This window comes from Streptomyces sp. SolWspMP-5a-2 (assembly GCF_900091845.1).
Taxonomy (GTDB): Bacteria; Actinomycetota; Actinomycetes; order Streptomycetales; family Streptomycetaceae; genus Streptomyces; species Streptomyces doudnae.
The window spans coordinates 1-57,203 of record NZ_FMCI01000378.1 but is presented as its reverse complement, the minus strand read 5'-3'; the positions used below and the strand labels follow the sequence as shown (position 1 = coordinate 57,203).

Annotated in this window: 49 protein-coding genes and 1 pseudogene (1 of these 50 running past the window's edge); 24 read left to right on the top strand and 26 right to left on the bottom strand. The window is 72.2% G+C overall.

All coding sequences use genetic code 11. The annotated features are described in order from the left end of the window. The 5 genes from GA0115242_RS37490 to GA0115242_RS37470 all read right to left on the bottom strand — a co-directional run. On the bottom strand, positions 1-1,347 hold the 5' portion of the coding sequence (locus GA0115242_RS37490; RefSeq protein WP_093836129.1) for an ABC transporter permease. It extends 987 nt beyond the left edge of the window; the window shows 1,347 of its 2,334 coding nt (coding positions 1-1,347); its start codon is at positions 1,345-1,347; its stop codon lies off the left edge, out of view. Further along, entirely contained in the window at positions 1,344-2,033 is a 690-nt protein-coding gene (locus GA0115242_RS37485) for an ABC transporter ATP-binding protein (protein ID WP_093836128.1), read from the bottom strand. The genes GA0115242_RS37490 and GA0115242_RS37485 overlap by 4 nt, the downstream gene beginning before the upstream one ends. Then, positions 2,030-2,554 (bottom strand): PadR family transcriptional regulator, encoded by a 525-nt coding sequence (locus GA0115242_RS37480; RefSeq protein ID WP_093836127.1) that lies wholly within the window; start codon positions 2,552-2,554, stop codon positions 2,030-2,032. Before GA0115242_RS37480 ends, GA0115242_RS37485 begins: the two co-directional genes overlap by 4 nt. A gap of 127 nt (positions 2,555-2,681) precedes the next feature. Then, the gene (locus GA0115242_RS37475; protein ID WP_093836126.1) at positions 2,682-2,939 is read right to left on the bottom strand and encodes a hypothetical protein; all 258 of its coding nucleotides are present in this window, start codon (positions 2,937-2,939) and stop codon (positions 2,682-2,684) included. Next, positions 2,936-3,880, bottom strand: a complete 945-nt coding sequence (locus GA0115242_RS37470) for an SPFH domain-containing protein (RefSeq protein WP_093836125.1) — start codon at positions 3,878-3,880, stop codon at positions 2,936-2,938. Before GA0115242_RS37470 ends, GA0115242_RS37475 begins: the two co-directional genes overlap by 4 nt. 254 nt (positions 3,881-4,134) lie before the next feature. Between GA0115242_RS37470 and GA0115242_RS37465 the strand changes: the two genes are divergently transcribed. Continuing rightward, complete coding sequence (locus tag GA0115242_RS37465; protein WP_093836124.1) at positions 4,135-6,492, top strand: transglycosylase domain-containing protein; 2,358 nt, start codon at positions 4,135-4,137, stop codon at positions 6,490-6,492. 79 nt (positions 6,493-6,571) lie between these two features. Here the strand turns inward: GA0115242_RS37465 and GA0115242_RS37460 are convergent, their stop codons facing one another. From GA0115242_RS37460 to GA0115242_RS37445, 4 genes are all read right to left on the bottom strand, one after another. Then, positions 6,572-8,656, bottom strand: a complete 2,085-nt coding sequence (locus tag GA0115242_RS37460) for a SpoIIE family protein phosphatase (protein WP_093836123.1) — start codon at positions 8,654-8,656, stop codon at positions 6,572-6,574. Positions 8,657-8,948: 292 nt separating this feature from the next. Further along, positions 8,949-9,653, bottom strand: a complete 705-nt coding sequence (locus GA0115242_RS37455; RefSeq protein WP_093836122.1) for a cytidylyl-2-hydroxypropylphosphonate hydrolase — start codon at positions 9,651-9,653, stop codon at positions 8,949-8,951. A gap of 84 nt (positions 9,654-9,737) precedes the next feature. Further along, positions 9,738-11,123, bottom strand: a complete 1,386-nt coding sequence (locus GA0115242_RS37450; protein ID WP_093836121.1) for a class II fumarate hydratase — start codon at positions 11,121-11,123, stop codon at positions 9,738-9,740. Between the two features lie 102 nt (positions 11,124-11,225). Beyond that, the gene (locus GA0115242_RS37445) at positions 11,226-12,893 is read right to left on the bottom strand and encodes a fumarate hydratase (protein ID WP_093836120.1); all 1,668 of its coding nucleotides are present in this window, start codon (positions 12,891-12,893) and stop codon (positions 11,226-11,228) included. 153 nt (positions 12,894-13,046) lie between these two features. Here GA0115242_RS37445 and GA0115242_RS37440 point away from each other — a divergent pair, with 153 nt between their 5' ends. Together GA0115242_RS37440 and GA0115242_RS37435 are read left to right on the top strand one after the other, a co-directional pair. Further along, the gene (locus GA0115242_RS37440; protein ID WP_093836119.1) at positions 13,047-13,766 is read left to right on the top strand and encodes a DUF1707 SHOCT-like domain-containing protein; all 720 of its coding nucleotides are present in this window, start codon (positions 13,047-13,049) and stop codon (positions 13,764-13,766) included. Between the two features lie 94 nt (positions 13,767-13,860). Next, complete coding sequence (locus tag GA0115242_RS37435) at positions 13,861-14,238, top strand: WhiB family transcriptional regulator (RefSeq protein WP_093836118.1); 378 nt, start codon at positions 13,861-13,863, stop codon at positions 14,236-14,238. Positions 14,239-14,356: 118 nt separating this feature from the next. Here the strand turns inward: GA0115242_RS37435 and glpX are convergent, their stop codons facing one another. Further along, complete coding sequence (gene glpX, locus GA0115242_RS37430) at positions 14,357-15,391, bottom strand: class II fructose-bisphosphatase (protein ID WP_093836117.1); 1,035 nt, start codon at positions 15,389-15,391, stop codon at positions 14,357-14,359. Positions 15,392-15,515: 124 nt separating this feature from the next. On the opposite strand from glpX, the gene GA0115242_RS37425 reads away from it, so the two are divergent. Then, complete coding sequence (locus tag GA0115242_RS37425) at positions 15,516-16,037, top strand: DUF4245 domain-containing protein (protein ID WP_093836116.1); 522 nt, start codon at positions 15,516-15,518, stop codon at positions 16,035-16,037. A gap of 67 nt (positions 16,038-16,104) precedes the next feature. Here GA0115242_RS37425 and GA0115242_RS37420 read toward each other — a convergent pair whose 3' ends face one another. From GA0115242_RS37420 to GA0115242_RS37405, 4 genes are all read right to left on the bottom strand, one after another. Further along, the gene (locus GA0115242_RS37420) at positions 16,105-16,695 is read right to left on the bottom strand and encodes a malonic semialdehyde reductase (RefSeq protein WP_093836115.1); all 591 of its coding nucleotides are present in this window, start codon (positions 16,693-16,695) and stop codon (positions 16,105-16,107) included. Between the two features lie 329 nt (positions 16,696-17,024). Then, positions 17,025-17,267, bottom strand: coding sequence for an exodeoxyribonuclease VII small subunit (locus GA0115242_RS37415; RefSeq protein WP_093836114.1), 243 nt, complete (start codon positions 17,265-17,267; stop codon positions 17,025-17,027). Positions 17,268-17,277: 10 nt separating this feature from the next. Next, positions 17,278-18,495, bottom strand: a complete 1,218-nt coding sequence (gene xseA / locus GA0115242_RS37410; protein WP_093836113.1) for an exodeoxyribonuclease VII large subunit — start codon at positions 18,493-18,495, stop codon at positions 17,278-17,280. Positions 18,496-18,874: 379 nt separating this feature from the next. Beyond that, positions 18,875-20,293 carry an APC family permease gene (locus GA0115242_RS37405; RefSeq protein ID WP_237549536.1) on the bottom strand — a complete coding sequence of 473 codons (1,419 nt, stop codon included), beginning with the start codon at positions 20,291-20,293 and terminating at the stop codon, positions 18,875-18,877. A gap of 105 nt (positions 20,294-20,398) precedes the next feature. Here GA0115242_RS37405 and GA0115242_RS37400 point away from each other — a divergent pair, with 105 nt between their 5' ends. Together GA0115242_RS37400 and ppgK are read left to right on the top strand one after the other, a co-directional pair. Next, positions 20,399-21,424 (top strand): 4-hydroxy-3-methylbut-2-enyl diphosphate reductase, encoded by a 1,026-nt coding sequence (locus tag GA0115242_RS37400; RefSeq protein WP_093836112.1) that lies wholly within the window; start codon positions 20,399-20,401, stop codon positions 21,422-21,424. A 29-nt stretch (positions 21,425-21,453) separates the two neighbouring features. Next, positions 21,454-22,200: a polyphosphate--glucose phosphotransferase gene (gene ppgK, locus GA0115242_RS37395; protein WP_093836111.1), complete on the top strand. Its 747-nt coding sequence runs from the start codon at positions 21,454-21,456 to the stop codon at positions 22,198-22,200. 7 nt (positions 22,201-22,207) lie between these two features. Here the strand turns inward: ppgK and GA0115242_RS37390 are convergent, their stop codons facing one another. Then, complete coding sequence (locus GA0115242_RS37390; protein WP_093836110.1) at positions 22,208-22,792, bottom strand: DUF6542 domain-containing protein; 585 nt, start codon at positions 22,790-22,792, stop codon at positions 22,208-22,210. A 196-nt stretch (positions 22,793-22,988) separates the two neighbouring features. Here GA0115242_RS37390 and ychF point away from each other — a divergent pair, with 196 nt between their 5' ends. Further along, positions 22,989-24,077 (top strand): redox-regulated ATPase YchF, encoded by a 1,089-nt coding sequence (gene ychF, locus GA0115242_RS37385; protein WP_093836109.1) that lies wholly within the window; start codon positions 22,989-22,991, stop codon positions 24,075-24,077. A 192-nt stretch (positions 24,078-24,269) separates the two neighbouring features. Here ychF and GA0115242_RS37380 read toward each other — a convergent pair whose 3' ends face one another. Further along, complete coding sequence (locus GA0115242_RS37380) at positions 24,270-25,040, bottom strand: hypothetical protein (protein WP_093836108.1); 771 nt, start codon at positions 25,038-25,040, stop codon at positions 24,270-24,272. Next, positions 25,037-25,726: a hypothetical protein gene (locus GA0115242_RS37375; protein WP_093836107.1), complete on the bottom strand. Its 690-nt coding sequence runs from the start codon at positions 25,724-25,726 to the stop codon at positions 25,037-25,039. The genes GA0115242_RS37380 and GA0115242_RS37375 overlap by 4 nt, the downstream gene beginning before the upstream one ends. 216 nt (positions 25,727-25,942) lie before the next feature. Here GA0115242_RS37375 and GA0115242_RS37370 point away from each other — a divergent pair, with 216 nt between their 5' ends. After that, positions 25,943-26,857: a hypothetical protein gene (locus tag GA0115242_RS37370; protein ID WP_093836106.1), complete on the top strand. Its 915-nt coding sequence runs from the start codon at positions 25,943-25,945 to the stop codon at positions 26,855-26,857. Between the two features lie 29 nt (positions 26,858-26,886). Here GA0115242_RS37370 and GA0115242_RS37365 read toward each other — a convergent pair whose 3' ends face one another. Further along, positions 26,887-28,581, bottom strand: a complete 1,695-nt coding sequence (locus GA0115242_RS37365; RefSeq protein ID WP_093836105.1) for a CTP synthase — start codon at positions 28,579-28,581, stop codon at positions 26,887-26,889. Between the two features lie 42 nt (positions 28,582-28,623). Then, the gene (locus tag GA0115242_RS37360) at positions 28,624-29,625 is read right to left on the bottom strand and encodes an Lrp/AsnC family transcriptional regulator (RefSeq protein ID WP_093836104.1); all 1,002 of its coding nucleotides are present in this window, start codon (positions 29,623-29,625) and stop codon (positions 28,624-28,626) included. A gap of 149 nt (positions 29,626-29,774) precedes the next feature. On the opposite strand from GA0115242_RS37360, the gene GA0115242_RS37355 reads away from it, so the two are divergent. From GA0115242_RS37355 to GA0115242_RS37330, 6 genes are all read left to right on the top strand, one after another. Further along, complete coding sequence (locus tag GA0115242_RS37355; RefSeq protein ID WP_346014116.1) at positions 29,775-30,386, top strand: flavin reductase family protein; 612 nt, start codon at positions 29,775-29,777, stop codon at positions 30,384-30,386. 502 nt (positions 30,387-30,888) lie between these two features. Continuing rightward, positions 30,889-31,428 carry a nucleoside 2-deoxyribosyltransferase gene (locus GA0115242_RS37350; RefSeq protein WP_093836102.1) on the top strand — a complete coding sequence of 180 codons (540 nt, stop codon included), beginning with the start codon at positions 30,889-30,891 and terminating at the stop codon, positions 31,426-31,428. A gap of 64 nt (positions 31,429-31,492) precedes the next feature. Further along, on the top strand, positions 31,493-32,371 hold the full coding sequence (locus GA0115242_RS37345) for a dihydroorotate dehydrogenase (protein WP_093836101.1): 879 nt from the start codon (positions 31,493-31,495) through the stop codon (positions 32,369-32,371). Beyond that, a complete protein-coding gene (locus tag GA0115242_RS37340; protein ID WP_093836100.1) occupies positions 32,368-33,363 on the top strand; it encodes a creatininase family protein in 996 nt (331 codons plus the stop codon). The genes GA0115242_RS37345 and GA0115242_RS37340 overlap by 4 nt, the downstream gene beginning before the upstream one ends. Next, positions 33,360-34,673: an NtaA/DmoA family FMN-dependent monooxygenase gene (locus tag GA0115242_RS37335; protein WP_093836099.1), complete on the top strand. Its 1,314-nt coding sequence runs from the start codon at positions 33,360-33,362 to the stop codon at positions 34,671-34,673. Before GA0115242_RS37340 ends, GA0115242_RS37335 begins: the two co-directional genes overlap by 4 nt. A 19-nt stretch (positions 34,674-34,692) precedes the next feature. Continuing rightward, entirely contained in the window at positions 34,693-35,304 is a 612-nt protein-coding gene (locus GA0115242_RS37330) for a malonic semialdehyde reductase (RefSeq protein WP_093836098.1), read from the top strand. Here GA0115242_RS37330 and GA0115242_RS37325 read toward each other — a convergent pair. Further along, on the bottom strand, positions 35,277-35,681 hold the full coding sequence (locus tag GA0115242_RS37325; RefSeq protein ID WP_176729988.1) for a winged helix-turn-helix transcriptional regulator: 405 nt from the start codon (positions 35,679-35,681) through the stop codon (positions 35,277-35,279). The two genes, GA0115242_RS37330 and GA0115242_RS37325, sit on opposite strands and share 28 nt — an antisense overlap. 89 nt (positions 35,682-35,770) lie before the next feature. On the opposite strand from GA0115242_RS37325, the gene GA0115242_RS37320 reads away from it, so the two are divergent. After that, positions 35,771-37,336 (top strand): MFS transporter, encoded by a 1,566-nt coding sequence (locus GA0115242_RS37320; RefSeq protein WP_093836097.1) that lies wholly within the window; start codon positions 35,771-35,773, stop codon positions 37,334-37,336. A 134-nt stretch (positions 37,337-37,470) separates the two neighbouring features. On the opposite strand, the gene GA0115242_RS37315 is transcribed toward GA0115242_RS37320, so the two are convergent. Continuing rightward, positions 37,471-38,517 (bottom strand): hypothetical protein, encoded by a 1,047-nt coding sequence (locus tag GA0115242_RS37315; RefSeq protein WP_093836096.1) that lies wholly within the window; start codon positions 38,515-38,517, stop codon positions 37,471-37,473. A gap of 422 nt (positions 38,518-38,939) precedes the next feature. On the opposite strand from GA0115242_RS37315, the gene GA0115242_RS37310 reads away from it, so the two are divergent. From GA0115242_RS37310 to GA0115242_RS37280, 7 genes are all read left to right on the top strand, one after another. Next, positions 38,940-41,114 (top strand): DEAD/DEAH box helicase, encoded by a 2,175-nt coding sequence (locus tag GA0115242_RS37310; RefSeq protein ID WP_093836095.1) that lies wholly within the window; start codon positions 38,940-38,942, stop codon positions 41,112-41,114. 509 nt (positions 41,115-41,623) lie between these two features. Continuing rightward, entirely contained in the window at positions 41,624-42,748 is a 1,125-nt protein-coding gene (locus tag GA0115242_RS37305) for a DUF4190 domain-containing protein (RefSeq protein WP_256089846.1), read from the top strand. A gap of 146 nt (positions 42,749-42,894) precedes the next feature. Continuing rightward, the gene (locus GA0115242_RS37300) at positions 42,895-43,647 is read left to right on the top strand and encodes a GntR family transcriptional regulator (protein ID WP_093836093.1); all 753 of its coding nucleotides are present in this window, start codon (positions 42,895-42,897) and stop codon (positions 43,645-43,647) included. Between the two features lie 319 nt (positions 43,648-43,966). Further along, the gene (locus GA0115242_RS37295) at positions 43,967-44,167 is read left to right on the top strand and encodes a hypothetical protein (RefSeq protein ID WP_093836092.1); all 201 of its coding nucleotides are present in this window, start codon (positions 43,967-43,969) and stop codon (positions 44,165-44,167) included. 86 nt (positions 44,168-44,253) lie between these two features. Further along, a complete protein-coding gene (locus GA0115242_RS37290; protein WP_093836091.1) occupies positions 44,254-44,685 on the top strand; it encodes a (deoxy)nucleoside triphosphate pyrophosphohydrolase in 432 nt (143 codons plus the stop codon). Positions 44,686-45,021: 336 nt separating this feature from the next. Continuing rightward, positions 45,022-45,459, top strand: a complete 438-nt coding sequence (locus GA0115242_RS37285; protein WP_093836090.1) for an ATP-binding protein — start codon at positions 45,022-45,024, stop codon at positions 45,457-45,459. 271 nt (positions 45,460-45,730) lie between these two features. Continuing rightward, positions 45,731-48,376 (top strand): SpoIIE family protein phosphatase, encoded by a 2,646-nt coding sequence (locus GA0115242_RS37280; protein ID WP_093836089.1) that lies wholly within the window; start codon positions 45,731-45,733, stop codon positions 48,374-48,376. A 96-nt stretch (positions 48,377-48,472) separates the two neighbouring features. Here the strand turns inward: GA0115242_RS37280 and GA0115242_RS37275 are convergent, their stop codons facing one another. Continuing rightward, positions 48,473-50,221, bottom strand: a complete 1,749-nt coding sequence (locus GA0115242_RS37275; protein WP_093836088.1) for a hypothetical protein — start codon at positions 50,219-50,221, stop codon at positions 48,473-48,475. Positions 50,222-50,360: 139 nt separating this feature from the next. Here GA0115242_RS37275 and GA0115242_RS42155 point away from each other — a divergent pair. Next, positions 50,361-50,606 (top strand): annotated as a pseudogene (locus tag GA0115242_RS42155) (hypothetical protein); the annotation flags it as partial. Positions 50,607-50,661: 55 nt separating this feature from the next. Here GA0115242_RS42155 and GA0115242_RS37265 read toward each other — a convergent pair. The 4 genes from GA0115242_RS37265 to GA0115242_RS37250 are packed head-to-tail and all read right to left on the bottom strand — an operon-like array spanning position 50,662 to position 54,505. Further along, positions 50,662-51,444 carry a succinate dehydrogenase/fumarate reductase iron-sulfur subunit gene (locus tag GA0115242_RS37265; RefSeq protein WP_093836087.1) on the bottom strand — a complete coding sequence of 261 codons (783 nt, stop codon included), beginning with the start codon at positions 51,442-51,444 and terminating at the stop codon, positions 50,662-50,664. Further along, complete coding sequence (locus tag GA0115242_RS37260; protein ID WP_093836086.1) at positions 51,441-53,378, bottom strand: fumarate reductase/succinate dehydrogenase flavoprotein subunit; 1,938 nt, start codon at positions 53,376-53,378, stop codon at positions 51,441-51,443. Before GA0115242_RS37260 ends, GA0115242_RS37265 begins: the two co-directional genes overlap by 4 nt. After that, on the bottom strand, positions 53,378-54,199 hold the full coding sequence (locus GA0115242_RS37255; protein WP_093836085.1) for a hypothetical protein: 822 nt from the start codon (positions 54,197-54,199) through the stop codon (positions 53,378-53,380). Before GA0115242_RS37255 ends, GA0115242_RS37260 begins: the two co-directional genes overlap by 1 nt. A gap of 18 nt (positions 54,200-54,217) precedes the next feature. Next, a complete protein-coding gene (locus GA0115242_RS37250; protein WP_093836084.1) occupies positions 54,218-54,505 on the bottom strand; it encodes a hypothetical protein in 288 nt (95 codons plus the stop codon). Positions 54,506-54,927: 422 nt separating this feature from the next. Here GA0115242_RS37250 and GA0115242_RS37245 point away from each other — a divergent pair, with 422 nt between their 5' ends. Further along, on the top strand, positions 54,928-57,138 hold the full coding sequence (locus GA0115242_RS37245; RefSeq protein ID WP_093836083.1) for an ABC transporter family substrate-binding protein: 2,211 nt from the start codon (positions 54,928-54,930) through the stop codon (positions 57,136-57,138). Positions 57,139-57,203: the final 65 nt, after the last annotated feature.

Below are 57,203 nucleotides of genomic sequence, written 5' to 3'. Positions count from 1 at the left end.
GCCGGTCCACTTGCTGTACTGGGAGTCCACCCCGGCGAAGAGCATCTGGAGGGCGATGGCGCCCGCCACCGCCACGGCGATGCCGTTGACCATCCTGGCCGCCGAGCCGCTGCTCAACTGGAGCCTGCGGACCGCGAGCTGCCAGGAGACCGCGCCCTGTCCGAGCCGTCCGACGACGGTCTCCACGAACCAGGGCAGCAGCGCGGTGATGCCGACGAGCAGCAGCAGGACGCCGCCGACGACCAGGTACTCGTTGAAGTCGCCGCCGCCGCGCCCCTGGCCGATCATCGGGGCGAGGGCCGCGAGGCCGGCCACCGGCAGCAGCAGCCGCCACCACAGGCGGCGCCGGGCGGGCTTCGCCGTCCGCACCACGCCGAGCGGTTCGATGACGACCCCGCGCAGCGCGAACAGCGTCACGCCCACCGCGGCCGCCGGGACGGCCACCGCCACCAGCAGGACGAGCGCGGGGTGCGGGGTGAGGTAGCTCGGGAACACGCTGATCCCGAAGACCTCGACGGTGCCGACGATCTGCCGGGCGACCAGGAAGAAGGCCGCGCCGAGCACGAGTCCGAGCAGTGCGCCCGCCATCGCCTCGCCCGCCGCGATCCTGCGCACCATCCGGCTGTCGGAGCCGACCAGCCGCAGCGCGGCGAGCCTGCGGTCGCGTCGCTCGCCGCCGAAGCGCACGGCGGCGGCGATGAACACCCCGACCGGCATCAGCAGCACCACGAACACCACGAGGATCAGGAGCGTCATGACCGGATCGCTCTCGTCGCCCCGGGTGGGGCTGCCGAAGTGGTCGATGCGGGCCACGTCGGGCGGGTTGATCCGGTCCGGGAGGCCGTCGGCGCCCGCGTAGTAGGCGAGTTCGTGCGAGCCGACCAGACCGCGCTCGCCGATCGTCCCGGTGATCCGGTACGGCAGCCGGGCGCGCAGCGTCGCCCCGTCGGGGGAGTCGAGCAGTTCCTTCAGGGCGGGGGAGACGACCATGTCGCCGGTGGCCGGGAAGGAGCTGAGGCCGGGCGGCAGCGGTGCATCGGCGCCCTCCGGCTCCATCACCCGGCCGCGGATGTCGGCACCTTGGTACTCGGTGTCGTTGTCCGCGATGACCAGGGAGTCCTCGGAGGGTTTCGTCGGCGTGTAGATGTAGGTGAAGTCGGCGCGCTCCTTCTCCCGTTCGTGCCGGACGGAGAGCGCGGTCGGCAGGGTCGTGGTGAGCAGCAGCAGCGCCACCCCGAGCCCCACGCCGACGGCAGTGAGCACCGCCCTGACCCATCCCTCGCGTCCGCCCCCGAGGGCGAACCTGACGCCCAGGGCGAGGTCCCTCGACCACTGCCGCACGTTCATACCGCGCGCTCCATGTCCCGTGACCTGCCGTCCCGTACGACGATCTCGCGGTCGGAGTAGGCGGCCACCCGGGCCTCGTGGGTCACCAGGACCACGGCGGCGCCGGTGGTCCGTGCGGCCTCGGTCAGCAGCTCCATCACGCGTTCGCCGTTGAGGGAGTCGAGGGCGCCGGTGGGCTCGTCGGCGAAGATCACCCGGGGGTCGGTGACCAGCGCGCGGGCCACGGCGACCCGCTGGCCCTGGCCGCCGGAGACCTCGCCGGGCCGCTTCCTGCCCAGGCCGTCGACCTCGAGGCGCTCCATCCAGGAGAGCGCGGCGCGTTCGGCGGCCTTGCGCGGGGTCCCGTTGAGGCGCAGCGGCAGCGCGACGTTCTCGACGCAGGTCAGCTCGGGCACCAGCTGGCCGAACTGGAAGACGAACCCGAACTCCGAGCGGCGCAGCGCGCTGCGCTGGGTGTCGCTCATGCCGGCCATCTCCTGGCCGTTGTAGCGGATCGACCCGGAGTCGGGCGGGACGATCCCGGCGAGGCAGTGCAGCAGCGTCGACTTGCCGGACCCGGAGGGGCCCATGACGGCGACGACCTCGCCGGGGTGGATGGAGAACTCGGCGCCGTCGAGGGCGACGGTGGGGCCGTACGCCTTGTGCAGGTCGGCGGCGGTGAGCAGGGAACCGGCCGGGTGCGTCATGCCGTCACCGCCTCACGGAGCTTGTCGAGGCGGGCCGCGGTCAGTTCGAGCCAGCGCAGGTCGGCCTCCAGGTGGAACAGGGCGTGGTCGCAGATCAGCTGGTCGGCGAGGTCGCCCTGACGCTTGCGCTCGGTCAGCGCGCGCATGGTGCGCAGGTGCTCGGCGCGCTGGGTGTCGAGGATGTCGGCCGCGTCCCGGCTGGTGAGGAGCGCGAGGACGATCTTGGTGTAGAGGGTCGACTGGAGGTACGGCTCGGGCGCCTCGGGGGTCGCGAGCCACCGCTCGACGTCGGTGATCCCGGCGTCGGTGATGGCGTACCGCTTGCGCTCGGGACCGCCGCCCGCCTCTATGCCGTCGACCTCGACGAGCCCGTTCTTCAGCAGGCGCGACATCGTCGAGTAGACCTGGCCGTAGTGCAGCGGCCGGTCGTGACCGAACTTCTCGTCGAAGGCCCGCTTCAGGTCGTAGCCGTGGCGCGGGCCGGACTCCAGGAGCCCCAGGAGGGTGTGACCAATGGACATGCCGACGACTCTACACAGCGGGTATACCCACTGTGTATACCCGGGGTGTGCAGTCGCCGCCGAAGGGTGGGAAGTCGCAGGTCAGGAGGGAATGTCAGGATTCGGCAACAGGGATTCGGGGTCGGGCTCAGGCGGGCGGCGGTCCGTCGGCCGCGCCGCCCGGCGGCCGTCCCCTGCGCGGCAGCGGGCCGGTGTCGCCCGGCAGCCGTCCGGCCTCCTTCAGGGCCCTGCGCAGCAGGAACTCGATCTGCGCGTTGGCCGACCGCAGCTCCTCGCCCGCCCACCGCGCCAGCGCGTCGTGGACGGCCGGGTCCAGCCGCAGCAGCATCTGCTTGCGCTGCTGCGGCCGGCGCTTCGCCGAGGGGACCTCGGGGGGCTCCGTCACTGGTAGAGGGTCCCGGTGTTCAGGACCGGCTGCGGGGCGCGGTCGCCGCACAGGACCACCATCAGGTTGGACACCATCGAGGCCTTGCGCTCGTCGTCCAGTTCCACGATCTCCCGCTCGGAGATCCGCGCGAGCGCCGCCTCGACCATGCCGACCGCGCCTTCCACGATCTCCCGGCGCGCCGCCACGACCGCCCCGGCCTGCTGCCGCTGGAGCATCGCCGAGGCGATCTCGGGGGCGTAGGCGAGGTGCGTGAAGCGGGACTCGATGATCCGCACCCCGGCCGCCTCCACGCGCGCGTGGAGTTCGACGGCGAGCTTCTCGGTGATCTCCTCGGCGTTGCCGCGCAGTGAGAGGCCGCCCTCGTCGTGGGCGTCGTAGGGGTACTCGATGGCGATGTGCCGCACGGCCGCCTCGGTCTGGGTGGAGACGAACTCCAGGAAGTCGTCGACCTCGAAGACCGCCTGCGCGGTGTCCCGGACGTTCCACACGACGACCGCGGCCAGCTCGATCGGGTTGCCGTAGGCGTCGTTGACCTTGAGGACGGCCGTCTCGTGGTTGCGGACCCGGGTGGAGATCTTGGTGCGCGAGGTGAACGGGTTCACCCAGCGCAGCCCGTCCTGCCGGATCGTGCCCCGGTAGCGCCCGAACAGCTGGACGACCCGGGCCTCGCCGGGGGCCACCGTGTTCAGGCCGCACATCGCGATGAAGGAGGCGAGCGCGAGGAGGACGCCGCCGATGATCAGGACGGCCTTGCCGCCGCCCGAGGAGACGCCGCTCGCGGCGACGGCCAGACCGATCCCGGCCAGCAGCCCCACCAGGCCGAGCAGCAGGGCGAGCCCGCCGCCGATGCTGTGCGCGGCGACCTCCCGCACGCGGGGTGCGGGCATCTCGGGTACGTCGGCCGCGGCGGTCTCCGGCGCTGTGTCGTGCGCGGACATCAGGGTCCCCCGTTCGTCGGTTGCTGAACTGCTTACTGAGTTCTAGCTAAGTGATATCACTTTACCCCGCCGGGCAACCCTTCACGCCTCCCGGCCGTCGGTTCCTTGGGGACGGGTGCTGATTGTCACGTCCGCAAAAGGCCGGATCGCCGGACCTTTGCCACAACTGGCGGTGTTAGCTTTCTGAGCTGACCTTGGCGGCGAAGTTGTGTGACTTCTGAGCACACTTGATCGAAGCGGAGCGGAACGGACCAATGGGACGCGCGGATGAGAGACGAGCGCGGCAGCGCGGTGGCCATCGCGCGGCGCCTCCACAACCGTCCGGGACCCACGCCCCCGGCGTCGGGGGCCGGGCCGAGGCCCGGCGGGCGGCGCAGGGCAAGGGCCGCGGCAGGAAGCCGGGCAAGGACGGCAAGGACGGCCGGAGCCTCATACGCAGGATGTTCACCTGGAAGAAGGTCGTCGGGACCCTGCTCGGTCTCTGCCTGCTCGGCATGGGCGCCTTCGTCGCGCTCTACATGATGATCGGCATTCCCGAGGGCAACGCCGACGCCCAGCTCCAGAGCAACGTCTACAAGTACAGCGACGGCTCCCTGATGACCCGTGACGGCCAGCGCAACCGCGAGGTCGTCGACCTGGCCAAGGTGCCGAAGAAGGTCCAGCTCACGTTCGTCGCCGCCGAGAACAAGACGTTCTACAAGGACGCCGGCGTCGACCTCAGGGGCACCGCGCGCGGTCTGCTCAACACGGTCGCGGGCCGCGGCGCCCAGGGCGGTTCGACGATCACGCAGCAGTACGTCAAGAACTACTACCTGACGCAGGACCAGACCGTCACCCGCAAGCTCAAGGAACTGGTCATCTCGCTGAAGCTGGACCGGGAGAAGTCCAAGGACTACATCCTGGCCGGGTACATCAACACCAGCTACTACGGCCGGGGCGCCTACGGCATCCAGGCCGCCGCGCAGGCCTACTACCGCGTCGACGCCGACGAACTCACCGTCGAACAGGGCGCCTACCTCGCCGCGCTGCTCCAGGCACCGAGCCAGTACGACTGGGCCTCCGCCTCCGAGACCGGTAAGAAGCTGGTGAAGGAACGCTGGAACTACGTCCTCGACAACATGGTCGAGGAGGGCTGGCTCGACCAGGGCAAGCGGACGTCGATGACCTTCCCGGTCCCCAAGGACCCCAAGGCGGCGCCCGGGATGGGCGGCCAGGTCGGCTACCTGGTGGACGCGGCCAACAACCAGCTCGCCAGGCAACTGGTCAAGCAGGGCGCGGCCGACGACGTCAACGACGCCGTGACGATGGTCAAGGCGGGCGGCTGGAACATCACCCTGAACATCGACAAGAAGCGTCAGGCGGCGCTGGAGAAGGCCGCGAAGACGCAGCTCACCAGCAAGCTCGACCCGAAGCGGCGCAAGGTCGACGCCGACGTCCAGGCCGGAGCGGTCTCCGTCGACCCGAAGACCGGCGCGGTGGTCGCGCTGTACGGCGGCCAGGACTACTACAAGCACTTCCGCAGCAACGCGACCCGGGTCGACTACCAGCCCGCCTCGACCTTCAAGCCGGTCATCCTGGCCGCCGCCTTCGACGAGGCCGCCCAGACCCAGGACGGCGAGCAGATCGCGGCGACCACGCTCTACGACGGCACCAGCAAGCGCCCGGTCGTCGACAACGGCGTGAAGGTCGGCTTCGCCCCGGAGAACGAGGACGACGCGAGCTACGGCGACGTCACCGTGCAGACCGCCATGAACAAGTCCGTGAACTCGGTCTTCGCGCAGATGGGCGTGGACGTCGGGATGGACAAGGTGCTCAAGGTGGCCGGCCGGATGGGCATGGACACCGCCGACCTGAAGGCGGTGCCCGCGCAGACCCTCGGCACCATGGGCGCGAGCCCCCTCCAGATGGCGGGCGTGTACGCGACGCTCGACAACCACGGCAAGAAGGTCACCCCGACCATCGTCAAGTCGGCCGAGAGCAGCGCCCGCACGGTCGACCTGCCCAACCCGATCGGCGAACAGGTCATCAGCCGCGAGGCCGCCGACTCGGTCACCTCGGTGCTGACCGGCGTGGTCGACGACGGAACGGCCAAGGTCTCGGTGCGCGACAACGCCGCCCGCGACGGCCGCAAGGTCGCCGGCAAGACCGGCACCTCCGACGAGAACCGCTCGGCCTGGTTCACCGGCTTCACCCCGGACCTCGTCACCTCCGTCGGCCTCTTCGGCGAGGCGAAGAAGTCCGGCGCGCAGGTCTCGATGTACGAGGCGGGCGGCCAGCCCCGCGTCAATGGCGGCGGCTTCCCGGCGCAGATCTGGGCGGCGTACACCTTCGGGGTGACGTCCAGGAGCGCCCGGTTCGACCTGGACACCACGCAGGGCGCGGCGGTCCAGCCGTCCCGGACGCCGACCCCCAGCGACACGCCGTCCCAGACGCCGAGCCAGACCCCCAGCCAGACGCCGTCCCAGACCCCGTCGGGCAGCGACACGCCGTCCCAGACCCCGTCGCAGACGCCGTCCCGGACACCGACCAGCTCGCCGCCGTCCCAGACGCCGAGCCAGACACCCACCGGCCCTGACCCGGACGACCCGCTCGACCCGAACGACGAGCAGTAGCGCACGCCGAGCAGGAGCGCACGACGAGGAGGGGCGCCCGGCACAGTGCCGGGCGCCCCTCCTCGTCGTCGGTCTCCGACTAGGTGCGGTTCAGTTCGAACCACACCACCTTGCCGGTGCTCAGCCGGGTCGCGCCCCAGCGCCTGGCCAGCTTGTTGACCAGGTACAGGCCGCGCCCGCCCTCGTCGGTCGCCCGCGCCTGCCGCAGCCGCGGCAACTGCGGCACGTCGTCGCCGACCTCGCAGCGCAGCACGTCGGTGCGGAGCAGCCGCAGGGTGACCGGCCGGGACGCGTACCGCACGGCGTTCGTCACGACCTCGCTGACCAGCAGCTCCACCGAGTCGCTCAGATCCTCCATGCCCCACCGGGACAGCGCCCTGCGGGCCAGCCGGCGGGCCCGGCCCGGAGCCGCGTCCTCCGGCTCGAGGAACCAGTACGCGACGTCGCTCGGCGCGATCCCGTCGAAGCGGGCGGCGAGCAGCGCGATGTCGTCGTCCCGGTCACCGGGGCCGAGCATGTCGAGCACCTCGTCGCAGAGGGCCTCCAGGGGCGGCGGATGGTCGGGCCCGGTGAGCTGGGCGGTCGCGGCCAGCTTCTCCCGCAACTGCTCGATGCCGGTCCACACGTCCCGCAGCCGGGACTCCACCAGGCCGTCCGTGTACAGCAGCAGGGTGCCCCCGGCGGGCGCGTCCAGCTCGACGGCCTCGAAGTCCACCCCGCCGACGCCGATCGGGGCGCCGGGCGGCACCCGCAGCACCTCGGCCCGGCCGCCCAGATGGAGCAGGATGGGCGGCGGATGACCGGCGTTGGCGATGGTGATCCGGTGCGAGACCGGGTCGTACACCGCGTACAGACAGGTCGCCATGCGGTCGCTGCCCAGCCGCTGGGCCTGCTCGTCCAGGTGGTGCAGGACCTCCTGCGGCGGCAGGTCGAGCCCGGCCAGGGTCTGCGCCGTGGTGCGCAACTGGCCCATGATCGCCGCCGAGGTCATCGAGTGGCCCATCACGTCGCCGACGACCAGCGCGACCCGGCTGCCCGGCAGCGGGATCGCGTCGTACCAGTCACCGCCCACCCGCGCCGTCTCGGCGGCGGGCAGATAGCGCGAGGCCAGCCGGACACCCGTGGGGCGCGGCAGGTTCTCCGGCAGCATGGTGCGCTGCAGCTCGTCGGCGATGTACGCCTCACGGCCGTACAGGACCGCCTTGTCGATGCCCAGCGCGCTGTGCGTCGCCAACTGGGCGGCGACCAGCAGGTCGTCCGCCTCGAAGGCGATGCGCTCCGGGCGGCGCAGGAAGAGCGCGGCGCCGATCACCCGGCGTCGGCCGCGCAGCGGCGCCAGTATCGCCCGCTGCCCGTCCGGGACGGTGAACTCGCCGCCCTCGCCGAGCAGTTCGGGCAGGGCGGCGCGGGCCGCCGGGGCGTCCGTGAAGACCGGACGCACCCCGCGCAGCACCTCGGCGAGCGCGCTGCCGGGTCGCACCTCGCACAGTTCGTTGCCGACCGTCTCCAGCTCCGAGGGCTCGGGCTGGAGCGCGGGCGCGAAACCGCCGTCGGTGTCCCGTTCGGCCGGTATGCGGTCGGTGCGGCGCAGGCGCAGCAGCAGCGGGCCGGTGGGCCGTTCGTCGCCGACCGGCAGCGGATCGCGCAGATAGACCAGGATCGCGTCCGAGAAGGTCGGCACGGTCGCCCGGCACAGGCCCATGACGATCTCGTCCAGGTCGATGCCGCGGGCGATCCGCCGGGTCGCGGCGCCCACGAAGCGCAGCCGGTCGCCGTCGCGCCGCATCGGCGTCGGCTGGCCCGGCGGCAGGCCCTGCCCGGACCTGCGCTCACCGCCGCCGAGGACCGGCGGCCGCTCGCCCTCGGTGCCCGGCTGCGACGGGATGCCCTCGGGCGCCGGACGCGGCCGGTGCGTGTCGGGCTCGGCGACGGCGGGCTGCGAGTGCTCGGAGTCCGTGCCGGACTGGCCGCCGCCCGTGCCGCCCGTGCCGCACGGCACCGCCGTCTCCGGCGTCGACGGCGTCTCGCCCGCGCGTGCCTGCGCGGGTAAGGCGCCCGACGGGGAGGCGGGCGCGGGCGCCGGGGTGCGCAGGAGCGCCCCGCGTGGGTCCGCGGGGTCGACGCCCGGCTGGGGGCGCTCGAAGGAGATGGGGTGCTCCGTCACGCGTGTCGAATCCGTCCGTCCGGGGCTGCGCGCCGTGCGCGCGGTTCGTCCCGCAGTGATGCCGATACCCGGTTTACGTGCCCCAGGAACGGAATTCCCGCGTGGTCAGAGGTCCTTCCTGTACCGCGGACGAACCGTCTGCGGCTCGCAACGGTCTCCTCGTACCCCTCGCTCACGTCCTGCCGCCCCTCGGTGACGATCGGCCAAGCCCAGCGCATGCTCCGGGAGTTGCTGCTGTGCGCCCTTGCGGAGGACGATCCTACGGTTGTGGACCGGGGGCGCATCAAGGGTCTCATGTGGACACGTGCGCGGGCGTACGGTCCCAGTCCTCCGGGAGTGACGGTACAGCCCACGAGGGGTCGGGGCGCCAGTGCTGCCATCCTTCGCTGTACGGCGGGCCCCACGCGTGGATCACCTCCACGGCCGCGTGTCCCGCCTCCCGCACCCGCCGGGCCTGCCCCTCGTCCATCAGACCGTCCCGCCGGGCCTGCGCGAACTCGTCCTCGTCGCGCCAGTCCCAACTGTGGTCCGGACGCACCGTGATGTCCAGGAAATGGTCCTCGGAATCCACTCCGCCGTCCCAACGGGTCAGCGGTGTCTCCAGGTTCACGTACCAGTTCTTGAACTGCCATCCCGGGTCCCAGAACAGCCAGACCGACCAGGGCTCGCCCGGCCTGGCCAGCTTGAGCACCCCGGTGCCGAACCAGTGGTCGCGCTGGACCGTCCGCGCCTTGGTGTACCGGGACTCCAGAGGTTCCTGGTGCACGGGAGTGCCATCGGCGAGCACCGGCTTGACGCACTCGGTCCCCGGGGCCATCCAGGCGGCCAGCAGCTCGGCGTCGTCGCGCACGACGGTGACCGGGCGGGCGATGTGGATCCCCGGGCCGCCGTTCTCCCGGTAGCGCCACAGGATCTGACTCCCGGGGTCCCAGAAACCCGTCGGACCGCCCGCTGTCACCCGCTTCGCGTCCCCGCGTACCGCTCCACCGTCTGCCATGCACAGATATTAGGTGCCCGCGGCATACGACGCTGCGGTCCCCGTCACGGTTCCGGCCGGTCCGCGCGAAAGGTTCGCGCGCGGTTACGGGCGTGTCATCCGCAGGACATCCAGTGCCTCGTCCAACTGCTCGACGGTGAGGTCGCCGCGCTCCACGTACCCGCCGTCCAGCACCACCTGACGGATCGTCCGCCGCTCGGCGAGCGCCTTCTTGGCGATCTTCGCCGCCTCCTCGTACCCGAGGTACCTGTTCAGCGGGGTGACGACGGACGGCGACGACTCCGCGTACTCGCGGGCCCGCTCCCGGTCGGCGACGATCCCGTCCACCGTCCGGTCGGCGAGCAGCCGCGCCACGTTGGCCAGCAGCCGCACCGACTCCAGCACGTTCTTCGCGATCACCGGCAGCATCACGTTCAGCTCGAAGTTGCCCGCGGCGCCCGCCATGGCGACCGTCGCGTCGTTCCCGACGACCTGGGCGGCGACCATCAGGACCGCCTCGGGGACGACCGGGTTGACCTTGCCCGGCATGATCGACGAGCCCGGCTGGAGGTCCGGCAGCGCGATCTCGGCGAGGCCGGTGCGCGGCCCCGACGCCATCCACCGCAGATCGTTGGCGATCTTCGTCAGGCCGACCGCGACGGTCCGCAGCTGCCCGCTGGTCTCGACGATGCCGTCCCGCGCGCCCTGCGCCTCGAAGTGGTCCCTGGCCTCCGTCAGCGGCAGCCCGGTGGCGCGGGCCACCTCCGCGATGACGGCGGCGGAGAAGCCGGGCGGCGTGTTGATGCCGGTGCCCACCGCGGTGCCGCCCAGCGGCAGTTCGGCGAGGCGCGGCAGCGACGCCCGCAGCCGCTCCACGCCGTACCGCACCTGCGCGGCGTACCCGCCGAACTCCTGGCCGAGGGTCACCGGCGTGGCGTCCATCAGATGGGTGCGCCCCGACTTCACCACGTCGGCGAACTCCTCGGCCTTGCGGCCCAGCGCGGCGGCGAGATGGTCGAGGGCGGGCACCAGGTCGCGGGTGACGGCGGCGGTCGCCGCGATGTGGATCGACGACGGGAAGACGTCGTTGGACGACTGCGAGGCGTTGACGTGGTCGTTCGGGTGGACGTCCCGCCCGAGCCGCTCGCTCGCCAGGGTGGCAAGCACCTCGTTGGCGTTCATGTTGGACGAGGTGCCGGAGCCGGTCTGGAAGACGTCCACCGGGAACTGCTCGTCCCAGCGCCCCTCGGCGACCTCCCCGGCCGCCTCCTGGATCGCCCGCGCGATCTCCGGGTCGAGCACGCCCAGCTCGGCGTTCACCTTCGCGGCCGCCGCCTTGACGCGGGCCAGCGCCTCGATGTGCGCCCGCTCGATCCGCTGTCCCGAGACGGGGAAGTTCTCGACGGCGCGCTGGGTCTGGGCCCGCCACTTGGCGTCGGCGGGGACGCGGACCTCGCCCATGGAGTCGTGTTCGATGCGGTAGTCGCTCATGCTCCGTACAGCGACCGGCGCGGCCCGGATGTTCCGCCCGCTGGGCCGTCCGGGGGCGCCGGCCCTGTGAGACCGGTCTCGCCCCCGGGGCCGCCCGGCGGGTCAGCCCAGACCGGGGCCCCGCACCGGGATCGACGTGAACGTCGGCGCGGGCGCCGGGTCCTGGAAGAAGTCGTTGCCCTTGTCGTCCACCACGACGAACGCCGGGAAGTCCTCGACCTCGATCTTCCAGACCGCCTCCATGCCCAGCTCCTCGTACTCGACGACCTCGACCTTCTTGATGCAGTCCTGCGCGAGCCGGGCGGCCGGGCCGCCGATGGAGCCGAGGTAGAAGCCGCCGTGCGTGCCGCACGCGTCCGTCACCTGTTTGCTGCGGTTGCCCTTGGCGAGCATCACCCTGGAGCCGCCCGCCGCCTGGAACTGCTCCACGTAGGAGTCCATGCGCCCGGCCGTCGTCGGCCCGAAGGACCCGGACGCGTACCCCTCCGGGGTCTTCGCCGGGCCCGCGTAGTACACCGGGTGGTCCTTCAGGTACTGCGGCATGCCCTCGCCCGCGTCCAGCCGCTCCTTGATCTTGGCGTGCGCGATGTCGCGGGCCACCACCAGCGGGCCGCTGAGCGAGAGCCGGGTCTTCACCGGGTACTTGGTCAGCTCCGCGAGGATGTCGTCCATCGGCTGGTTCAGGTCGATGCGCACGACGTCCGACGCCTCGTCCAGGTGCTCGTCGGTGGTCTCCGGCAGGAACCGCGCCGGGTCCGTCTCCAGCTGCTCCAGGAAGACGCCCTCGGCGGTGATCTTCGCGACGGCCTGGCGGTCCGCCGAGCAGGAGACGGCGATGGCGACCGGGCAGGAGGCGCCGTGCCGGGGCAGCCGCACCACGCGCACGTCGTGGCAGAAGTACTTGCCGCCGAACTGCGCGCCGATACCGATCCGCTGGGTCAGCTCGAAGACCTTCTGCTCCAGCTCCTTGTCCCGGAAGCCGTGCCCGAGCGGCGAGCCCTCCGCCGGGATCTCGTCCAGGTAGTGCGCGGAGGCGTACTTCGCCGTCTTCAGCGCGTACTCGGCGCTGGTGCCGCCGACCACGATCGCCAGGTGGTACGGCGGGCAGGCGGCCGTGCCCAGCGAGCGGATCTTCTGCTCCAGGAACGCCATCATGGAGCCCTCGTTGAGGACCGCCTTCGTCTCCTGGTAGAGGAACGACTTGTTGGCGCTGCCGCCGCCCTTCGCCATGAAGAGGAACTTGTAGGCGCCGCCGTCGGTCGCGTACAGCTCGATCTGCGCCGGGAGGTTGGACCCGGTGTTCTTCTCGTCCCACATGGTCAGCGGGGCCATCTGCGAGTAGCGCAGGTTCAGCTTCGTGTACGCGTCGTGGATGCCGTGCGAGAGCGCCTTCTCGTCCTCGCCCGAGGTCAGGACGTTCTGCCCGCGCTTGCCCATGACGATCGCCGTGCCGGTGTCCTGGCACATCGGCAGCACACCGGCCGCCGCGATGTTGGCGTTCTTCAGCAGGTCGAGCGCCACGAACTTGTCGTTGCCCGACGCCTCCGGGTCGTCGATGATCCGGCGAAGCTGCGCCAGGTGGGCCGGGCGCAGGTAGTGCTGGATGTCGTGGACGGCCTCGGCCGCCAGCGTGCGCAGGGCCTCGGGCTCGACCTTGAGGAACGTCCGCCCGTCGGCCTCGAAGGTGGAGACACCCTCGGAGGTCACCAGCCGGTAGGGGGTGGTGTCCTCTCCCATGGGGAGCAGATCGGTGTACGCGAACTCAGGCATCTCAGCCCATTCCTCACTCGACGGACGACGCCCGCCGACGTTGGCGGGCCCCTCAGCGTAGAACCTGCCTCCGACACCGCTCCGGTGAGGTAAGGCTCAGTCGGCGCCTCCACCCCCTAGTCGCGATCTATCGCGTTTCGGTACGCTGCTGCCGTGGACCTTCACAAGCACGCCCCGCAGGCGGACGCGTCGCCCGCAGTCGCCGAGCTGCGCGCCTCCGACGCCGACCGCGACCGGATCGCCGACATCCTCCGCGAGGCCCTCGCCGAGGGGCGGCTGACCGCGGAGGAGCACGCCGAGCGGGTCGAGGAGGTCTACCGCGCCAAGACCGTCGGCCAGCTCGAACCCCTCGTCCAGGACCTGCCGGCCGCCCATGAGCGCCGTCAGGGACCGGCGTTCGTCCCGCCCCCGGGCCGCCCCGCCCGCGCGTACGTCCCGGCCGACCCGGACGACAACGTGGTCGCGGTGTTCAGCAGTGCCGTCCGCCGGGGCCGCTGGCGCGCGGGCCGGCGCATCCACGCGTACGCGGTCTTCGGCAGCGTCGAGATCGACCTCAGCGAGGCCCTCTTCGAGCACCAGCAGGTCGTCGTCAAGGCGCTCTCCGTCTTCGGCAGCGTCGAGGTGCGCGTCCCGGAGAACGTGTCGCTGCGCGGCACCGGCGGCGGCGTCCTCGGCAGCTTCGAGGTGGACCACCTGGACGCGGTCGACCCGCGCGCCCCGGTCGTCCACGTCGACGGCTGGTCCGTCCTCGGCAGCATCGAGGCGCGGCCGAGGCGCGGCAGGCTCGTCGCGGACATCCTCGACCGGGTGCAGCGCAAGATCGACAAGGTCGGCCGCGCCGACAGGACGGTGCGCAGACACCTCGACCGGTGATCCGGCGGTGGGGAACGGAGTGCATAGGCCCGCGCACAGCGGGTAGGCCTTGCGCATCGTCTCTCGCTCGCGAAGCCGTCGTCAGGAGTAGACCGTGCCGCAACCGCCGCATTCGTCCGCGCAGGTAGCTGCCGTTCCGGCCCAGCGGGTGCCCGTGCGGGACAGGGACCAAGACGCGCCCTGGCACACCGAGGCGGTGTGCCGGCGCGACGAGGCGAGCCTGTTCTTCGCACCGTCCAAGGAACCCACCGCAGCCCGGCTCTCCCGCGAGGAGGCGGCCAAGCGGGTCTGCGGCCGGTGTCCCGTGATGGTCGAGTGCCGGGAGCACGCGCTCCTGCAGCCGGAACCGTACGGCGTCTGGGGCGGCCTCACGGCCGCGGAACGCCGGGTGGTGCTGGCCAGACGGCGGCGGCGCGAGGTCGAACTGCAGAAGGCGGCGCGGGCGGGCAGCCGCATAGCCCAGGCGGGCTGACAGCCGAACGTGGGCGCCCCCTACCGCACCAGGGGACGCCCACTCCGCACAGCGGGCACGCTCTCGCCCTGCGGGGTTCCGCGGGGCGGGGAGGGACGCGGATCGCTCCGCGGAATCCTCACTTCCCCCGGTCGAAGTCGACGGCGCTGTAGGCCCGCAGCTTGCTCAGCCGGTGCTCGGAGTCGATCCGCCGCACCGTCCCGGACTTCGACCGCATCACGATCGAGTCGGTGGTCGCGGTCTCCGACCGGTACCGCACTCCCCGCAGCAGCTCCCCGTCCGTGATGCCGGTCGCGACGAAGAAGACGTTCTCGCCGGAGACGAGGTCGTCCGTGGTGAGCACCCGGTCCAGGTCGTGGCCCGCGTCCACCGCGCGCTGCCGCTCGTCGTCGTCCTTGGGCCACAGCTTGCCCTGGATGGTGCCGCCGAGGCACTTCACCGCGCACGCCGAGATGATCCCCTCGGGCGTGCCGCCCACGCCGAGCAGCAGGTCGACGCCGGTGCCCTCGCGCAGCGCCAGGATCGACCCGGCCACGTCGCCGTCCGAGATCAGCTTGATGCGCGCGCCGGTCTCCCGGATCTCGTCGATGATGCCCGCGTGCCGCGGCCGGTCCAGGATGACGACGGTGACGTCCTCCGGCGCGGACCGCTTGGCCTTCGCGACCCGGCGGATGTTGACCGACACGGGCGCGTCGATGTCGACGAAGTCCGCCGCGTCGGGCCCGGTGACCAGCTTGTCCATGTAGAACACGGCGGACGGGTCGAACATCGACCCGCGGTCGGCCGCGGCCAGCACGGCGATCGCGTTGGTCATGCCCTTCGCGGTCAGCGTGGTCCCGTCGATCGGGTCGACGGCGATGTCGCACTCGGGCCCGGTGCCGTCCCCGACCCGCTCCCCGTTGAAGAGCATCGGGGCCTCGTCCTTCTCGCCCTCGCCGATGACCACGACGCCGTTCATCGACACGGTGTGGACGAGGGTGCGCATGGCCCGCACGGCCGCACCGTCGGCGCCGTTCTTGTCGCCCCGGCCGACCCAGCGGCCCGCGGCCATCGCGGCGGCCTCGGTGACCCGGACGAGTTCCAGGGCGAGGTTGCGGTCGGGGGCTTCGCTGGGGACTTCGAGTTCGGACGGCAAGTGATGATGCTCGGTCATCGGAGCGCACCTTTCTGATACGACGACGGCCGGATGAGGGTGACTCCGACTCTATCGCCAGTCCTACAAAATGAGCAGGGGGGCCCACGGATGAGCAGACCGGGGCACCTGCGACGATGGGGACGTGGCAGGTTCGAACGGTAAGCAGAAGACGGTCCGGGACATGATCCTCTCCCTGGCCCTCATCGGGGTCGCGGCGGCGGTCATCTACGTCTTCGTCCCGCACGACGACGGGGAACCCGACGTCAAGCGGGTCGACTACCGGGTGGAGCTGCTGACCGCCCGGCGCGCCGCCTCCTACCCGGTGGCCGCCCCCCAGGGGCTCCCCGAGGAGTGGAAGGCCACCTCGGTCCGCTTCCGTGGCGACGACTCCGACGCCTGGCACCTCGGATTCCGGGCCCCCGACGGGCAGTACGTGCAGATAGAGCAGTCCACTCAGAAGCCGTCGAAGTTCATCGACACCGCGAGCCAGGGCTCCAGGGAGACGAAGGTCACCCAGGAGATCGGCGGTGCCACCTGGACCCATTACACCGGCGGTCGCTACGACGCGCTCGTCCGCTCCGACCGGGGCGCCACGACGGTGGTCGCGGGCACCGGCTCGTTCGAGCAGCTCGCCGAGATGGCGAAGGCGCTGCGGACGGCGTAGCCGCCCACGGCACGCGGAAGGCCCCGGCGCGGTTCGCCGCCGGGGCCTTCGTCGTCGTCGGGTCCGCTCAGACCGTCGTGACGACCTGCTCGTACGACAGGCGCGGGGAGCGCGGGAACCAGGCGTCCTCGCCGGGGCGGCCGATGTTGACGACCATCAGCGGGGTGTGGTCGTCGTCCAGGAACTCCTTGCGGACGCCCTCGAAGTCGAGGCCGGTCATCGGTCCCGCGGCGAGACCGGCGGCGCGCACGCCGATGATGAAGTACGCGGCCTGGAGGGCGGCGTTCAGGGCCGCGGCGCCCTCACGGGCCGGGCGCTCGCTGAAGAAGAGGTCCTTCGCCTGCGGGAAGTGCGGCAGCAGGGCGGGCAGCTCGTCGTGGAACTCGTTGTCCGCGGCGAGGATCGCGACCAGCGGCGCGGTGGAGGTCTTCGGCCGGTTGCCCTCGGCCATGTGCCGCACCAGGCGCTCGCGGGCCTCGGGGGAGCGGACCAGGGTGATGCGCAGCGGGTTCTGGTTGAACGCGGTGGGGCCGTACTTGACCAGGTCGTAGATGGCCTGGACCTGCTCGTCGGTCACCGGCTCGTCGGTGAAGGTGTTCGCGGTGCGGGCCTCGCGGAACAGCAGGTCCTGGGCGTGGGGGTCAAGAACGAGAGACATGGGGGAACTTTCTGGCGGAATGTACGGGATCCGGAATCCCCGGACCGGCTGACGATCACGACGGTACGCCAGAGAAGTTCAAGGTTCAACCAAAGACGGACCGCGGTGATCCGCTTCACAGGTGCGCACGGGGGAGACGGCCGATGGGCGGGGCGGCGGGACTGGTCTCACGGGGGTGGGGCGCCGCCTCGCGGGCGACGCGGGAGATCACCCGTTCGGGTGACGGGCGCTCGCGGGGGAGGTGGTCACCCTTGGCGAGGGCCGGGGGGAGAGGGGAGGGGCGGGCGTCGACCAATCACGCGCCGCCGGTGGCGGCGCGCGCCGACCGGCTACGCGTCCGTCCCGCCGTCGGGGCCGTCCTGCTCCTGTTCCTCCGCCAGCGCCGCGTCCAGGCGGGCCCGCGCGCCGTCCAGCCAGCGGCGGCACACCTTCGCCAGCTCCTCGCCGCGCTCCCAGAGCGCCAGGGACTCCTCCAGCGTCGTGCCGCCCGCCTCCAGGCGCCGCACGACCTCGATCAGCTCGTCCCGGGCCTGCTCGTACCCGAGCGCCTCTTCCGCCACCTTGCCGGTCATTCCGCCCACCCTATGCATCGCTCTCATCGACTCGAACAGTGAATTCGCCCTCGGCCACCCGCGCCCGCAGCAGCTCGCCCGCGCCGACCTGGCCGGGCGCCCTGACGACCGGACCGTCCGCCGTCTGGAGCACCGCGTAGCCGCGCTTCAGGGTGGCGGCGGGGGAGAGCGCCACCACGCGCGCGTGCGTGTGCGTCAGCTCCGAGTCCGCGCGGTCTAGGAGGTGGCCCAGCATGCGGCGGGAGCGGTCGGTGAGGGACGCCACGTGGTCGGCCCGCTCGTCGATCATCCGGTGCGGATCCTCTATCGAGGGCCGCGCCAACGCGTGCGCGAGACCGCGCTCCTCCCGCGCGAGGAGCCCCTCCACGCACCGCCGCGCCCGGTCCCGCAGGCCGCGCACCCGCTCGAACTCCTCGCCGACGTCCGGCACGACCTTCTTCGCCGCGTCGGTCGGCGTGGACGCCCGCAGGTCCGCCACGTGGTCCAGGAGGGGGTTGTCGGGCTCGTGCCCGATCGCCGACACCACCGGCGTACGGCAGGCGGCGACCGTGCGCACCACCTGCTCGTCGGAGAACGGCAGCAGGTCCTCCACGCTGCCGCCGCCGCGCGCGACGATGATCACGTCCACCTCGTCGTGCGCGTCCAGCTCCTTCACCGCCTGCACCACCTGCGGGACCGCGTGCACGCCCTGCACCGGGACGTTGCGCACCTCGAAGCGGACGGCGGGCCAGCGGTGCCTGGCGTTCTCCAGGACGTCCCGCTCGGCGGCCGACGCCCGCCCGCAGACCAGCCCGATCAACTGCGGCAGGAACGGCAGCGGCTTCTTGCGCTCCCGCGCGAAGAGGCCCTCGGCGGCCAGCGACTTCTTCAGCTGCTCCAGGCGCGCCAGCAGCTCCCCGACGCCCACCGGCTTGATCTCGGCGGCCCGCAGCGACAACTGGCCGCGCGGCGCGTACCACTCGGGCTTCGCGTGCACGACCACCCGGGCGCCCTCGCTGACGACGTCGGCGACGGCCTCGAAGACCTGCCGGTAGCAGGTCACGCTGATCGAGATGTCGTACGAGGGGTCGCGCAGTGTCAGGAAGACGACGCCGGCGCCCGGCCGCCGGGAGAGCTGGGTGATCTGCCCCTCGACCCAGATGGCGCCGAGGCGGTCGATCCAGCTCCCGATCAGCCGCGACACCTCGCCGACGGGGAGGGGCGACTCCGGGGACGTGTTCGCAGCCATGCGGGTGAGCGTAACCGCAGCCACTGACAGCGGACCGCGCGAACGGGACGCCGTCACGGGGGAGCGGCGGGAGGCGGCCGTGAGCAGGGGGATCACGGGGAGACCGCGGGGGTGGGCACGCGGGTGCGGAGGTGCGGAGGTGCGGAGGTGCAGAGGTGCGGAGGCGGCGAGGTGCGGAGGTGCCGAGGAGCGGAGGCGGGGAGGTGCCGGGGAGCGGAGGTGCGGAGATGCCGAGGTGTCGAGGTGCGGGGCGTCGGGCCGCAGGCACCCTCGGCCAGCCCGTTCCGCCAGCCGGTTCCGTCAGCCCGTTCCGTCGGCCCCGCTCCGTCAGCCGGTTCCGTCAGCCGGTTCCGTCAGTCCGCTGCGTCAGCCCGCCGTGTCAGTCCGCGACCCGCCCCCGCTGGCTCACCAGCACCACGAGACCGATCACCAGCCACACCGCGCCCACCACCTGGGCCGCGCCCGACGCCTCCACGATCACCGCGATGGTGATCGCCGCGCCCAGCACCGGCATCACCAGGTGCCGCCACCACACCACGGGACCTCCGGCCCGCCGGACCACGAACCAGCCCACCACGCTCGCGTGCAGCAGCGTGAACGCCGTCAGCGCGCCGATGTCGACGACCGACACCAGGTGGTCCATGCCGTCGTCCCTGCTGGCCGCCCAGACCGCTGCCACCAGCGTGATCACCGCCGCGCACAGCAGCGCCACCCTGGGCACCCCGGAGTCCGTCCGCGACAGGGCCCGCGGCAGCCGCCGGTCGCGGCCCATCGCGAACAGCAGCCGCCCGGCCGCCGCCTGCCCGGCCAGCGCCGCGAACGCCGCGCCGATCGCCTTGCTCACCGCGACCAGGTCGTGCAGCCAGCCGCCCACCGACACGTCCACGGCGTCGTAGAACGCGGATCCCTGCTTGGCCGGGTCGGCGGCGAGCTGCGCGGACGTCGTCGGTTCGAGGAGCGCGACCAGGTACGTCTGCGCCACGAACAGCACGCCCGCGAGGGCCAGGCAGAACAGCACCGCGCGCGCGACCTTCTCGGACCCGCCGGTGACCTCCTCGGCGAAGGACGCGATCGCGTCGAAGCCCAGGTACGACAGGACGGCGATCGACACCGCGCCGATCACCGCGGAGAGCGCGAACGCGCCCTGCGTGCCGTCCCCCGACAGCGGCGACAGCAGGCCGCGTTCGGCGCCGTCGCGCGCGAGGACGACGATCGCGGAGACGACGAAGACCAGCAGCACCACGATCTCCATGGCCAGCACCAGGAAGCCGACCCGGGCCGCGGCCCGCACGCCCCAGAGGTTCAGCAGGGTCGTGACGACCACCGCGATCGCCGTCCACACCCAGCGGGAGACGCCCGGGACCAGCGCGTTCATCGCGATCCCGGAGAACAGGTAGGCGACCGCCGGGATGAGCAGGTAGTCCAGCATCGCCATCCAGCCCGCGATGAACCCGGCCTCCCGGCCGAGCGCCGCGCGCGCGTAGGCGAACACCGAGCCCGCGAGCGGCACCACCCGCACCATCTGGGCGTAGCTGAAGGCGGTGAACGCCATCGCCACCGTCGCGATGACGTAGACGAGTGCCACCGCGCCGTGCGAGCGCGCGTCCAGGGTGCCGAACACGCCGACGGGAGCCATCGGGGCGATGAACAGCAGCCCGTAGACGACGAGGTCCCGGAAGCCGAGACTGCGCCGCAGCCCGTGCCGGCCGCCCGGCCCGCCGCCCGCTCCCGCGGCCTCTCCGCCTGTTCCCGCGGGCTCTCCGCCCGTTCCCGCCGTCGCGCCGCCCGTCCCGGACATCGTGCCTCCGCCTGTGCCTCGACCGTTCTGTCCCTGCCCACCCCTCCCACCTCACGCCAGTCTCTCCAAAGGCGCGATCTTTGACCCGCCGAACGCGGCCTTACGATGGGTGCCATGACTGCTTCGCCTGGCCGCCGTGTCCTGCTCGCCGCCCCCCGGGGCTACTGCGCGGGCGTGGACCGCGCCGTGATCGCCGTCGAGAAAGCCCTGGAGCAGTACGGGGCTCCGATCTATGTCCGGCACGAGATCGTGCACAACAAGTACGTCGTGCAGACCCTGGAGAAGAAGGGCGCCGTCTTCGTCGAGCGGACGGAGGAGGTCCCCGAGGGGAACATCGTGATGTTCTCCGCGCACGGGGTCGCCCCCGTCGTCCACGAGGAGGCCGCCCGCGGCAGGCTCGCCACCATCGACGCGACCTGCCCGCTCGTCACCAAGGTCCACAAGGAGGCCGTCCGCTTCGCCAAGGAGGACTACGACATCCTCCTGATCGGGCACGAGGGCCACGAGGAGGTCATCGGCACCTCCGGCGAGGCCCCCGAGCACATCCAGCTCGTGGACGGCCCCGCGGACGTCGCCAAGGTCGAGGTCCGCGACCCCTCCCGGGTCGTGTGGCTGTCGCAGACGACCCTCTCCGTCGACGAGACGATGGAGACCGTCGACGCCCTCCAGGAGAAGTTCCCGCAGCTCATCTCGCCGCCCAGCGACGACATCTGCTACGCCACCCAGAACCGCCAGCTCGCGGTGAAGCAGATGGGCGCCGAGGCCGAGCTGGTCATCGTGGTCGGCTCGCGCAACTCCTCCAACTCGGTCCGTCTCGTCGAGGTCGCCAAGCAGGCGGGCTCCCGCGAGGCCTACCTGGTGGACTTCGCCGACGAGTGCGACGAGAGCTGGCTCGACGGCGTCTCCACGGTCGGCGTCACCTCGGGCGCGTCCGTCCCCGAGATCCTCGTCGAGCAGGTCCTGGAGTGGCTGTCGCAGCGCGGCTTCGAGGACGTCGAACTGGTCAAGGCGGCCGAGGAGTCGATCACCTTCTCGCTGCCCAAGGAGCTCCGCCGTGACCTGCGCGACGAGGCGGCCGCACTGGTCGCCGAGCGCGGCGGTTCTGGCACGCCGGGGACCTCGGCCGAGTGACTGTCAGTCCCCCGTCGTAACGTAGGGCCATGCAGATCTTCGGCGTGGACATCGGCGGATCCGGGATCAAGGGCGCCCCTGTGGACCTGGACAGGGGCGACCTTGCACAAGAGCGGTTCAAGGTGCTGACCCCGCACCCGGCGACCCCCGACGGGGTGGCGGACGGGGTCAAGGAGGTCGTGGAGCACTACGGCTGGACCGGCCCGGTCGGGCTCACCTTCCCCGGCGTCGTCACCGGCGGCTCCACCATCCGCACGGCGGCCAACGTCGACAAGAGCTGGATCGACACCGACGCGCGCGCCCTCTTCTCCGACCGGCTCGGCGGCCTCCCGGTGACGGTGGTCAACGACGCGGACGCGGCGGGCGTCGCCGAGGTGGCCTTCGGCGCGGGCCGGGACCGCAAGGGCACCGTCATCCTGTTGACGTTCGGCACGGGCATCGGCAGCGCGGTCTTCGTGGACGGCACGCTGCTGCCCAACACCGAGCTGGGCCACCTGGAGCTGCACGGCCACGACGCGGAGAAGAAGGCGTCGAGCAAGGCCAAGGAGGACGGCGACCTGACGTGGGAGCACTGGGCCCGCCGGGTCCAGAAGTACCTCGCCCACGTCGAGATGCTCTTCACGCCCGAGCTGTTCATCATCGGCGGCGGGGTCAGCCGCAAGTCCGAGAAGTTCCTGCACTTCATCGAGGGCATCAAGGCGGACATCGTCCCGGCCCAGCTCCAGAACAACGCGGGCATCGTGGGCGCGGCGATGCACGCCGCCCAGGACGGCTGAGGCGCGGTCAGCGCCGCTGGGCCGCCGCGCGCCTGCGCATCAGGGCGACCCGGCGGCACAGCACCACCACACCGGCGACCAGGGTGCCGCCGTAGAGCCACCCCGCCTGGGTGGCGAGGGCCGTCACCAGGCCCATGAGCCGGCCGAGGACCCCCGCGTCGCCCTCGGCCATGGGCAGCAGCCCGACGGCGAAGGCGATCGGTACGACGACGGGCGCGGTCAGCAGATCGCCCCGGCGCACCCAGGCGGCGGTCACCAGGCACACCGGCAGGAACAGCACGCCGTAGACGGTGAGGGACTCCAGGAGCAGGGCGTCGAGGCAGCCGAGGGCGAACATGACGGCGCCGCAGAAGAGGCCGCCGCCCAGCCCGGTCAGCCGGGGGTTGGGCAGCCGCCGCACGGCCTGGACGAACGGGGGCGCCGGTGTCCTGGCGGGCACCGGACGGGCGCCGGGTGCCCGCCGCTGCACCGGGCGGCCGGTGCCGACGGCGTCTCTGGCCCCCTTCCGTCCACCGCGTGCCGCCTGCGGGGGCAGCGGGGGCGTGCCGCGTCGCGGTCCTTGCTGCGGGGGGCGCGTCCTGTGTTGCTCCACTGGACCAACTTAGGTCGGTTAATGTGCGGAATGGCTCCTCAGACACGCCGGGGAGCGAGCCCTGGCCACGCGTTCGATACGTCGCCGGGGCGGGGGCGGCACGCCGTAGACTGGTGGATCGGCCCGCCGCACCGTTGTAAGGACCGGGCCCGCAGCCCCAGCCCCTGAAGTCCTCTCACGTACGGGAAGTCGCCACGTGTCGCTCACGATCGGAATCGTCGGTCTGCCGAATGTCGGCAAGTCGACCCTGTTCAACGCCCTCACCAAGAACGACGTGCTCGCGGCCAACTACCCGTTCGCGACCATCGAGCCGAACGTCGGCGTGGTCGGCGTCCCCGACCCGCGGCTGACGAAGCTGGCGGAGATCTTCAGCTCGCAGAAGATCCTCCCGGCGACGGTCGACTTCGTGGACATCGCCGGCATCGTGCGCGGCGCGAGCGAAGGCGAGGGGCTGGGCAACAAGTTCCTCGCGAACATCCGCGAGTCCGACGCGATCTGCCAGGTCATCCGGGCCTTCAAGGACGAGAACGTCGTGCACGTCGACGGCAAGGTCTCGCCCAAGGACGACATCGAGACGATCAACACCGAGCTGATCCTCGCGGACCTCCAGACCATCGAGAAGGTCCTGCCGCGCCTCCAGAAGGAGTCGCGCATCAAGAAGGACATCGCGCCGAAGGTGAAGGCCGTCGAGGAGGCGAAGGAGATCCTGGAGCGGGGCGACACCCTCTTCTCGCAGGGCGTCCTCCAGGGCAGCGAGCGCGCGGAGCTGCTGCACGACCTGCACCTGCTCACCACGAAGCCGTTCCTGTACGTCTTCAACGTCGACGAGGACGAGCTGCTCGACGACACCTTCAAGGCCGCCCAGCGCGACCTGGTCGCCCCCGCCGAGGCCATCTTCCTCAACGCCAAGCTGGAGGCGGACCTCGCCGAGCTGGACGAGGCGGACGCGATGGAGCTGCTGGAGTCGGTCGGCGCGGAGGAGCCGGGCCTGGCCACCCTCGCCCGCGTCGGCTTCGACACCCTGGGTCTTCAGACCTACCTGACGGCGGGCCCGAAGGAGTCCCGCGCCTGGACGATCAAGAAGGGCGCGACGGCCCCCGAGGCGGCGGGCGTGATCCACACGGACTTCCAGAAGGGCTTCATCAAGGCGGAGGTCATCTCCTTCGCCGACCTGGTGGAGACGGGCTCGGTAGCGGAATCCCGAGCCAAGGGGAAGGCCCGCATGGAGGGCAAGGAGTACGTGATGCAGGACGGGGACGTGGTGGAGTTCCGGTTCAACGTGTAGCGGGTGACGCGGCGCCGCGCTTCTGAACTTGTGGAACGCGTGGTTCAGAGAGGGTCCGACTCTTCGGAGGCGGACCCTAGCCAGGTGGGTGACCGCCCGTCGGTGGCTACGGTGTTACGGGCTGACTCCTGCGCGAGCCAGCCCGTAATACGTCTGATCGCAGTGAAACGGCGCGCCGGCCGGACGCGGGCGTCAGATGGGGTCGAGTAGGCCTCGCGACTCGACGTTTCGCTGACCCGCATATGTGATCTGTACGGTTTCACCCGAGGCGTGAGCAAGGGCTTTTCCGTCGAGCGCGCGTACCGTACGGCGGAGGTTGGCGCGCATAGTGCTCGGCATCCACTGAGAAAGATCCGAGTAGCGGACACCTCGTGTCCCGCTGCGATAGAGCAGCACGAGTACCCGGTCGCTGGCCCGCAGATCTGTCCTGAGAACCTTCTGGAAACCCCCGAAGTCCTGGATGCTGGGTACGCGCCGCGTCATCAGATCTTCGATGAGCTTCTGGGCCTCCTGCGGCGTGGTCCCTCTGCTCAGTCGAACGAACTCCGCGAGCACCCAGTCGAGCATCGACGTGACAAGAGTGGCGTCCTGCAGGTTGACGTCGATCTCGTCGGAAAGGTGCGCGGCGTTACGGTTGTTGCGGATGTCGTAGATGAGTCGGAGGGAACGGGGGATATGGATGCGCACGGACTTGGGGTGCAGGTTTCCGGGTTGCCCCTCTGCGGTCTTGATGATCCCGTTCGTGTCGAGCTTCTTCCTGCCGTCGAGTGGCGTGTGTGTGCCTGTCGTGATCTCTTCGATGATCCTGAATGCTGCTTCGCAGAACCGTCCGCCCTCGACGGCACTGAGCCTGTGCCCTCCTCGGTAGAAATTCTCTTTCGCCTCTTGGTAAGAAGCGATGAGGTCATCCACGAGGTGGGGAGGGAAAGCGCTGCTCAGCACGGATCGGATGTCAGCGTTCACTGGTCGTCCTTGTTCTGCTCGGACACTCGCTTGGGCGTGGTGTCTCGGGGCTTGCGCGCCTTGTAGGGGTGTTCGCGCAGCGCGGCGGCAACAGCCTCACGGTCGGGGAGCGACTGCACCATCGCCTCACCGCGAGGAGTGATCTGCTTCAGCCTCTTTCCGGCGGTGACCAGATAGCCACTCTGGCGGTCGGCGTTGTCTACGTCTCTGGAAGCATTGCCGAACTTGGGTGCTGCTGCCTCGGTGTTCAGGAGCACCAGGTCGCTGGTCTTGAAATGAGGGGTGTCGCGGTAGTAGCTCAGGTAGTACGAGAGGCAGGCGATACGTTCCACCAGTGAGTTCGGCTTCTTCTGGGTCATGAAGGACCGGGGGGTCGGAGTATCGCCCTGTGTGTGCGTCTCGGCTGCGGAAGCGGAGGGAGAGGGTTCCGTGGACGTTTCCCGGTCTGCCTCCGGCCGCAGTTGCCGGTTGCTCATGCCGAGCGCATCCAGGAGCCACCGGACCGCTCGTCCTTGCGCCTCGGTCTTGAGCGGTTCGAGCACCTCGAACGCCGTGTGCATCGCTTTGAGTTCAAGAGCAGTTTGAACTTTGTCGTCGTTCATGATTTCGGAGATCGGATTTTCGTTCGCATCCGACGCAATGTCCGAGGCGTTCTGGGCGGGCTCAGGCTGCGTTGAGTCGAGCATGTTTTCTCCTCCGAGGGCGTGGGCGACGCGCACTTGACGCGGCGACGTCTCGGGTTCAATCTCACAGGGTGTCCGTCGCAGTTGTGTCGCACGTCTACCTGAACGCCACGTCTTTGCGGAAGAAGTCGCAGCTCAGTTCCGGGAGGAGCGCCGCAGCAGGGCAGGGTGGAGCGATACTTGAGCGCTACATTCCCGGCACGGGGGAGGAGGTGTTGGGTGCCAGCCGACAAGAGCGAGAGTGCTTTCATCACGAGTCGGAGGCTCAGGGAGATCCTCGCCACGCATCCCAGATACCGGCGGCGATGGCAGGAGTGCGCGAGGCGCAGCAGGAGCGATCTTCACCAGGCGGCGATCGCTCAGGTCATCACGCTCCATCTCTGGGAAATCGGTGAAGTGGCCGAGAGTGTCCCGCCGCGAAACCTGAAGGACAGGGTTTCGCGTGCGTTGAACGGCACAGTCGTCTCTGCGGAGACGTTGAGATGGTTCATCGATGCTTTCGAAATGGACGACAACCATCGCGAAGATCTGTGGGGAACACTCTTCGGCGAAGGTGATCCGGGGCTTGGGGTCGCCCACACGCTTCGCAATCGGCGCGCCATGGTCAAGCCGCAGAGGCATCGGACGACCAACCTTGTCGAGAGGTATTCGATCGGTCCCGCGCGTTCGTTGATGTCCCGAAAGACGTTTCAGGCCATTCGGGCAGTCGAGGACGGAGTCGATGGCTACTTCTTCAACCACGAGCCGTGGGCGTCCCGCATCGAGGTGCTCCATGGTGGAGTGCTCGGTGAGCGGTACATCTACGGAGGCGGGCTGACCGGCGTCGACATCCTTTTTCCGAGTCCGCTGAAGAAGATGGAGTCCACTGCACTCGAATATCAGGCCTACTTTCCGATAGGGGATCTGGGTGCGACCGAGGTACGGCGTCCTGCTTTCGCGCGGGTGGAGAACGTCGACATGGCAGTCGAGTTCACTTCGGAGCAGTCCCCGCGATCCCTCTGGTGGTGTGTCTGGGACGACCACTTCGCCGGCCAGGCAGTGTGGGAGCAGGAGTGGGCCGTCCGCGATCGGACGGCACGGAAGTACGTCCCCTTCATAGAGGAGGCCGTGGTCGGATTCCGTTGGGAGTGGTAGGTCCCCGGGCGCGAGGACTGCCGCCCTCCTCACGTGGCGTCAGGGCCCCGCCCGGCCGGTTGAGCCGGTCGCTTTCCGTTCCGCTTCTTGCGTTCCACCGCCGCTCTCACCAGGCCCGTGAACAGGGGGTGGGGGTGGGTCGGGCGGGAGCGGAGTTCCGGGTGGGACTGGGTGGCCACCAGGTAGGGGTGGGTCTCCCGTGGGTACTCCAGGAACTCGATCAGCGTGCCGTCCGGGGACGTGCCCGAGAAGACGATGCCCGCCTTCTTCTCCAGCTCCGCGCGGTAGGCGTTGTTCACCTCGTAGCGGTGCCGGTGGCGTTCCTCGACGTACTCCTCGTCCCCGTACGTCTCGCGGACGATCGAACCCTCCGTCAGTCTCGCCGGGTAGAGGCCCAGCCGCATCGTGCCGCCCAGGTCGCCGTCACCGGCCACGATGTCGAGCTGCTCGGCCATCGTGGAGACGACCGGGTGCGGGGTCGCGGGGGTGAACTCCGTCGAGTCGGCGTCCTCGATGCCCGCCAGGTTGCGGGCCGCCTCGATCACGACGCACTGCAGGCCCAGGCAGAGGCCGAGGAGCGGGATGCGCTGCTCGCGGGCGTACCGGACCGCTCCGATCTTGCCCGCCACGCCCCGGTCGCCGAAGCCGCCGGGGACGCAGATCGCGTCCGCCTCCGCGAGCCGGGCCGCCGCCCCCGCCGGTGTGGCACAGCCGTCCGACTCGACCCATGCGACCGTGACGCGGGCCTTGTTGGCGAAGCCGCCCGCGCGCAGGGCCTCGGTGACGGAGAGGTAGGCGTCGGGGAGGTCGATGTACTTGCCGACCAGGGCCATGGTGATCTCGTGGTCGGGGTTGTGGACCCGGTCCAGGAGGTCGTCCCACGTCGTCCAGTCGACGTCGCGGAAGGGCAGGTCGAGCTTGCGGACCACATAGGCGTCCAGGCCCTCGCCGTTGACCGTCTTGGGGATGTCGTAGATCGAGCGGGCGTCGGGACAGGCCACCACCGCCGCCTCGTCCACGTCGCACATCAGGGAGATCTTCCGCTTGATCGCGGTGGGGACCTCCCGGTCGCAGCGCAGCACGATCGCGTCGGGCTGGATGCCGATGTTGCGCAGCGCCGCCACCGAGTGCTGGGTCGGCTTGGTCTTCAGCTCGCCCGAGGGGCCGATGTAGGGCAGCAGCGAGATGTGCACCACGAAGACGTTGTCCCGGCCGACCTCGTGGCGGACCTGGCGCACGGTCTCCAGGAACGGCAGCGACTCGATGTCACCCACCGTCCCGCCCACCTCGGTGATCACCACGTCCACCGCGTCGGTCGCCATCCGCCGGATACGGTGCTTGATCTCGTTGGTGATGTGCGGGATGACCTGCACGGTGTCACCCAGGTACTCGCCCCGCCGCTCCTTGGCGATCACCGTGTTGTAGACCTGCCCGGTCGTCACGTTCGCCGACCCGTCCAGATCACGGTCGAGGAAACGCTCGTAGTGCCCGATGTCCAGATCGGTCTCGGCGCCGTCGTTCGTGACGAACACCTCACCGTGCTGGAACGGGTTCATCGTCCCCGGATCCACGTTCAGATAGGGATCGAGCTTCTGCATCACGACGCGCAGCCCGCGGGCCTTGAGCAGCATGCCGAGGCTGGAGGCCGTCAGGCCCTTCCCGAGGGAGGACGCGACACCCCCGGTGACGAAGATGTGCTTGGTCGTCGGCGAATGGGACGGCATGGCCGGAGGCTCCTGTGGTCGCGGGCGGGGGTGCGGCGCGGCTCATCGGGGTGTCTCCCCGGGGACGGCGCCGTCCGGGGGCAGGCGGCGGACGATGTCGATGTCGTAGGCGACGACGTGCGGCAGCGCTCCGAGCGCGTCGGCGACGAAGCCGTACAGGTCCGTCTCGCCCTCGACGCACACGTCGGCGAGCAGGTTGTGCGTCCCGGTCACGGCGACGCAGGACCGTACGGCGGGACAGGCGGCGAGCGCGGTGCCGACCTCCCCGATGCCCGCCGGGTGGACCCGTAGCCGCACCCGCGCCTCCACCGGGCGTCCCAGCAGGGCCGGATCGACCACTGTGCGCAGATGCAGCACCCCGCGTTCGAGCAGCGCGGTGACCCGGCGTCCCGCGGTGGCCGTGGAGACGCCCAGCGCGGCCCCGAGGTCGGTGAGGCTGACGCGCCCGTTCTTCATGAGGGCTTCGGCGACGCGCAGGTCGGTGGGGGTGAGCTCGTAGCGGTGGGCGTGACCGGGCAGCGGTCGGACCAGGCTCGCCCGCAAGCGTTTCTCCTCTTCCTCGGTCAGGACGGGGGCGTGCCACCCGGCCTCGGTGAGGAACGGGCGCAGGGTGACGTGCGCGTCGAGCACGTTGACCCCGGGCAGGCCGGGGACGCCGTCGGTGGTCAGGGAGTACAGCAGGGAGCGGGACGCGAGCAGCAGATCGCACCAGAGATGGCCTGCCGCGCCCCCCACGGCGGCGACGTTAAGGACATCGGGCCGGTTTGCCAATTCCCGAACGGCGCTTTTCAGGCAGCCCATCGGCGCCTTGAGCCGCAGCCTGACGGCCGGGCCGAGGCCGCGGCGCAGCGGGTCCCACTCCGCCGTACTGCGCACGGCCCCGGTGTCCAGGAGCCGCTGGAGGTGCCGGGACACCGCCCGTTCGTGCTCACCGAGGATGCGCCCCACTTCCGCGACGCCCGCCCGCGGGCTGATCTGGAGCGCGGCCACGATCCGCTGGTCAAGACCACTCAGTTCCTCGGATGCGTCTGAATCGTTCACCATGACCGCATGATGGCAGGATCTTTATCACTTGATCCAGCTCTCTTGTCGGATTCCGTCTGTTCGTGCAACTATCCTCTCGTCACCATCGGTGATCAGCGGTGAGCTTGCCGTATCCGACCCGGCTGTACACGCCCGAGAGGACAGAGCTTTTGTTGGGCGAGAACACTTCCGCAGCAGTTCAGGATCACGTCACGCCGGACAGGTTCCGCTCGGTTCTGGGCCAGTTCTGTTCCGGCGTCACGGTCGTCACCGCCATGGGGCCCGCGGGGCCCGTCGGATTCACCTGTCAGGCGTTCTCCTCGCTCTCGCTGCGGCCGCCGCGCGTCGCCCTGGGCGTCAGCCGCTCCTCGGCGAGCTGGCCGGTCATCAGGGAGAGCGGCTCCTTCTGCGTCAACGTGCTGGCGCGGTCCCAGCACCCGCTCAGCGAGCGGTTCGCGCGCTCCGGCGGCGAGAAGTTCCGTGAGGTCGCGTGGGACCCGTCCCCGGACGGCGCCCCGCGGCTGACCGGCGCGAGCGCCTGGATCGACTGCCGTCTGCACGCCGAGTACGACGGCGGCGACCACTTCGTGGTGATCGGCGACGTGCGCCGGGCCGAGTCGCCCGCCGAGCCCCGCGAGCCACTCCTCTACCACCGGGGGCGGTACAGGCGGATCGCCGACCTCGGCATCACCGACCTCGGCATTACCGACCCGGGGTCAGGCGGCGCCAGGGCGCCCGGAACCTCCGGTGCCGCCAAGCCCTCCGGGGGCTCCGGGGGCTGACACCGGGGCGCCCTCCCCGACGCCGTCACGAGCACGCCGTCGCGAGCACGTCGTCTCAAGCGCGTCGTCGCGAGTGGCATCCCGGACGTCGGCGGCGGGCGGGCGGTGCGCCGACATCGTCGTTCAGCACCTCGTTCAGCACCTGGTCCAGCACCACGGCCGTCAGCCGTCAGCCGTCAGCCGTCAGTGGTCGGCCGGCCCCGTCCTTTCCGTCTCCGTTCCGTCCGCCGTTGGCCGGCTCCGCCGAGGGTCGGCGCCTGCCGGGTTTCTGGCCCGGCCGGTGTCAGCCCTGCCGGGCGTCGTCCTACGGCGGTTCGTCCGGCGCGCGGCTCGCACGTCCCGCGCCCACCACACCACTCGCCCCCGCCACGCAACTCGCGCCGCCCGCACGACCCGTGCGCCCCGGGTCGTCGCGTGGTCGGTGTGCCGTGTTCCCGTCCACCCGTCCCCTCTCCAGCCTCATCGCCATTCCACCCCCCTCACCCTCTGGAGCGACACAGTCATGGACACCACCCCTGCCGGACTTCTCTCGGGGCTCGACGTCTTCGTCGGCGGGCCGATCCAGCACGCCATCCTGGCGGGCGGCTTCGCCGGCGACCTGCAGGACGCCATCACCACGGCGATCACCACGGCCAAGGAGAACGGCGCGAACATCTTCTCCGCGCACGTCGTCGAGAAGTTCGGCGCCGACACCGCCTCCTTCACCCCGGAGCAGGTCTCCGTACGGGACTTCCGCTGGATGCGGAAGTGCGACGTCTTCGTGCCGGTGCTGCCCCTCCTGGAGGACGGTGTCCTGCGGCGCACCGACGGCACCCATGTCGAACTCGGCTGGGCCACCGCCCTGGGGCGTCCCATCGTCCTCATCACCAAGCAGCCGTTCGTGGAGTCCGCGAGCCACCTCCTCAAGGGCCTGCACCGGGTGGGCGCCGTCCAGGCCATCGACTTCGACGCTTTCACCGAGAAGCCGAGCCTGCTCGTCGACGCCGTGCTGAGCGCCACCGAGCGGCAGCGCGAGGCGGTCGGCGCGAGCCTCGTCGCCTAGCCGTCCGGCCGTCCCCCCTTTTCTCCGCAGACCACCCCTCCCTCTGCCGGACGGAGTCCCCGCAGTGAGCGACCTATCGATACTCGGCCTGGCGCCGGCCAACCCCGTGATCGTCGGATCCGGGCTGCTGACGGACCAGGAACGCAACATCCGCAAGCTCATCGAGAAGGGCGCGGGCGCCGTCGTCACCAAGACGATCCACCCCAGGCCGCCGCAGGGCCTCGACGAGCGGATCCTGCGCCTGCCCGTCGGGATGCTGAACAGCACCACCTACTCCAAGCGGTCGGTGAACCACTGGCTGGGGGTGCTGCGGTCGTTCGCCGACGACGGACTGCCGGTCATCGCCTCCCTGCACGCCGACACCCCCGCCGAACTGGCCGCGCTCGCCAAGGACGTCGAGGCGACCGGCTGCCGCGCGCTGGAACTCGGCATCTCCTGCCTCAACGAGGAGGACGGCCTGGAGGACGACAACCCCGACCGGGTCTACGCCTACACCTCCCAGACCCGCGGCCGGACCAATCTGCCGTTCTCCGTGAAGCTGGCCGTCGGCGAGGGGCTCCAGGACCGGGTGCGCGCCGCCATCGCGGGCGGGGCCGACGCCATCACCCTCAGCGACACCATCCCCGGCGCCGCGGTCTCCCCGGAGACCGGGGAACTGGAGCTGAACGGCGTCTTCGGCTACTCGGGGCCCGGCCTCAAACCGCTGGTCCTGGCCGCGATCTGGCAGCTCCGCAAGCGCGGTGTGGAGCTGCCGATCCTGGGCGGCGGCGGGGTGACCGGCGGCCGGGACGTGGCCGACTACCTCAACGTCGGCGCCACCGTGGCGCAGGTCTACACCGCGCTGCACACCGACATGTACGAGACGCTGGAGCGCATCGTGGCGGAGACCGGGGAACTCGTCGGCCCGTTCGCCGCCCGGGAGTCCCGGGGAGCCGTCGCATGACGGACGGCCGCTCCCCGGCGCCCCTGCTCACCGATCTGACCAGCGCCCAGGTCACCGACGCGGTCCGCGGACGCACCGTGGTCTGGCCGGTCGGCGCGATCGAGCAGCACGGCCCGCATCTGCCGCTGTCCGTCGATCTGATCCTGGCGGAAGGTTTCGCCGAGGGGATCGCCCGGGAACTCGACGCGTTCGTGCTGCCCGCGCAGGCGGTCGGCGCCCGGTCCCTGCCGCAGAGCGGCGGCGGACTCCACTTCCCGGGCACCGTCTACGTGGCGGGCGACACCCTCGTCCGGTTCCTGCGCGAGACGCTCTCGGCGCTGGCCGCGCTGCCCATGGGCCGCCTCGTCGTCGTCAACGGCCACTACGAGAACGAACCGTTCCTCTTCGAGGCGCTCGACCAGGTGCGCGAGCAGGGGCTGTTCGACGGCGCCGAGGTCTTCGCGTTCAGCTGGTGGAGCCTGGTCCGGGACACCTGGGCCGCCACGGAGATCCCGGCGTTCCCCGGCTGGCACGCCGAGCACGCCGGGGTCACCGAGACCAGCCTGATGCTGCACCTGCGCCCCGACCTGGTCACCGACGAGCGCCCCGACCACGACGACCCGCCCCGGGCCGGGATCTATCTGCACCCGGTGGACGTCGGGCAGACCACGCACCGCGGGGTGCTGTCGTCGACGTCCGGGTCGAGCGCCGGGCTCGGCGAGCGGCTGCTGCGCCACGTCGTCGACGAGGCGACCGCGCTGGTGCGCGACGGCAGCGGGCTGCTGTTCGCCCAGAGCCGCCCGGACCGCCATCCCGACCGCTCTCCCGGCCGCCGTCCCGACCGCGCGTCCGACCACCGTCCCGACCCTCGCCCCGACCGCTCTCCCGACCGCTCTGCCGACCGCGCTCCTGAGCCGGGCGGTGCCGGTCCCGGTGCCGATCTGCGCGCTCCCGATCACCGGCCGGACGCGCAGCGCCGGACCGCCGTCCACGCCGAAGGGAACCAGCAGTGACCCGCAAGTTCCACCTCGCCTGCATCTTCAACTTCACCCCGGACGCGTGGCAGGGGCCCTTCGGCAACGGGGGCTCGCCCTGGGACGGCCGGTTCCACACGGAGGTGGCGCGGGCGCTCGAACGGGCCTGCTTCGACTACCTGATCATCGAGGACAAGCTCATGGTCCCCGAGAGCTACGGCGGTTCCTCCGAGCGGGCGCTGCGCCAGGGCATGGTCGTCCCCAAGCACGACCCGGTCCCGCTGGCCGCCGCGATGGGCGTCGCCACCTCGCACATCGGGATCGTCGCCACCCTCTCGACGCTCGCCTACCCGCCGTTCATGACGGCCCGGCTCGCCTCGACGATGGACAGCATGCTCGGCGGCCGGTTCGGCTGGAACATCGTCACCAGCGCCGAGGACCTGGCCGCGCGGAACTTCGGGCTGGAGAAGCTGCCGACCCGTGACGCCCGGTACGCCATGGCCGACGAATACGTCGACGTCGTACGGCAGTTGTTCGCCTCCTGGGACGCGGACGCCGTCGTCCTCGACCGGGAGAAGGGGATCTACGCCGACCACACCAAGGTCCGCCCGATCGACTTCAGGGGCGAGTACTTCAGCGTCCGCGGCCCGCTCAACACCGTGCCCTCGCCGCAGCACCGGCCCGCGTTCGTGCAGGCCGGAGCCTCGCCCCGGGGCCGGGTCTTCGCCGCCCGCAACGCCGACTCGGTGATCGCCATCGCCAACGGCGTCAGCGGCATGAAGCAGTTCCGCGACGACGTCCGCAAGCACGCCGAGGCGGCGGGCCGCGACCCCGACGACGTCAAGGTGCTGTTCTGCGTGACGCCCACCCTCGGCGACACCGAGCAGGACGCCCGCGACAAGTACCGGCGGATGATCTCCTCACCGGAGTTCATCCACGACGTCCTCGCCGAGACGTCCGCGCTCACCGAGATCGACTTCGCCCGGTTCGACCTGGACGAGCCGCTGCCCCACCGGCTGGAGACCAACGGCGAACAGGGCTCGCTCGACCAGCTCCAGCAGTGGGGCAGCGGCAAGACCCTGCGCGAACTGGTGATGGACGCGGCCGGCGGACTGGTCTCCTCGGTGGAGCTGATCGGCACGCCCGACCAGGTGGCCGAGCGGATGGGCGAGGTGATGGAGGAGGTCGGCGGCGACGGGTTCATGCTGACCACCCCGGTGCTGCGGCTGGACCGCCGCTGGGTCGACGAGATCACCGACGGTCTGGTGCCCGCGCTGCAACGGCGCGGCCTCACCCGCACGCACTACACGCCGGGGCGCACCCTGCGCCAGAACCTCACCGAGTTCTGAGCCGGGCCGGGACGGGACGGTGACGCACACGACGACACGGCGGCTGGCCCTCGACGGGACGGCCCAGGACCTGCTGTTCCGGCAGGCGCACACCGTGGACCGGTTCACCGGCGAACCGGTCACCGACGAGACGGTCCGCGCCGTCCACGACCTGGTCAGGAACGGGCCGACCGCCTTCAACCAGCAGCCGCTGCGGCTCTGGCTGCTCCGCTCGCCGGAGAGCCGGGAGCGGCTGGCCCGGCATCTGACGCGCGGGAACCGGGAGAAGACCCTGCGGGCGCCGCTGACCGCGCTCCTCGCCGTCGACACCGATTTCCATCTGAGGCTGCCGGAACAGTTCCCGCAATTCCCCGGCGCGAGCGACCTGTTCACCGGGGAACGCGGGAAACGGGAGCGGTCCGCGCGGTTCAACGGCGCCCTGCAGGCGGCCTATTTCATCATCGGGATACGGGCCGCGGGACTCGCCGCCGGGCCCATGAGCGGTTTCGACGAGGACGGCGTCGACCGTGAATTCTTTCCGGACGGCGCCCTGTCCGCGCTGCTCCTCGTGAACATCGGCCGACCCGCGCCGGACGGCGCCCGTGCCCGCGGCCCGCGGCTCGGCTACGACGAGATCCGCACGACGCTGTGACTCCCGGTGCCGGCCGGTTCCGCACCCGCCCCGGCGGCGGGGGTCCGCCGCACCGTCTCCTGGTACCAGCGGCCCCACGTGTCCAACTGCGCGGTGATGGCGTCCAGGCTGCGTCCGACGTCGGTCAGCGCGTACTCGACCCTCGGCGGCACCTCGCGGTGGACGGTGCGGGTCACCAGACCGTCCGCCTCCAGCTCCCGCAGCTGACGGGTCAGCATGCGCTGCGTGATGCCGGGCAGCGCCCGCCGCAGCTCCCCGAACCGATGTGTTCCGGAAACGAGTTGCTTGAGAATGGCCAATTTCCAACGGCCCCCGAGAACCTCCATGGCGAACTCGATCGCGCAGTACTCCGGAGCGTCTTCGACGCTGGAACGCACAACTGACCTCCATTGGTATACCGAATGGCACTAGGGCACACAAAAGACCGTACTTGTGGCCCGCGTCGATACCTACCGAAACTGAGACTATGGTGAACAGGAACGCGTCCGCACCGGCGCGGGCGGCGACGGAATCGGAACGGCTCGCGGCCTCCCCGCGGCGCCGGTGGCTGGTCCTCGCGGTGGTGTCGGGAAGCCTGCTGCTGTGCGGGATCGACCTCACCGTGCTGCACGTCGCCGTGCCGAGCATGAGCCTCGACCTCCAGCCCAGCGCCGCGCAGTTGCTCTGGATCGTCGACGTGTACTCGCTGGCGCTCGCCGCCCTGCTCGTCACCTGCGGGACCCTGGGCGACCGCATCGGCCGCCGCCGGATGGTGCTGAGCGGCTTCGTCGCCTTCGGCCTCGCCTCCGCGGCCTGCGCCTTCTCGGTGTCGACCGGGCAGCTCATCGCCGCCCGCGCGGCCCTCGGCGTCGCCGCCGCCATGATCATGGCCTCCACCGTGGCGATCATCCGGGTGGTCTTCACGGACGACCGGGAACGCGCCTTCGCCATCGGGGTGTGGACCTCCGCGCACAGCGTGGGCGCCACCATCGGACCGCTGCTCGGCGGACTGGTCGCCGAACAGTGGGGCTGGAGCGCCGTCTTCCTGGTCAACATCCCCGTCATCGTCGTCATCCTCGCCGTCGGCCTCCGCGTCGTCCCCGAGTCGAAGAACCCCGTGCCGCGCCGCTGGGACCTGGCCAGCGTGGTGCTCTCGGTGACCGGCCTCGCGGGCGTCGTGTACGCGCTCAAGCAGGCGGGCGAGCACGCGGGCGTGAACACCGTCATCGTGGTGACGGCCGTCGTGGGCGCCGCGCTCCTGGTCACCTTCGTCCGCCGCCAACGGCGCCTGGCCGAACCGCTGCTGGACTTCTCCCTCTTCGCCGAACGCCGCTTCAGCACCGCCACCCTCTGCGTCATCGGCTGCTTCGGCAGCTATGTCGCCCTGCTGTTCTTCCTCACCCAGTGGCTGCAACAGGTGGGCGGCTACTCGCCGTTGCGCGCCGGGCTCGCGCTGATGCCGCTGGCCGCGGCCAACGCCGTCGGCGCGGTCACGGCCCCCTGGACGGCGCACCGCTGGGGCAACCGCTGGGCCCTCACCGGGTCGCTTTCCCTGTTCGCCGTCGCCTTCGCGGCGATCGCCGCCGTCGGGGACACCGCCCACTACGGCATGCTCCTGGCACCGCTGCTCGCCGCCGGGTACGGCGCGGGCGTCGTCATGACGCTGGGCGCCGACTCCATCATGAGCGCCGCGCAGCCCGAGCGCTCGGGCGAGGCCGCCGCCATCCAGGAGACGTCCTTCGAACTCGGCGCGGGCCTCGGCGTCGCCGTCCTCGGCACGGTCCTGACGCTGTTCTACCGCGCCGGACTCCCGGCGGTGCCCGGTCTCGCGCCGGACCAGCGGGCCGCCGCGGGCGAGTCGTTCTCCACCGCCGAGGAGGTGATGACCCACCTGCCCGCGCCGACCGCCCACGCGGTGCTCGACGCGGCCCGCCGCGCCTACGACCACGGCTTCACCGCCGTCGCCGTGATCGCCTCCATCGGCCTGGCGGGGACGGCGGTCATGGCGGCGGTGCTGCTGCGGCCCCGGACACCGGGCGAACGGGCGGCCTGAGCGGGCGCGACGACGCCGGGTGCGACGACCGCCGGGCAGGCCGACCGCCGGGTGCGACGACCGCCGGGCAGGCCGACCGCCGGGTGCGACGACCGCCGGGCGGGCGCGCCGGGCAGGCTTCCCGGGCGGGCGGGTCACTGGAGGTGGAGCCGGGCCGGATGCCTCCCGTCCTCCGGGCAGGTGTGCACCCGCAGGGTGCCGAAGCGGCCGACGCTGATGTCCGGGCCGTCCACGCTGCTGGGGACGGTCAGCAGCAGCCGCGTCGGGGCGCCGCAGGACACACAGTCCAGGGAATCGGGGCCGGAGAGGTCCAGGCCGGGCCAGCCGCCCAGCTTCCAGTCGGGCCGCCGGGACGGCACGTTGAGCGGGACCGCGCCCGCGCCCCGCCGCCCGGCCCACCGCCGCGCCTCCTCGGCGAGCGCGGCCGGGAGGTCGTCCGGGTCCGGGAGCCCGTCCGGATCGGCGAGGTCGGCCACCGGTTGCGGCGAGAGGAGACACGGGGTCGGCAGGTAGGCGTCCTCGGCGCGGTCCGGGCGGGGTGGGCTCGTCAGGACGCGGTCCCGGGCCACCCGCGCGGCGGTGCGGTGGCGTATCTCCAGCGCGGGGCCGTGGTAGCCCGACTGGTCCGGCAGTTCGCCGTGGTCGTTGGGGCACCACAGGACCTGGAGCAGGTCGGCGCCGTCCGGTCGCCCCGTCCGCGGCCGACCGGCGGCGGCGGACGCGCGCGGGTGCCGCAGTTGCAGCAGTGGGACCATGGCGACGCCGGGACCCGAGGTGTCCCACACGGTGCGGACCGTCTCCCAGGAGATCCGGTCCAGCGCCTCCGCCCCGGCCAGCACCCGGCGCAGCACCGCCGTCTCCTCCGCCGTGGTCTCCTCCGCGCGCTCCGGCCGGGCGCGGCGGCGGCCCCGCACCGCGCGGTCGACGCGTTCCAGGGCCGCGCGATCCTCGTCCGGCACCTTCACGCGGACCTCCACGGCGTGCGCCTCGCGGCAGACCGGCCACGGCTCGGCCGCGGGCCACAGCAGCGGGCCGCCGACCGAACTGTCCAGGACGCCCGGCGTACCGGGCTCCGGACGCAGCAGCACGGCGGGACGCACGAGCCCGGCCAGCGCGGGGAACGCGGCCACCAGGTCCTCGACGGCGGCATCGGCATCGTCATCGGCACGGGCATCGGCCATGGACGTCCTCCTCGCGGGAGCGGGACGGGAGTTCGGGCGGAACGGCGGGCGGATACGGCGAGCGGGTACGGCGGGCGGATACGGCGAGCGGGTACGGCGGGTGGTCCGGGGTGCGCGGGGGTGCCTTCCGGCTGCGCGGGTTGCTTCGGTCCGTGCGGCGGGACCTCGGTGCGCGCGGCGGGCCCTGACACCGTGCGGCCGGTCCCGGGGTCGTGCGCTGGTACTTCGGGCCGTACGGAAAAGCTACGCGGCGCCACTGACAACGGACCCGGCGTGCGCCTCTGTCCCCGCCGCGGGCTCTCCCGTCCCGACCTGTCTCGTCCTGTCCCGTCCTGCCCCGACCCGTCCCGCCGCGTTGTCGGTGGCCGGTGCGACCATGGGCGTATCGCCGCGGTGCGCGGCGGGCCGAGGGGGAGGGCGGGATGGGGGAGGACAGCGGGGAGGCCGTCGTCGGGCGGCGGGCCCGGGAGCTGTGCGAGCGGGGTGCCGGGCTGCGGGACACCGCCCGTACCCTGCTCGACGACCACGAGCGCGCCCTGGACGCCGTCCGGGCCGCGCTCACCCCGCTGCGCGACGAACTGGTCGCCGCGGAGCTGGAGTCCATCCCGGTCGCACGGCTCAAGGACGCCACCGAGGGCAGGCTGCGGCTCGCGGCCGTCGAGGCGGCCGGGTTCGCCACCGTGCGCGCCGTCCACGAGGCCGGACGCCACCAGCTCCGGCAGATCCCCGGCGTCGGCGCCCAGACCGCCGACCAGGTCCTCGCCGCCGCGGGACAGATCGCCCGCGCGGTCGAGGAGACCGTCTCCGTGCGGATCGACGTCGACCACCCCGAACCCCGCACCACCGCCCTGGTCATCGCCCTGCACCGGCTCGTCGAGGCCGGGCCCGAGCTGCGCCGCGCGGTCGACACCGCCCGGCGCGTGGACGGCGCGCTCGGCGACCTGCTGCCCGCCGCCCGCCCCACCACCGGCCGGCTGCGGCTCGCCCTCACGGGAGCGCGCCGCCGCACGGCCGCCCTGGAGGCGGGCCGGGAACTGCGCGCCCTGGTCGCCGACGCGGAGACCCGGGAGGTCGGCCTGCTGCTGGCGCAGGCCACCACCGACCTGCTGCGCGGCCCGGTCTCCGAGATCGAGGCGTGGGTCGACTTCGAGCTGCGCTCCGCCGAGTACTACAGCCAGCTCGTCGAGGTCGGCGCACCGCGCGGCGAGGAACAGGCCGCCGACGGGTTCCTGCCGACGGACGTCGTCGAACGGGTGCAGGCGCAGCCGCTCGACGACGCGCACCGCCGGGTCTCGCTGCGCGGCTACCAGTCCTTCGGGGCCCGGTTCGCGCTGGCGCAGCGCCGGGTCGTGCTCGGTGACGAGATGGGGCTCGGCAAGACCGTGCAGGCCATCGCCGCGCTCGCGCACCTCGCGGCCCAGGGGCACAGCCACTTCCTGGTGGTCTGCCCGGCCGGGGTGCTCATCAACTGGACGCGGGAGATCCGCTCCCGCAGCACCCTGCGCGCGCACCCGGTGCACGGCCCCGAACGGCTGGACGCGCACGCCGAATGGCGCGAGCGCGGCGGCGTCGCCCTCACCACCTTCGACGTGCTGCACACCCTGCCCGCGCCCGGGGAGGGCGGCGCCCCGGCGATGCTCGTCGTCGACGAGGCGCACTACGTGAAGAACCCGGAGACCCGGCGCGCCCGTTCGGTCGCCGAGTGGACCGCGCGCTGCGAGCACGTCCTGTTCCTCACCGGCACGCCCATGGAGAACCGCGTGGGGGAGTTCCGCTCCCTGGTGCGGATGCTGCGCCCCGAACTGGTCCCGGAGATCCGGGACAGCGACGCGGCGGCGGGACCGCACGTCTTCCGGCGCACGGTCGCCCCCGCCTACCTGCGCCGCAACCAGCGGGACGTGCTCACCGAACTGCCCGCGCTGCTCCAGGTCGACGAGTGGGCCGAGCCGAGCCCGGCCGACCAGGACGCCTACCGCGCCGCGGTCGCCGCCGGGAACTTCATGGCGATGCGCCGGGCCGCCTACGCCGACCCGGAGCACTCGGCGAAGCTGCGGCGGCTGCGCGAACTGGTCGCGGAGGCGGCCGAGAACGGCCACAAGACGGTCGTCTTCTCCTACTTCAGGGACGTCACGGGCGCGGTGCGGGATGCCCTGCCCGAGCCGGTGTTCGGACCGCTCTCCGGCGGGCTGCCGGTCGGCGCGCGGCAGCGCCTGGTCGACGACTTCACGCACGCCGAGGGACCCGCCGTGCTGCTCGCCCAGATCGAGGCGGGCGGGGTCGGCCTCAACCTCCAGGCCGCGTCCGTCGTCGTGCTGTGCGAACCGCAGGTCAAACCGACCCTGGAGCACCAGGCGGTGGCCCGCGCGCACCGCATGGGCCAGGTCCGCCCGGTCCAGGTGCACCGCCTGCTCGTCACCGACGGCGTCGACGCGCGGCTGCTGCGCATCCTGGAGAACAAGACCCGCCTCTTCGACGCCTACGCCCGCCGCAGCGACACCGCCGACGCCACCCCGGACGCGGTGGACGTCTCCGACGTCGGCATCGCCCGCCGCATCGTGGAGGAGGAACAGCTCCGGCTGGCGACCGGGGCCGCGTAACTCCGTTCCCAGCCCGGCGAACCCGTGCCTACGATGCGCCGAGCCGTACGCGGGTCGGACGTCCGGCCGCCGGGCCCGCCGCGAGGCGTGCCACCGCAACTCCCCGCACCACCGCCCGAATCAGGAGCACGGTACCCGTGTCGATACCCCCGCCCCCCGGGGCAGACCAGCCCCAGGACCGCCAGGAGCCCCAAGGCCCGCCCCCGCAGGACCCGTTCGCGGCGCCGCAGGGCCGGGGCCGGGGGAACCCGTCCGCGGCCCCGGCTCCGGAGAACCCGTTCGCGGCCCCGGCGACGGAGAAGCCGTCCGGGGCCACCGAGCCGGGGAACAACCCGCCCGCGCCACCGACAGCTCCGGGCCCCGGCGCGAGCGGTCCGCACCCGCCCCCAGGTCAGGCAGCCGCAGAAACGTACCCGCCCCCAGCCCCGGGTGCCGCAGGTCCGTACCCGCCTCCCGGCCCGGGTGCCGCAGGTCCGTACCCGCCGCCTCCCGGTGCAGGTGCGAGGGGTGTGTACCCGCCGCCTCCCGGGGGCGGGCCGTACGGCTACCAGACCTGGGGGCAGGGGTACAGCCCGTACAACCGGCCGACCCCCGTCAACGGGGCGGCGATCGCCTCCCTCGTCCTGGGGATCCTGTGCTGCGTCCCGGGCGCCGGTCTGCTCCTCGGTCTGGTCGCGCTCGGCCAGATCCGGCGCAGCGGCGACCGGGGCAAGGGCATGGCGGTGGCCGGTTCGGTGCTGTCGTCGATCGGGATCGTGCTGTGGGCGCTGATGCTGGCCACCGGCGGACTCACCGGCATCAGGGACGGCATCGAGGCGGCGGTCGGCGAGGACGGCACCGCCTACGCGCTCACCGTCGGCGAGTGCTTCGACGCGCCGGACGGCTCGCTGGAGGGGTACGCGTACCACATCGACGACGTGCCCTGCGACGGCGAGCACGACGGGGAGGTCTTCGCCGCCTTCACGGTCACCGGGCACGACTCCTACCCGGGTGACGACGAGGTCGCCACGATCGCCGACACCCGCTGCTACCAACTGCGGTACGGGTACGCCATGGACGTCTGGGCCGTCCCCGCCGACGTCGACGTCTACTACCTGACGCCGACCGGGTCGAGCTGGGAGCTGGGCGACCACGAGGTCACCTGCCTGTTCGGCAACACGGACGAGGGCGCGGGCCTCACCGGGTCGCTGCGCAACGACGAATCCCTGCTCGACGTCGACCAGTACGCGTACCTGGCCGCCGTCAACCTGGAGAACAAGGTCCTGGACGAGGAGCCCATGGAGAGCGCCGACGACGACTTCGAGGCGAACCGGGCGTGGGCCGGGCGGATGTCGGGGACGCTCCTGAAGGAGGTCGGGCAGTTGCGCGGGCACACCTGGCCGGAGGCCGCGCGCAAGCCGGTCGCGGAGATCGCGGACGAGGTCGCGACGCTCCAGAAGGAGTGGGCGAAGGCGGCGCGGGCCGAGGACGCCGACGCGTTCTACGTCCACTACGACCGGATCACGGAGCTGTCGGCGCCCGACCGCTCGGTCACCGCCCGCAAGGCTCTGGGGCTGGCCACCACCCCGCCCGCGGACGGGAGCGACGGCTCCGGGGGCGCGAGCGGGGGAGGAGACTCCGGTCTTGAGGTGTGACGGCGGCTGTGCTGGGGAGAAAGTGCCTGCGTAAGCCCCTGGTAAGCGCAAGTCATCACATCGGGTGATTCTCTGGCCTTTGCTTGCATCGTCGAACCCACGGTTGCCAGGCTGTCGCTGTCTGTACAACCTGATGGGAGCGGCCTGTGACTTTCGGTGAGCAGCCGGCGTACCTGCGCGTCGCGGGTGATCTCCGCAAGAAGATCGTCGACGGATCGCTGCCACCGCACACCCGGCTCCCCTCGCAGGCCCGCATCCGCGAGGAGTACGGCGTCTCGGACACCGTCGCCCTGGAGGCGCGCAAGGTGCTGATGGCCGAGGGCCTGGTCGAGGGCCGCTCCGGGTCCGGCACCTACGTGCGGGAGCGGCCGGTGCCCCGGCGGGTGGCGCGCTCCGGCTACCGGCCCGACGGCGGGGCGACCCCGTTCCGCCAGGAGCAGGCCGACGGCGAGGCGCGCGGCACCTGGGATTCGCGCAGCGAGCAGGTCGCGGCCGGTGGCGCGGTGGCCGAGCGGCTCGGCATCGAGCCGGGCGAGCGCGTGATGTGCACGCGCTACGTCTTCCGCGAGGCCGGTGAGGTGATGATGCTGTCCACCTCGTGGGAGCCCCTGGAGGTCACCGGGCGCACGCCGGTGATGCTGCCCGAGGAGGGGCCCCTCGGCGGGATGGGCGTCGCCGAGCGGATGGCGGCGATCGACGTGATCGTGGACAACGTCACGGAGGAGGTCGGGGCCCGTCCCGGCCTCGCCGAGGAGCTGGCCGCGCTCGGTGGCGTGCCCGGTCACGTGGTGCTGGTCATCCAGCGCACGTTCTACGCCTCGGGGCGCCCGGTGGAGACCGCCGACGTGGTCGTCCCGGCGGATCGGTACCGCGTCGCGTACCACCTTCCCGTGAAGTAGCGCACACCCTCGAGGGGTTGACCCGCCCCGGCTTCCCTGCGGGGCGCACCGCGCGCCCGTGCCCCCGTCGCCGCGATCAGGCCGTTCTCGCAGGTGGCCGCCGCCCTCTCCGGGCGGCCCCGGGCGGATGCGTCGCCTGGTCCGGACGGCGCGTTCGCCGGCGCGCGCCCCCTGCGTTCTGGCCGGTTGCGTACCTCTTTGTGAAAACCCGTATTCGCTGCGTAAAGGTAGGGCGTAGGCTCAGGCATATGCGGATCGCGGTTTCCTCAGAGGGCGGAGCGCGGTGCGAACCGCGGGTGGGAAGGGGCGACTTGGCGTGATGAACGACAGCACTCTCACTCTCCCCTGGCGCCTCATACGTGAGGACGACAACGGCAACCGGTACAGCGTCGGCAGATACGCGACGCAGGCCGAGGCGGAGAAGGAGGCCGACCGGCTCGGCGGCCGGAGTCACAAACAGCTGTACTGGGTCGAGTGCCTCACCCAGAACGGCCAGGGTGGAACCGCCACCCTCAACTAGGGCCCGCCGTCCGCACCATGCGGCCGTGAGCGGGGTCCGCCGTACGGCGCCGAGCGCCGGCGTGCGACTCCCGTAGGCTCCGGCACATGACGGAACGGATCGTGGTGGGCGCCGCCCTCCTGGACGACGGCCGCCTGCTCGCGGCCCGCCGCAGCGCGCCCGCCGAACTCGCCGGTCGCTGGGAACTGCCCGGCGGCAAGGTCGAACCGGGCGAGCGTCCCGAGGACGCCCTCGTCCGCGAACTGCGCGAGGAACTCGGCGTGGACGCCGCTCTCGTCGAACGGATCCCCGGCCGGTGGCCGCTGAGAGAGCCCTATGTCCTCCAGGTCTGGACCGCCCGGCTGCTGCCCGGCTCCGCCGCCCCGCGCCCCCTGGAGGACCACGACGCGCTGCGCTGGCTCCCGGCCGCCGAGGTGTGGGACGTCGACTGGCTCGACCAGGACGTGCCCGCCGTGCGCGCCGCGGTGACCCGCCTCGGCGCGGAGCGGCCCGGCACCGGGCGGCCCGGCGCGCGCTAGGACCGCGCGGCGCAGGAACCCGGAGCGGGACGACAGGGAGCGAGGCGACAGGGAGCGGGACGGCGCCGAGCGGGGCGGTGCGGGTCGGTCGGCGCCTGGGGAGCGGGCGCGGGTCGGTGCGGTGCGGGTCGGCGTGATCGGTTCGGCGCGGAGTGGGGCGGAGCCGCTGCTTCCGCGGGATATGTGGGGGGAGCGGAGGGGGAGCACAGGAGTGCGGAGGGGGAAGCCCGCCGGGAACAGGGCGCCGGGTACGCCGTTTGTGCCACTGTGCTTCGAATAAGGCGGTACTTCACGCCGAATATCGGGTATGTGGCCATTAACCCCATGAAATTGGACATGGGTAGGCTTGCTGGCCCGGCCTGGGAAGTGATCGGCGTGATCGACACCGAAGGCGACTGCGCCGAGTGGACCTTTCCCGCGGAGCCGGGAGCCGTCCGTGACGCCCGTGCCGCCGTGCGCGACCGACTCCGCCGCTGGAACCTCGACCCCCTGACAGATCTCGCCACCCTGCTGGTCAGCGAGCTGGTCACCAACTCGCTGCGGCACGCGACCGGCCCCATCGGACTCCGCCTCGTCCGCCCCGCGCGCCCCGGCGACGTCCTGCGCGTCGAGGTCTCCGACCCGCTCCCCGACCCGCCCCGCGAACGGGTCGCCCGTCCGGAGGACGAGAGCGGGCGCGGACTCCAACTCGTCGCGCTCTCCTCGCGCAGTTGGGGTACCCGACCCGGCGACGGCGGCAAAACGGTCTGGTTCGAACTGGCCGTACCGGGGTGAACCGGACGCCTCGCCCGCCCGTGGAAGCTGTACGAGGCAGTCCGCTTCGCCGACCGGCCTGTTCGGCGGACGACGGTTGCCGATAGGAGTGGTTCGACGACGTGTTGGCTGGTTAGAAGACTGGAAGTGTTGTCACGGTCCGGACCGAAAACCATCGGGACCGTGCTGTGATCGTGAACACCGTGTTGTGCGGCGCCGTAGTGCTGGATACTGCGGGCAGCCGAGGCCGGTGACCGGTACCGGACGCGGTGAGCTGGAGGGGACGGTTCGCGTGAGCGAGATACCAGCGAAGGCGACGGAGTCCGAGGACCCGTCGGGCGGCGCGCGGTCGTACACCGCGAGCGCCGCCGATGCGCACGCGCCGCGCGCGGCGACGGGCGCAGGCGAGCTGCCCGCACCTGGTGACGCCATGTGGCAGAGCAGTCCGCCCGGCTCCATCTACGACTACATCAAGGTCGCCTCCTTCTCCATCGGCCCCGACGGACTCGTCGACCAGTGGAGCCTGCGCGCCGAACAACTCTTCGGCCTCACCGCCGAGCAGGCCGTCGGCACGGACCCGATCGAGGCGTTCGTCGACCCCGATCTGCGCGAGCAGGGCCAGCGCAAGATGGCCGAGATCCTCGACGGGCGGGAGTGGACCGGCGTGGTCCCCTTCCGGGTGCCCGAGCCGAGGCGGCGCGGCGAGTGCGGCGAGGAGGGCCTCGCCGAGGTCTACGTCATGCCGACGCTCACCGAGGACGGCGAGAAGGCCGCCGTCTGCATCGTCGTGGACGTCCGCACCCTGCGCAGCATCGAGACGGACCTCGCCGCCTCACAGTCGATTTTCGGGCAATCGCCGTTCGGGTTCCTGCTCATCGACGCCGACCTGCGGGTCCGCCGCGCCAACAAGCGGTTCGCCTCCATCTTCGGCGGCAGCCCCGACGACCACCGCGGCAAGGGCGTCCACGACTACCTGCCCCGGCCCGAGGCCGACCGGATCACGGCCACCCTGCGCCGGGTCCTGGAGACCGGCAACGCCATCACCGACATGCACGTCACCGGGTACGTGCCGAACACCGACGAGCGCCGCCACTGGTCCGTCAACCTCTACCGCGTGCACAGCGGGAGCGGCCGGCCCATCGGGGTCGCCTGGCTCGCCACCGACATCACCGCCCGCCGCGCCGCCGCCCGCGAGGCCGCCGCGGCACGGCGCAATCTCGCCCTCCTCAACGAGGCCGGTGCCCGCATCGGCAACTCCCTCGACCTGGAGACCACCTCCCGCGAACTCCTCGACGTCGTCGTCCCCGGCTTCTGCGACCTCGCCACCGTCGACCTCTACCAGGGGCTGCTGGCCGGTGACGAGACCCCGCCGGGGCTCGCCGACGGCAGCGCCGCGCTGCGCCGGGTCGCCTTCGCCAGCGCCGTCTCCGACGCGCCCTTCGTCGGCGGCGGGACCTCCGTCGAGGTCGGCGCCGTCCACCACTACCCCTTCAACTCGCCGTGCGCGGACGCCCTGCGCACCGCCCGCACCCAGCGCGTCCCGGCCGAGGAGGGCGGGCTCGTGCAGTCCACCCTCGCCGTCCCGATGGTCGCCCACGACACCGTCGTCGGACTCGTCCAGTTCGCCAGGACCAAGGGCAGCGAGCCGTTCGGCGACCGCGACCGCGACCTCGCCGTGGAACTCGCCGCCCGCGCCGCCGTCTGCATCGACAACGCCCGCCTCTACCGGCGCGAGCACGAACGGGCGCTGATACTGCAGCGGTCCCTGCTGCCGCCGGGCGACCCGGTCGCCTCCGGCCTCGACATCGCCTGCCGCTACCGTCCTGGCAACTCCTCCTCCGACCGGCCGAGCGAGGTCGGCGGCGACTGGTTCGACGTCATCGAACTGCCAGGACACCGCACCGCGTTGGTCGTCGGCGACGTCATGGGACGCGGGCTGCGCGCCGCCGTCGCCATGGGTGAACTGCGTTCCGCCGTCCGCACCCTGGCCCTGCTCGACCTCGAACCGGCCGAGGTGCTGGGCGCGTTGGACGAGATCGCGCGCGGACTCGGGGCACCCGGCGGGGTCCAGCAGGCCACCCGCTCCGCCCGCAGGCCGCCCGAGGCGGACCTCTCCGAGGTGTACCTCGCCACCTGCATCTACGCCGTCTACGACTCCGTCACCCGGCGCATCACCTTCGCCAACGCCGGTCATCTCCCGCCGGTCCTCGTCGAACCCGGCGAGGACGCCCTGATGCTCGACGTGCCGCCCGGCATGCCGCTCGGCGTCGGCGGCGAGCCCTTCGAGGAGGTCGACGTCGACCTGCCCGAGGGCGCGCTGCTCGCCCTCTACACGGACGGCCTCGTCGAGTCCCGCGACCACCCGCTCGACGAGGGGCTCCAGGCCTTCGTCGGTGCGCTCACCGACCCCGCCCGCCCGCTGGAGGACGTCTGCGACCACGTCCTCAACACCCTCGACACCCACCACGGAGAGGACGACATCGCCCTGCTGATGGCCCGCGTCCAGGGGCTGCCCAGCGACTCCGTCGGCGACTGGACGCTGCCGCGCGAACCGCGCAGCGTGGGCCGCGCCCGCGAGCACGCGCGCGGCCAACTGCTGTCCTGGGGACTGGAACCGCTCGTCGACACGGCGGAACTCCTGGTCAGCGAACTCGTCACCAACGCCCTGCGGTACGGCGAGGGCGAGATCAGACTGCGGCTCCTGCTGGACCGCACCCTGGTCTGCGAGGTCTGGGACTCCGGCCTGGTCCAGCCCCGCCGACGCCGCGCCCGCGACACCGACGAGGGCGGCCGCGGCCTGCAACTCGTCGGCCTCCTCAGCACGTCCTGGGGCTCCCGCCGCACCCCCCGGGGCAAGACGGTCTGGTTCGAACTCCCCCTCCCGGACGGCGAGACGGGCCTCACGGACCCGGCGGAGGCACTCCTCAGCCTGTTCTGACCGACGGAACGGACGGACCCCGGGGAGCGAGGAGGGCCCCCGGGGGGAATCGGGGACCGGTGGCCGGTTCGGTTCCCCCGGGCGGGCGCGGGTTGGTCAGAGGGGCTCGGGTGCGCGGCGGCGGAAGGTTCTGGGGCCGCCGAAGCTCGGGGGCGGGCCGACGCCGTCCGGTCCTGATCCGTCCGGCGGCGGCAGCAGGACGCCGCCCAGCACCGCGCCCGCGAGACCGCTCTCGTGCCCGCTCTCGCCGGTCAGCGGGTTGCCGTACCCCCGCACATCGCGTTCGGCCAGCTCACGGGCGCGGACCGCGGCCGCGTCGGCGGCGAGCGGATCGTCCGCGAGGGAGCGCGCCGCCTCCGACAGCAGCGTCCTCGCCTCGTGGCCGACGGCGCCCCGGTGCGTGCCGACGAACGTGTCGGCGTCCGCGACGCTGTGCGCGGCGACCAGCGAAGCCGCCGCGGGCACGGCCCCGGCCCGGCCCGCCGCCAGCGGCAGCACCGCGACCGTGACCCGCCGCAGCGCGTCGACCGGGTCGAAGGGTCCCGCCGTCGCCGCGGTGCGGACCGCGGCCAGGACGGCGTCGGCGACATCGGCGCGGGCCAGCAGGGTGTCCGCGGGCAGCAGCGGCTGCGCGGGCCGCGCGCCCGAACCGCCGGGGCGGACGAACCGGTGCCCCCGCGCGGTCACCGGCGGTTCCGCGCCGTCGCCGCGCGCCGCCTCCGCGTTCTCCCGCGCCGTCCCGCGCGTCCCCGCGATCTCCGCCTCGGCACCGGTCAGCGTGGCCGGAAGCAGCCGCTCGGCCGACTCCAGGTCGGCGGCGAGACGCTCCACGCCGTCCAGGAAGGCGGCGGCCTGCGCGATCCCGCCCTCCGCCGACCGCAGATGCCGGGCCGCCCGGTCCCGCTCGCCCCGATCCGCCGCCTGCCGGGCCTCGTTGAGCCGGAACGTCGTGAACACCAGCCGGTCCTTGGCCTGTTCGACGTAGCCGGTGACCGGTTCCGTCACCGTGCCCCCGTACCGTCCGCCGAGCCGCGCGAGCCGCTCCGCCACCCGGCCGGTGTGCCCGGCCAGTGCACGGAACCGCGTCTCGGCGACCACCAGCGCGTCCACCACCCCCGGCGCGGACCCCGGGTCGAGCCCGCGCAGCCGGTCGAAGGCCGCCGCGTCCGCGTCGAGGCGCCGTCCCGCCTCCTCGCACCGCCCGACGATCCCGGCGAGCAGGTGCCGCCGCGCCTCCCGGTCGCCCGGCGGCCCCTCGTCGTGGCGGCGCCGCATCCGGCAGGCGGCCGACAGTTCGGCCGCCGCCTCCCGCACCGCCCGCGCGAAGGGCTCGACGGCCGTCGCCCCGAGCCGCGCCCCGGCGAAGTCCAGTTCCTCCCGGCCGACCCGCACCCAGTCGTCGGCGGCGACGAGCAGCGCCCGCGCCCGTTCGTCCGTCTCCGCCTGCGGGGGCGGGGCGGTGGCGACGGCGGCCGTCCCGCCGGGGGTGGTCCTGGTCCTGACCCGCCGGGTGCGCCGCAGATACCCGTACCCGCCGAGGACCAGGGCGGCGACGAGCACGACCAGGGGGAGCGCCAGGTCGGCGGTGGAGGTCCCCTCGGCCGACGGGACGGACGCGGGTCCGGGCACGGGGGAGGGCACCGGGCCCGGCGGGGTCGCGGCGCCGGACGCGGGCGCGGTCGTCGCGGGCACCGGTGGAACCGGGGCCGCGCTGTCGGTCGTCACCCCGGGCAGCACCAGCCACACCACACCGGCCAGCCCGCCCAGCACGGTGTGCAGCAGGCGCGCGGACAGGAGGGACGGAGCGCGGCGTCTTGGCCGCCCCCGTATCAGGGATGACGTCACATTTCGGAGCGTATGAGCAGGAAAGCGGGCGCGCGAGCGGGGTGCGTCCCCCGTGGGGCGCGCGGTGAACGGTGGGACGGCGCACGAGGGACGAGGCAGCCTGGAGCGGGCCGCCCCGCGCACCGCGATCGTGGCGTCCGCCCGGCGGACCTCGCTCGCCCTCGCGGCCACCCCCGAGTCGACGGACCTGCTGAGGGGGCTGCCGTTCTTCCACGAGACCGGGCCCGGTCACCTGGCCCGCGCCGAGACCGTCCCGGCCGCCGTCCGCGGGGTCAGGCCGGGGCTGTCCCGCGCGGACGCCGACCGGGCGCGCTTCGGCGTCGCCCGGTACGTGGACTTCGCGGCCACGGAGGCCGACCGGACGGCGTACCGCGGGGGCTGGGTGCGGGCCGCCGGACGAGACCCGCACCCCCGCCCGCCCGCGGGGCTTCGGGGCGCGGCTACCGGGGCCGGTCCGTGGTGCGCCGTCCGATCTTCGAGCCCAGCCAGACCAGCGGGTCGTACTTGCGGTCGGCCGCGCGTTCCTTCAGCGGGATCAGCGCGTTGTCCGTGATCCTGATGCCCTCCGGGCAGACCTCCGTGCAGCACTTGGTGATGTTGCAGTAGCCGAGCCCGTGCTCGTCCTGCGCGGTGGTCTTGCGGTCGAGGCCGGTTTCGGCGGCCGCGTCCAGCGGGTGCATGTCCAGCTCCGCGACCCGCATCAGGAACCGCGGGCCCGCGAAGGCCGGTTTGTTCTCCTCGTGGTCGCGCACCACATGGCAGGTGTCCTGGCACAGGAAGCACTCGATGCACTTGCGGAACTCCTGCGAGCGGTCCACGTCCCGCTGGGCCATCCGGTAGTCGCCCGGCGCGACCCCCGGCGGCGGCACGAACGCCGGGACCTCCCTGGCCTTCGCGTAGTTGAAGCCGACGTCCGTGACCAGGTCGCGCACGACGGGGAAGGCGCGCAGCGGGGTGACGGTGATCGTCTCGTCCTGCGTGAAGACCGACATGCGGGTCATGCACAGCAGCCGCGGACGGCCGTTGATCTCCGCCGAGCACGAACCGCACTTGCCCGCCTTGCAGTTCCAGCGGACGGCGAGGTCGGGCGCCTGGGTGGCCTGGATGCGGTGGACGATGTCGAGGACCACCTCGCCGTCGTTCACCTCGACGGTGAACTCCGCCAGGCCGCCGCCGCGCACATCGCCCCGCCACACCTTGAAGCGGGCCTCGTAGCTGCTCACTCGTAGAGCTCCTCTTCGGCCAGGTACTTGACCAGCTCCTCCTTCTCGAAGAGGGCGAGCAGGTCCGGGCGGATGGGCTGGGTGTCCTCGCGGGTCAGGGTGATCTGTCCGGGCGCCGGGTCGGCCGGGTCCCGGTCGGCGAGCGCGCACAGCAGGTTGACGTGGCGCCACCGCCGTTCCATCGCCGGGTGGTCCTCGCGGGTGTGGCCGCCGCGCGACTCGGTGCGCTCCAGCGCGGCCCGCGCCACGCACTCGCTGACCAGCAGCATGTTTCGCAGGTCCAGGGCGAGGTGCCAGCCCGGGTTGAACTGGCGGTGGCCCTCAACCCCCGCCCGCGCGGCCCGTACCCGCAGGTCGGAGAGGCGTTCGAGGGCCTGCTCCATCTCGCCCTCCCGGCGGATGATGCCGACCAGGTCGTTCATGGTCTGCTGGAGTTCCTGGTGGAGGGTGTACGGGTTCTCCGGGGCGCGGGCGGCGGCCGTCTCCGGGTCGGCCCCCGGGCCCTCGGCGGAGAACGGGCGCAGCGCCTCGGCCGCCGCGGCGTCCACCTGGGCGTCGTCCACCGCGGGCCGTCCGGCCGTCTGCTCCGCCGCGTGCTCGGCTGCGTGCCGTCCCGCCCGGCGGCCGAAGACCAGCAGGTCGGAGAGGGAGTTGCCGCCGAGCCGGTTGGAGCCGTGCATGCCGCCCGCCACCTCGCCCGCCGCGTACAGGCCCGGCACCCCGCGCGCGGCGGCCGTGTCCGAGTCGACGGCGATGCCGCCCATCACGTAGTGGCAGGTGGGCCCGACCTCCATCGCCTCCGCCGTGATGTCGACGTCGGCCAGCTCCTTGAACTGGTGGTACATGGACGGCAGCCGGCGCCTGATCACCTCGGCCGGCATGCGCGTCGACACGTCGAGGAAGACCCCGCCGTGCGGGGAGCCGCGGCCCGCCTTGACCTCGGAGTTGATGGCGCGGGCGACCTCGTCGCGGGGGAGCAGTTCCGGGGGCCGCCGGTGGTGGTCGGGGTCCTCGTACCAGCGGTCGCCCTCGTCCTCCGACTCGGCGTACTTCTCCTTGAAGACGTCGGGGATGTAGTCGAACATGAACCGCTTGCCCTCGGAGTTGCGCAGGACCCCGCCGTCGCCGCGCACCGACTCGGTGACGAGGATGCCCTTCACCGACGGCGGCCAGACCATGCCCGTGGGGTGGAACTGCACGAACTCCATGTTCAGCAGCGGCGCCCCGGCGAGCAGGGCCAGCGCGTGGCCGTCGCCGGTGTACTCCCACGAGTTCGACGTCACCTTGAAGGACTTGCCGATGCCGCCGGTGGCGACGACCACCGACGGTGCCTCCAGGACCAGGAAGCGGCCGGACTCGCGCTCGTAGCCGAAGACGCCGGAGACCCGGTCGCCGTCCTTCAGCACCCGGGTGACCGTGCACTCCTGGAACACCTTGAGCCGGGACTCGTACTCCCCGGTCTCCGCCTTGTCCTGCTGCTGGAGCGCGACGATCTTCTGCTGGAGGGTGCGGATCAGTTCGAGCCCGGTGCGGTCGCCGACGTGCGCGAGGCGCGGGTACTCGTGGCCGCCGAAGTTGCGCTGCGATATGCGGCCGTCGGCGGTGCGGTCGAAGAGGGCGCCCCAGGTCTCCAGCTCCCAGACCCGGTCCGGGGCCTCCTTGGCGTGCAGCTCGGCCATCCGCCACTGGTTGAGGAACTTGCCGCCGCGCAGCGTGTCCCGGAAGTGGACCTGCCAGCCGTCGCCTGAGTTGACGTTGCCCATGGCCGCCGCGATGCCGCCCTCGGCCATCACCGTGTGCGCCTTGCCGAACAGCGACTTGCAGACGACCGCCGTTCTCGCGCCGCGCTCGCGGGCCTCGATGGCGGCTCGCAGTCCGGCGCCGCCCGCGCCGATCACGACGACGTCCCACTCCTGGCGGTCGACCACGGACATCAGAAGAACCTCGGATCGTCGAAGGCACCGGACGAGAGCAGGTAGACGTAGAAGTCGGTCACTCCCACGCTCACCAGCGAGGCCCAGGCGAGCAGCATGTGACGGGCGTTCAGCGTGCCGACGAACCGCCAGGCCCGGTAGCGCACGGGGTGCCGGGAGAAGTGCTTGAGCTTGCCGCCGACGATGTGCCGGCAGGAGTGGCAGGAGAGGGTGTACGCCCAGATCAGCGCCACGTTGACGACGAACAGCAGGGTGCCGAGGCCCATGTGGCCCCAGTGGTGCCCGGAGTCGCGGAACGCGAGCACGGTGTCGTAGGTGAGCACGCCCGCGACCAGGATCGCCGCGTAGAAGAAGTACCGGTGCAGGTTCTGCAGGACGAGCGGGAAGCGGGTCTCGCCCGAGTACGTCGCGTGCGGCTCGGCGACCGCGCAGGCCGGCGGGGAGGCCCAGAAGCCCCGGTAGTAGGCCTTGCGGTAGTAGTAGCAGGTCAGCCGGAAGCCCAGCGGGAAGACCAGGATGATGATCGCCGGGGAGAGCGCCCACCAACTGCCGAACAGGTCCGCGTTGGGGCCGCTGTGCATGGTCTGGCAGCGCTCGGCGAGACAGGGCGAGTAGAACGGCGACACGTAGGGCGCGGAGTAGTAGTGCGCGTCGGCGAAGGCCCGCCAGGTCGAGTAGACGACGAAGGCGAGCAGGCCCGCCGCCGTTCCCGCGGGGGACAGCCACCAGCGGTCGGTGCGCAGATGACGGGCGGAGATCGCGGCACGCGTCGCGGTGCGCACGCCGCGGCCGTCGGGATGGGGTTCCGTACCAGTGGCCAATGCTTGACTCCGGTCGGGTCAGGGGGCGTGGCGGTCGCGGGCGCCGAGTCCCTCGTCGTCCGAGTCCGTCCACAGGCTGGTGTCGTACGGGGTGTCGGGGATGGGGACGAGATCGGTGCGCCGGGCGGCGGGGGAGGCCGCGGTGTCGCGCAGCAGGGCGATGCTCTCGCGCAGGTGGTTGGCGTCGTTGCGGACCCGGCGCATCTCCAGGCCGCCGGTGCCCAGCTGCTTCTCCAGCCGTCCGACGGACCTGAGCAGCTCGTCGAGGCTGCGCTGGACCGATGTCAGTTCGTCGTGCACGGACATGACGTGACCTCACTTCCGCGGGCGGCACTGCCCTGGGCGGGGACGTTCATGCGCCTGCGAGTGTTGCGCGTCACACCCGGCGCTGGGAAGGCATGTGCACGGATTGGCGGGGGCGCGCGGATGCGGTCGTCCCCGGGAAGCCCCGGGCGGGCCCCGGTGGGCCCCGGTGGGCCCCGGTGGGCCCCGGACGGGGGCCGGACGACCCCAGGCGGGCTCTGCACGGACGCCGTGGAGGAAACGTTCCCGCCTATGGCGCAGCCGCCCCCGCGCCGGTTGCGCCGCACGGGTGGGGTTCGGCGCGCGTGTCGCCGTGTCGCCCCCGACCGCGGGACCCCGTCCTCTTCAGTGGGCCGCATAGATCTGATCAGCTCCAAATACCGCCAAACGAGATCGGCGGCGGCCCCCTCCCGGAGGTAGACGACATGTCCCACCACGGCGTCGGACTGCGCGCGGTCATGCGCTCGGTCGCCTTCCTTGCCGCGGGCGCGCTCGCGGTCCCCGCACTCGCCGGATGCAGTTCCGAGGACGAGGCCGGCCGCCCGCTCGCCGGGCAGGACATCGCGCCCGCCGCCCGCGACCAGGTCGCCGACGGCGGCACCCTGCGCTGGGCCGTGGACGACATCCCCGAGACCCTGAACGCCTACCAGGCGGACGCCGACGCGGCCACCAACCGGATCGCGCAGGCCACCCTGCCCGCGATGTTCCGGCTGGACGCGCAGGGGCGGCCGCAGCGGGACGCGGACTACCTGGAGACCGCCAAGGTCGTCGAGAGCGAGCCCCGGCAGGTCGTGCTCTACAAGCTGAACCAGCAGGCGGTCTGGAGCGACGGCCGGGAGATCGGCGCCGCCGACTTCGCCGCCCAGTGGCGCGCCCTGTCCGGCAAGGACAGCGCCTACTGGACCGCCCGCAACGCCGGGTACGACCGCATCGAGAAGATCGAGCGGGGCGCCAGCGACCTGGAGGTCAAGGTCACCTTCAAGCGCCCGTACACCGACTGGCGCTCGCTGTTCTCGCCGCTGTACCCGAAGTCCGTCATGGGCACCCCCGACTCCTTCAACGACGGCGCGCGCCGCAAGCTCAAGGTCACCGCGGGCCCGTTCGCGGTGAAGAAGGTCGACCGCGCCGAGGACGAGATCTCCCTCACCCGCAACCCCCGTTGGTGGGGCCGCCCGGCGAAGCTCTCCGAGATCGACCTGATGGCCGTGCAGCGCTCCAAGCGGGCCGCCGCGCTGGCCGCGGGGAAGATCGACCTCGCGGACGTCGACGCGGACACCGCCTCCCGGATCTCCGTCGCCGGGAACGGCGGCGCGAGCGGCGCCCCGTCTCAGGGCGCCTCCCCGCAGACGGGCTCCGGCCGGACCGCCGCGAAGCCGCTGGGCTCCTGGGCGCGGGCGCACGGCAGCGACGAGGACGCCTCGGACGAGGAAGTGCTCGCCCGCAAGAAGGAGCGCAAGGCGATCGCGAAGTACGAGCGCCAGCAGGAGGCGCTGCGCGGCTTCGAGGTCCGCAAGTCGCTCGAACCCGCCTTCACGCAGCTCGCCCTGAACGGTTCGGAGGGCCCGCTCGCGGACGAGCGGGTGCGCAGGGCGGTGGCCCGCGCCCTCGACCGGGAGGCGCTCGCCCAGGTCGTGCTGAAGCCGCTCGGACTGCCCGCGGTGCCCGTCGGCAGCCATCTGGCGCTCTCCGGGCAGGCCGCCTACGCCGACAACAGCGGCGCGATCGGCGGTCAGGACACGGCCGAGGCGCAGGCGCTGCTCGCCGACGCCGGGTGGGTGCCGGGCGCCCCGGTCAAGGACAAGAAGAAGGGCGAGAAGGCGGCCGGTTCCGAGGGCAGGAAGTCGCAGGACGAGTCCGAGGGCGGCAGCGACGGCGCGTACATCGTCGGCGAGGACAACAAGGGCCACGGCGACGGCGAGGACAAGAAGGACCACGACGGCGGCGAGAGCGGCTCCAGGCACCTCGCGGACGGCAGGCAGTACGGCGGCGAGGCGCACCTCAAGCAGGGCGGCGCGGCCGGTGCCTACGCCCCCAAGGGCACCGCGGCCCCGGCGCCCGCGCCCGGCCCGCTGGCCAAGGACGGCAAGCCGCTGACCCTGCGGTTCGTGCTGCCGTCGGGCGCGGGCTCCGGCTCGCTGCGGGCGGTGGCCGAGCGGATCGGCACCATGCTGGAGCGGGTCGGCATCAGGACCGACATCACCAAGGTGTCGGACAGCAGCTACTTCAAGGACCACATCGCGTCCGGCCAGTACGACCTGGCGCTCTACTCGTGGCCCGCCTCCGCGTTCCCGGCCACCGACGCCCGGCCGATCTACGCCAAGCCGGTGCCCGCGGCCGACGGTTCCCTGAACGTCGAGCAGAACTACACCCGGGTCGGCACCGACCAGGTCGATCAGTTGTTCGACCGTGCGGCGGGCACGCTCGACGAGGACGAGAGCCGCTCTCTGCTGCGCAAGGCCGACTCCCGGATCTGGGCCTCCGCCGGATCCATCCCGCTCTACCAGCGCCCGCAGCTCACCGCGGCCCGCAAGGACCTCGCCAACGCCGGTTCCTTCGGCTTCCAGACCCCGGTCTACCAGGACATGGGCTTCCTGAAGAACGGCGTCAAGCCGTCCGCCGCTGCCTCCGGGAACTGACCGGTACCCGCTCGGCCCCGGGCCGCCGTCCCGCACCCGCGGGGCGGCGGCCCGAGCCGCTTCCC

Bases quoted from the DNA above. Each gene is read 5' to 3' on its own strand.
- GA0115242_RS37485 (WP_093836128.1), bottom strand. From the start codon at position 2,033: ATGACGCACCCGGCCGGTTCCCTGCTCACCGCCGCCGACCTGCACAAG.
- GA0115242_RS37480 (WP_093836127.1), bottom strand. From the start codon at position 2,554: ATGTCCATTGGTCACACCCTCCTGGGGCTCCTGGAGTCCGGCCCGCGC.
- GA0115242_RS37470 (WP_093836125.1), bottom strand. From the start codon at position 3,880: ATGTCCGCGCACGACACAGCGCCGGAGACCGCCGCGGCCGACGTACCC.
- GA0115242_RS37465 (WP_093836124.1), top strand. From the start codon at position 4,135: ATGGGACGCGCGGATGAGAGACGAGCGCGGCAGCGCGGTGGCCATCGC.
- GA0115242_RS37455 (WP_093836122.1), bottom strand. From the start codon at position 9,653: ATGGCAGACGGTGGAGCGGTACGCGGGGACGCGAAGCGGGTGACAGCG.
- GA0115242_RS37450 (WP_093836121.1), bottom strand. From the start codon at position 11,123: ATGAGCGACTACCGCATCGAACACGACTCCATGGGCGAGGTCCGCGTC.
- GA0115242_RS37445 (WP_093836120.1), bottom strand. From the start codon at position 12,893: ATGCCTGAGTTCGCGTACACCGATCTGCTCCCCATGGGAGAGGACACC.
- glpX (WP_093836117.1), bottom strand. From the start codon at position 15,391: ATGACCGAGCATCATCACTTGCCGTCCGAACTCGAAGTCCCCAGCGAA.
- GA0115242_RS37420 (WP_093836115.1), bottom strand. From the start codon at position 16,695: ATGTCTCTCGTTCTTGACCCCCACGCCCAGGACCTGCTGTTCCGCGAG.
- GA0115242_RS37415 (WP_093836114.1), bottom strand. From the start codon at position 17,267: ATGACCGGCAAGGTGGCGGAAGAGGCGCTCGGGTACGAGCAGGCCCGG.
- xseA (WP_093836113.1), bottom strand. From the start codon at position 18,495: ATGGCTGCGAACACGTCCCCGGAGTCGCCCCTCCCCGTCGGCGAGGTG.
- GA0115242_RS37405 (WP_237549536.1), bottom strand. From the start codon at position 20,293: ATGTCCGGGACGGGCGGCGCGACGGCGGGAACGGGCGGAGAGCCCGCG.
- GA0115242_RS37400 (WP_093836112.1), top strand. From the start codon at position 20,399: ATGGGTGCCATGACTGCTTCGCCTGGCCGCCGTGTCCTGCTCGCCGCC.
- ppgK (WP_093836111.1), top strand. From the start codon at position 21,454: ATGCAGATCTTCGGCGTGGACATCGGCGGATCCGGGATCAAGGGCGCC.
- GA0115242_RS37375 (WP_093836107.1), bottom strand. From the start codon at position 25,726: ATGCTCGACTCAACGCAGCCTGAGCCCGCCCAGAACGCCTCGGACATT.
- GA0115242_RS37365 (WP_093836105.1), bottom strand. From the start codon at position 28,581: ATGCCGTCCCATTCGCCGACGACCAAGCACATCTTCGTCACCGGGGGT.
- GA0115242_RS37360 (WP_093836104.1), bottom strand. From the start codon at position 29,625: ATGGTGAACGATTCAGACGCATCCGAGGAACTGAGTGGTCTTGACCAG.
- GA0115242_RS37350 (WP_093836102.1), top strand. From the start codon at position 30,889: ATGGACACCACCCCTGCCGGACTTCTCTCGGGGCTCGACGTCTTCGTC.
- GA0115242_RS37340 (WP_093836100.1), top strand. From the start codon at position 32,368: ATGACGGACGGCCGCTCCCCGGCGCCCCTGCTCACCGATCTGACCAGC.
- GA0115242_RS37320 (WP_093836097.1), top strand. From the start codon at position 35,771: ATGGTGAACAGGAACGCGTCCGCACCGGCGCGGGCGGCGACGGAATCG.
- GA0115242_RS37315 (WP_093836096.1), bottom strand. From the start codon at position 38,517: ATGGCCGATGCCCGTGCCGATGACGATGCCGATGCCGCCGTCGAGGAC.
- GA0115242_RS37310 (WP_093836095.1), top strand. From the start codon at position 38,940: ATGGGGGAGGACAGCGGGGAGGCCGTCGTCGGGCGGCGGGCCCGGGAG.
- GA0115242_RS37295 (WP_093836092.1), top strand. From the start codon at position 43,967: ATGAACGACAGCACTCTCACTCTCCCCTGGCGCCTCATACGTGAGGAC.
- GA0115242_RS37290 (WP_093836091.1), top strand. From the start codon at position 44,254: ATGACGGAACGGATCGTGGTGGGCGCCGCCCTCCTGGACGACGGCCGC.
- GA0115242_RS37285 (WP_093836090.1), top strand. From the start codon at position 45,022: ATGGGTAGGCTTGCTGGCCCGGCCTGGGAAGTGATCGGCGTGATCGAC.
- GA0115242_RS37260 (WP_093836086.1), bottom strand. From the start codon at position 53,378: ATGTCCGTGGTCGACCGCCAGGAGTGGGACGTCGTCGTGATCGGCGCG.
- GA0115242_RS37250 (WP_093836084.1), bottom strand. From the start codon at position 54,505: ATGTCCGTGCACGACGAACTGACATCGGTCCAGCGCAGCCTCGACGAG.
- GA0115242_RS37245 (WP_093836083.1), top strand. From the start codon at position 54,928: ATGTCCCACCACGGCGTCGGACTGCGCGCGGTCATGCGCTCGGTCGCC.